Source organism: Pseudomonas syringae pv. coryli str. NCPPB 4273 (assembly GCF_000972175.1).
GTDB lineage: Bacteria > Pseudomonadota > Gammaproteobacteria > Pseudomonadales > Pseudomonadaceae > Aquipseudomonas > Aquipseudomonas syringae.
The window spans coordinates 1-57,671 of sequence record NZ_AWQP01000036.1; the positions used below are offsets into that span (position 1 = coordinate 1).

50 protein-coding genes and 1 pseudogene (1 of these 51 running past the window's edge) are annotated in these 57,671 nt (G+C 60.2%); 24 read left to right on the plus strand and 27 right to left on the minus strand.

What is annotated here, in order from left to right:
- Positions 1–320: 320 nt before the first annotated feature.
- From P406_RS15230 to bioB, 7 genes are all read right to left on the minus strand, one after another.
- Positions 321–2,126 (minus strand): phenylacyl-CoA dehydrogenase, encoded by a 1,806-nt coding sequence (locus P406_RS15230; protein ID WP_046236643.1) that lies wholly within the window; start codon positions 2,124–2,126, stop codon positions 321–323.
- 333 nt (positions 2,127–2,459) lie between these two features.
- Positions 2,460–2,756, minus strand: coding sequence for a hypothetical protein (locus P406_RS15235; RefSeq protein WP_003419817.1), 297 nt, complete (start codon positions 2,754–2,756; stop codon positions 2,460–2,462).
- 153 nt (positions 2,757–2,909) lie between these two features.
- Positions 2,910–3,590: a dethiobiotin synthase gene (gene bioD, locus P406_RS15240; protein ID WP_046236644.1), complete on the minus strand. Its 681-nt coding sequence runs from the start codon at positions 3,588–3,590 to the stop codon at positions 2,910–2,912.
- Positions 3,591–3,615: 25 nt separating this feature from the next.
- Positions 3,616–4,425 (minus strand): malonyl-ACP O-methyltransferase BioC, encoded by an 810-nt coding sequence (gene bioC, locus P406_RS15245; protein ID WP_046236645.1) that lies wholly within the window; start codon positions 4,423–4,425, stop codon positions 3,616–3,618.
- The gene (locus P406_RS15250) at positions 4,418–5,149 is read right to left on the minus strand and encodes an alpha/beta fold hydrolase (RefSeq protein WP_003422640.1); all 732 of its coding nucleotides are present in this window, start codon (positions 5,147–5,149) and stop codon (positions 4,418–4,420) included. The genes bioC and P406_RS15250 overlap by 8 nt, the downstream gene beginning before the upstream one ends.
- Entirely contained in the window at positions 5,142–6,332 is a 1,191-nt protein-coding gene (gene bioF / locus P406_RS15255; protein WP_003411837.1) for an 8-amino-7-oxononanoate synthase, read from the minus strand. Before bioF ends, P406_RS15250 begins: the two co-directional genes overlap by 8 nt.
- A gap of 64 nt (positions 6,333–6,396) precedes the next feature.
- Positions 6,397–7,455: a biotin synthase BioB gene (gene bioB / locus P406_RS15260; protein WP_046236646.1), complete on the minus strand. Its 1,059-nt coding sequence runs from the start codon at positions 7,453–7,455 to the stop codon at positions 6,397–6,399.
- 90 nt (positions 7,456–7,545) lie between these two features.
- Here bioB and P406_RS15265 point away from each other — a divergent pair, with 90 nt between their 5' ends.
- The 3 genes from P406_RS15265 to P406_RS15275 all read left to right on the plus strand — a co-directional run bounded on the left by P406_RS15265 (position 7,546) and on the right by P406_RS15275 (position 11,182).
- Positions 7,546–8,280 (plus strand): ComFC family protein, encoded by a 735-nt coding sequence (locus tag P406_RS15265; RefSeq protein WP_046236647.1) that lies wholly within the window; start codon positions 7,546–7,548, stop codon positions 8,278–8,280.
- A gap of 139 nt (positions 8,281–8,419) precedes the next feature.
- Positions 8,420–9,184 carry a TOBE domain-containing protein gene (locus tag P406_RS15270; RefSeq protein ID WP_046236671.1) on the plus strand — a complete coding sequence of 255 codons (765 nt, stop codon included), beginning with the start codon at positions 8,420–8,422 and terminating at the stop codon, positions 9,182–9,184.
- An 81-nt stretch (positions 9,185–9,265) separates the two neighbouring features.
- Positions 9,266–11,182 (plus strand): PhoX family protein, encoded by a 1,917-nt coding sequence (locus P406_RS15275; protein WP_046236672.1) that lies wholly within the window; start codon positions 9,266–9,268, stop codon positions 11,180–11,182.
- Positions 11,183–11,448: 266 nt separating this feature from the next.
- On the opposite strand, the gene P406_RS15280 is transcribed toward P406_RS15275, so the two are convergent.
- From P406_RS15280 to P406_RS15305, 6 genes are read right to left on the minus strand one after another with little or no spacing between them, the layout of a single operon-like run.
- Positions 11,449–12,282: a phosphodiesterase gene (locus P406_RS15280; RefSeq protein WP_003411846.1), complete on the minus strand. Its 834-nt coding sequence runs from the start codon at positions 12,280–12,282 to the stop codon at positions 11,449–11,451.
- 25 nt (positions 12,283–12,307) lie between these two features.
- On the minus strand, positions 12,308–13,339 hold the full coding sequence (locus P406_RS15285; protein WP_003411847.1) for an ABC transporter ATP-binding protein: 1,032 nt from the start codon (positions 13,337–13,339) through the stop codon (positions 12,308–12,310).
- The gene (locus P406_RS15290) at positions 13,336–14,130 is read right to left on the minus strand and encodes an ABC transporter permease (RefSeq protein ID WP_003432594.1); all 795 of its coding nucleotides are present in this window, start codon (positions 14,128–14,130) and stop codon (positions 13,336–13,338) included. The genes P406_RS15285 and P406_RS15290 overlap by 4 nt, the downstream gene beginning before the upstream one ends.
- Positions 14,127–14,996, minus strand: a complete 870-nt coding sequence (locus tag P406_RS15295) for an ABC transporter permease (protein ID WP_046236648.1) — start codon at positions 14,994–14,996, stop codon at positions 14,127–14,129. The genes P406_RS15290 and P406_RS15295 overlap by 4 nt, the downstream gene beginning before the upstream one ends.
- Complete coding sequence (locus tag P406_RS15300) at positions 14,996–15,997, minus strand: ABC transporter substrate-binding protein (RefSeq protein ID WP_046236649.1); 1,002 nt, start codon at positions 15,995–15,997, stop codon at positions 14,996–14,998. Before P406_RS15300 ends, P406_RS15295 begins: the two co-directional genes overlap by 1 nt.
- Complete coding sequence (locus P406_RS15305; protein WP_046236650.1) at positions 15,981–17,000, minus strand: LacI family DNA-binding transcriptional regulator; 1,020 nt, start codon at positions 16,998–17,000, stop codon at positions 15,981–15,983. The genes P406_RS15300 and P406_RS15305 overlap by 17 nt, the downstream gene beginning before the upstream one ends.
- Positions 17,001–17,194: 194 nt before the next feature.
- On the opposite strand from P406_RS15305, the gene P406_RS15310 reads away from it, so the two are divergent.
- The 4 genes from P406_RS15310 to P406_RS15325 all read left to right on the plus strand — a co-directional run bounded on the left by P406_RS15310 (position 17,195) and on the right by P406_RS15325 (position 20,300).
- Positions 17,195–18,169, plus strand: a complete 975-nt coding sequence (locus P406_RS15310; RefSeq protein ID WP_003411854.1) for a serine/threonine protein kinase — start codon at positions 17,195–17,197, stop codon at positions 18,167–18,169.
- Between the two features lie 323 nt (positions 18,170–18,492).
- On the plus strand, positions 18,493–19,380 hold the full coding sequence (rarD, locus tag P406_RS15315; protein WP_046236651.1) for an EamA family transporter RarD: 888 nt from the start codon (positions 18,493–18,495) through the stop codon (positions 19,378–19,380).
- A gap of 264 nt (positions 19,381–19,644) precedes the next feature.
- The gene (locus P406_RS15320; protein WP_024649925.1) at positions 19,645–19,998 is read left to right on the plus strand and encodes a type II toxin-antitoxin system RelE/ParE family toxin; all 354 of its coding nucleotides are present in this window, start codon (positions 19,645–19,647) and stop codon (positions 19,996–19,998) included.
- A complete protein-coding gene (locus P406_RS15325) occupies positions 19,998–20,300 on the plus strand; it encodes a helix-turn-helix domain-containing protein (RefSeq protein ID WP_003393594.1) in 303 nt (100 codons plus the stop codon). The genes P406_RS15320 and P406_RS15325 overlap by 1 nt, the downstream gene beginning before the upstream one ends.
- A 19-nt stretch (positions 20,301–20,319) precedes the next feature.
- Here P406_RS15325 and P406_RS15330 read toward each other — a convergent pair whose 3' ends face one another.
- Positions 20,320–20,838: a glycine cleavage system transcriptional repressor gene (locus P406_RS15330; protein WP_046236652.1), complete on the minus strand. Its 519-nt coding sequence runs from the start codon at positions 20,836–20,838 to the stop codon at positions 20,320–20,322.
- A 322-nt stretch (positions 20,839–21,160) separates the two neighbouring features.
- Here P406_RS15330 and P406_RS15335 point away from each other — a divergent pair, with 322 nt between their 5' ends.
- Positions 21,161–23,338, plus strand: coding sequence for a malate synthase G (locus tag P406_RS15335; RefSeq protein WP_046236653.1), 2,178 nt, complete (start codon positions 21,161–21,163; stop codon positions 23,336–23,338).
- Between the two features lie 66 nt (positions 23,339–23,404).
- Here P406_RS15335 and P406_RS15340 read toward each other — a convergent pair whose 3' ends face one another.
- On the minus strand, positions 23,405–23,851 hold the full coding sequence (locus tag P406_RS15340; RefSeq protein ID WP_003411861.1) for a response regulator: 447 nt from the start codon (positions 23,849–23,851) through the stop codon (positions 23,405–23,407).
- A 231-nt stretch (positions 23,852–24,082) separates the two neighbouring features.
- On the opposite strand from P406_RS15340, the gene P406_RS15345 reads away from it, so the two are divergent.
- Positions 24,083–26,017, plus strand: coding sequence for a DUF294 nucleotidyltransferase-like domain-containing protein (locus P406_RS15345; RefSeq protein WP_046236673.1), 1,935 nt, complete (start codon positions 24,083–24,085; stop codon positions 26,015–26,017).
- Positions 26,014–26,727 (plus strand): 3'-5' exonuclease, encoded by a 714-nt coding sequence (locus tag P406_RS15350; protein WP_046236654.1) that lies wholly within the window; start codon positions 26,014–26,016, stop codon positions 26,725–26,727. The genes P406_RS15345 and P406_RS15350 overlap by 4 nt, the downstream gene beginning before the upstream one ends.
- A gap of 25 nt (positions 26,728–26,752) precedes the next feature.
- On the opposite strand, the gene P406_RS15355 is transcribed toward P406_RS15350, so the two are convergent.
- The gene (locus tag P406_RS15355; RefSeq protein WP_003316170.1) at positions 26,753–27,055 is read right to left on the minus strand and encodes a cell division protein ZapA; all 303 of its coding nucleotides are present in this window, start codon (positions 27,053–27,055) and stop codon (positions 26,753–26,755) included.
- Positions 27,052–27,285: a hypothetical protein gene (locus tag P406_RS15360; RefSeq protein WP_003316169.1), complete on the minus strand. Its 234-nt coding sequence runs from the start codon at positions 27,283–27,285 to the stop codon at positions 27,052–27,054. The genes P406_RS15355 and P406_RS15360 overlap by 4 nt, the downstream gene beginning before the upstream one ends.
- A gap of 477 nt (positions 27,286–27,762) precedes the next feature.
- On the opposite strand from P406_RS15360, the pseudogene P406_RS30520 reads away from it, so the two are divergent.
- Positions 27,763–28,188: pseudogene (locus tag P406_RS30520) on the plus strand (MCP four helix bundle domain-containing protein); the annotation flags it as partial.
- Positions 28,189–28,269: 81 nt separating this feature from the next.
- On the plus strand, positions 28,270–29,322 hold the full coding sequence (locus P406_RS30525) for a methyl-accepting chemotaxis protein (protein ID WP_419747909.1): 1,053 nt from the start codon (positions 28,270–28,272) through the stop codon (positions 29,320–29,322).
- Between the two features lie 573 nt (positions 29,323–29,895).
- On the opposite strand, the gene P406_RS15370 is transcribed toward P406_RS30525, so the two are convergent.
- Both P406_RS15370 and gbdR read right to left on the minus strand, forming a co-directional pair.
- Positions 29,896–30,354, minus strand: coding sequence for an REP-associated tyrosine transposase (locus P406_RS15370; RefSeq protein WP_046236656.1), 459 nt, complete (start codon positions 30,352–30,354; stop codon positions 29,896–29,898).
- A 126-nt stretch (positions 30,355–30,480) separates the two neighbouring features.
- A complete protein-coding gene (gene gbdR / locus P406_RS15375; protein WP_003402189.1) occupies positions 30,481–31,584 on the minus strand; it encodes a choline metabolism transcriptional regulator GbdR in 1,104 nt (367 codons plus the stop codon).
- A gap of 782 nt (positions 31,585–32,366) precedes the next feature.
- Here gbdR and P406_RS15380 point away from each other — a divergent pair.
- From P406_RS15380 to fdhA, 10 genes are all read left to right on the plus strand, one after another.
- Positions 32,367–33,314 (plus strand): choline ABC transporter substrate-binding protein, encoded by a 948-nt coding sequence (locus tag P406_RS15380; protein ID WP_046236657.1) that lies wholly within the window; start codon positions 32,367–32,369, stop codon positions 33,312–33,314.
- Positions 33,315–33,378: 64 nt separating this feature from the next.
- On the plus strand, positions 33,379–34,227 hold the full coding sequence (gene choW / locus P406_RS15385) for a choline ABC transporter permease subunit (RefSeq protein WP_170846044.1): 849 nt from the start codon (positions 33,379–33,381) through the stop codon (positions 34,225–34,227).
- Positions 34,224–35,402, plus strand: a complete 1,179-nt coding sequence (gene choV, locus P406_RS15390) for a choline ABC transporter ATP-binding protein (RefSeq protein ID WP_046236658.1) — start codon at positions 34,224–34,226, stop codon at positions 35,400–35,402. Before choW ends, choV begins: the two co-directional genes overlap by 4 nt.
- 260 nt (positions 35,403–35,662) lie before the next feature.
- Entirely contained in the window at positions 35,663–36,916 is a 1,254-nt protein-coding gene (gene glyA / locus P406_RS15395; RefSeq protein WP_046236659.1) for a serine hydroxymethyltransferase, read from the plus strand.
- Positions 36,917–36,933: 17 nt separating this feature from the next.
- Positions 36,934–38,184 carry a sarcosine oxidase subunit beta family protein gene (locus tag P406_RS15400; RefSeq protein ID WP_003411874.1) on the plus strand — a complete coding sequence of 417 codons (1,251 nt, stop codon included), beginning with the start codon at positions 36,934–36,936 and terminating at the stop codon, positions 38,182–38,184.
- A gap of 15 nt (positions 38,185–38,199) precedes the next feature.
- Positions 38,200–38,496, plus strand: coding sequence for a sarcosine oxidase subunit delta (locus tag P406_RS15405; protein ID WP_003316160.1), 297 nt, complete (start codon positions 38,200–38,202; stop codon positions 38,494–38,496).
- The gene (locus P406_RS15410) at positions 38,493–41,513 is read left to right on the plus strand and encodes a sarcosine oxidase subunit alpha (protein ID WP_046236660.1); all 3,021 of its coding nucleotides are present in this window, start codon (positions 38,493–38,495) and stop codon (positions 41,511–41,513) included. Before P406_RS15405 ends, P406_RS15410 begins: the two co-directional genes overlap by 4 nt.
- A 50-nt stretch (positions 41,514–41,563) precedes the next feature.
- Entirely contained in the window at positions 41,564–42,196 is a 633-nt protein-coding gene (locus tag P406_RS15415; RefSeq protein WP_046236661.1) for a sarcosine oxidase subunit gamma, read from the plus strand.
- 205 nt (positions 42,197–42,401) lie between these two features.
- Positions 42,402–43,259, plus strand: coding sequence for a formyltetrahydrofolate deformylase (gene purU / locus P406_RS15420; RefSeq protein WP_003316158.1), 858 nt, complete (start codon positions 42,402–42,404; stop codon positions 43,257–43,259).
- 115 nt (positions 43,260–43,374) lie between these two features.
- Positions 43,375–44,574: a formaldehyde dehydrogenase, glutathione-independent gene (gene fdhA, locus P406_RS15425; protein ID WP_003316157.1), complete on the plus strand. Its 1,200-nt coding sequence runs from the start codon at positions 43,375–43,377 to the stop codon at positions 44,572–44,574.
- Positions 44,575–44,605: 31 nt separating this feature from the next.
- On the opposite strand, the gene P406_RS15430 is transcribed toward fdhA, so the two are convergent.
- The 3 genes from P406_RS15430 to P406_RS15435 all read right to left on the minus strand — a co-directional run bounded on the left by P406_RS15430 (position 44,606) and on the right by P406_RS15435 (position 52,815).
- Complete coding sequence (locus P406_RS15430) at positions 44,606–45,652, minus strand: RHS repeat-associated core domain-containing protein (protein ID WP_046236662.1); 1,047 nt, start codon at positions 45,650–45,652, stop codon at positions 44,606–44,608.
- Positions 45,653–45,951: 299 nt separating this feature from the next.
- Positions 45,952–46,902, minus strand: a complete 951-nt coding sequence (locus tag P406_RS27855) for an RHS repeat-associated core domain-containing protein (protein ID WP_082100823.1) — start codon at positions 46,900–46,902, stop codon at positions 45,952–45,954.
- Between the two features lie 90 nt (positions 46,903–46,992).
- Positions 46,993–52,815 carry a hypothetical protein gene (locus P406_RS15435; RefSeq protein ID WP_046236663.1) on the minus strand — a complete coding sequence of 1,941 codons (5,823 nt, stop codon included), beginning with the start codon at positions 52,813–52,815 and terminating at the stop codon, positions 46,993–46,995.
- 229 nt (positions 52,816–53,044) lie between these two features.
- On the opposite strand from P406_RS15435, the gene P406_RS15440 reads away from it, so the two are divergent.
- Complete coding sequence (locus tag P406_RS15440; RefSeq protein WP_032698844.1) at positions 53,045–53,608, plus strand: DUF2780 domain-containing protein; 564 nt, start codon at positions 53,045–53,047, stop codon at positions 53,606–53,608.
- Here P406_RS15440 and P406_RS15445 read toward each other — a convergent pair.
- Together P406_RS15445 and yihG are read right to left on the minus strand one after the other, a co-directional pair.
- A complete protein-coding gene (locus tag P406_RS15445) occupies positions 53,588–54,634 on the minus strand; it encodes an RHS repeat-associated core domain-containing protein (protein WP_046236674.1) in 1,047 nt (348 codons plus the stop codon). The two genes, P406_RS15440 and P406_RS15445, sit on opposite strands and share 21 nt — an antisense overlap.
- 71 nt (positions 54,635–54,705) lie before the next feature.
- Entirely contained in the window at positions 54,706–55,599 is an 894-nt protein-coding gene (gene yihG / locus P406_RS15450; RefSeq protein WP_046236664.1) for a 1-acylglycerol-3-phosphate O-acyltransferase, YihG family, read from the minus strand.
- 193 nt (positions 55,600–55,792) lie between these two features.
- On the opposite strand from yihG, the gene rloA2 reads away from it, so the two are divergent.
- Positions 55,793–56,296 carry a retropepsin-like aspartic peptidase RloA2 gene (rloA2, locus tag P406_RS15455; RefSeq protein ID WP_046236665.1) on the plus strand — a complete coding sequence of 168 codons (504 nt, stop codon included), beginning with the start codon at positions 55,793–55,795 and terminating at the stop codon, positions 56,294–56,296.
- Positions 56,297–56,662: 366 nt separating this feature from the next.
- Here rloA2 and P406_RS15460 read toward each other — a convergent pair whose 3' ends face one another.
- The 3 genes from P406_RS15460 to P406_RS15470 all read right to left on the minus strand — a co-directional run.
- Entirely contained in the window at positions 56,663–57,292 is a 630-nt protein-coding gene (locus P406_RS15460) for a glutathione S-transferase family protein (protein WP_046236666.1), read from the minus strand.
- Between the two features lie 69 nt (positions 57,293–57,361).
- On the minus strand, positions 57,362–57,544 hold the full coding sequence (locus P406_RS15465) for a hypothetical protein (protein WP_032703395.1): 183 nt from the start codon (positions 57,542–57,544) through the stop codon (positions 57,362–57,364).
- Positions 57,541–57,671, minus strand: partial view of a PepSY-associated TM helix domain-containing protein gene (locus P406_RS15470; RefSeq protein WP_046236667.1) — the 3' portion only. 1,003 nt of this gene lie beyond the right edge of the window; the window shows 131 of its 1,134 coding nt (coding positions 1,004–1,134); its start codon lies beyond the right edge, outside the window; it ends in the stop codon at positions 57,541–57,543. Before P406_RS15470 ends, P406_RS15465 begins: the two co-directional genes overlap by 4 nt.

The window sequence follows — 57,671 nt, forward strand, 5'->3', positions numbered from 1 at the left end:
GTCGGGCCGGAAACGGAGCTACGGGCTTTGCCTACTTTGGCCCCATCAAAGTAGGTCGCCGAGGGGCGAAAAGGTGACCTGAGTCGAACCTCAATCTACCTGACATCAAAAAACCGCTGTGTGACGCAGAGCGTCACGAACTGCATTCCCACGCGGAGCGTGCGGAACGAGAGGTGTCCTGGAGAACATCGTGACTATGCGCGGGGCCTGAACGCCTTCTCAGGTCTCGCCGGGAATTCGAATACAGCACTAGGCTAAAACGCACCCATAAAAAAACCGCCTGATCAGCGATCAGGCGGTTTTCATGAAGCCAGCGAAGCTTAGTAAGCCAGGCCGAAGTCTTCTTCTTTCATGTCCATCAGGTTGGCAGCACCCGACAGAATGGCCGCCACGTGGGTACGAGTACGCGGCAGGATGCGCTGGAAGTAGAAACGCGCGGTCTGGATCTTCGCGCGGTAGAAAGCCTCGTCCGACGCACCGGCCGTCAGCTTCTCGGCCGCAACACGCGCCATGTCGGCCCAGAAGTACGCCAGGCAGGCATAGCCGGAGAACATGATGTAATCCACCGATGCAGCACCCACTTCTTCGCGATCCTTCATCGCCGCCATGCCCACTTTCAGGGTCAGGTCGCCCCACTCCTTGTTCAGCGCAGCCAGTGGCGTCACAAACTCCTGCACAACTTCGTTGCCTTCATTGCTCTGGCAGAACTTGTGAACGATCTTGGTGAAGCCCTTGAGCGCTTCGCCCTGGGTCATCAGCACCTTGCGGCCCAGCAGGTCGAGCGCCTGGATACCCGTGGTGCCTTCGTACAGCATCGAAATCCGGCTGTCGCGAACGTTCTGCTCCATGCCCCACTCGGCAATGAAACCGTGGCCGCCGTAGACCTGCACGCCGTGGTTGGCAGCTTCGAAGCCCACTTCCGTCATGAACGCCTTGGCAATCGGGGTCATGAACGCCAGCAATGCATCAGCGGCTTTCTTTTGCTCCGGGTCTTCGCTGTACTTGACGATGTCGACCTGCTTGGCGGTGAAGTACACCATGGCACGCGTGCCTTCGGCGAACGCCTTCATGGTCAGCAGCATGCGACGCACATCAGGGTGAACGATGATCGGGTCAGCGGCTTTTTCCGGTGCCTTGGGGCCGGTCAGCGAACGCATTTGCAGGCGGTCACGGGCGTATTGCAGACCACCCTGGAAGGCGACTTCAGCATGCGCCAGACCTTGCAGTGCAGTGCCCAGACGCGCGGTGTTCATGAACGTGAACATGCAGTTCAGGCCCTTGTTCGCCGGGCCGATCAGGTAGCCGGTCGCGCCGTCGAAGTTCATCACGCAGGTGGCATTGCCGTGAATGCCCATCTTGTGCTCGATGGAGCCACAATTCACCGCGTTACGCTCACCGATGCCGCCATCGGCAGCCGAGAGGAACTTGGGCACGATGAACAGCGAAATGCCTTTGGTGCCAGCCGGTGCGTCCGGCAGGCGGGCCAGCACGATGTGGACGATGTTATCGGCCATGTCGTGTTCGCCAGCGGAAATGAAGATCTTGGTGCCGGTAACCTTATAGGTCCCGTCAGCCTGAGGCTCTGCGCGGGTGCGCAGCATGCCCAGGTCGGTGCCGCAATGCGACTCGGTCAGGCACATGGTGCCGGTCCATTCGCCGGATACCAGCTTGGTCAGGTACGCGTCCTGCTGCTCGGGCGTGCCGTGCTCGGAGATCGTGTTCATCGCGCCATGCGACAGGCCCGGGTACATGCCCCACGACCAGTTGGCTTCACCGACCATCTCGCTGACCGCCAGGCCCAGCGACTCGGGCAGACCCTGACCGCCGTGCGCAACGTCATGCGCCAGACTCGGCCAGCCGCCTTCGACGAACTGTTTGTAAGCCTGTTTGAAGCCGGTCGGCGTCTTCACGCCCGACTCGCTCCAGGTGCAACCCTCGGTATCGCCCACACGGTTCAGCGGCGCCAGCACCTGCTCACAGAACTTGGCGCCCTCTTCCAGAATGGCGTCGACCATGTCCGGAGTGGCGTCATGACAGGCTGGCAGACTCTGATAGTGCGCTTCATAGCCGAGCAGTTCATCACGAACAAAACGAATATCACGCAAGGGGGCCTTGTAGTCAGGCATAGCGATAACCTCTGCTGATGAATCCTGGAACGAATGACCGGGCGGTCGCTGGAGAGACACCCTCAAGCGCCAGACAATCTCGTATGCCTCGCGGTCAAACAGGTGTTTGAAACATACGTTTACGCCCAAACCTTGTCAATAGCGAAGCACGCACCATTCGTCCACGGCCCATGCATAAGCCACGCAGGCGTACGTCGTGCGGGGGCGAGAGAAGCGTAAGCAAAAGTCTAGTGGAGGGCGAAGCGAGGTGCAGGCGTGATGCAGGACAATGATGCGGAGAAATTCAGGGGGCAACGCCGTGCGCTGAGGGCACGGCGAGAATTGACGCGAAAATCAGGCGTAGGTGTCAATCAGCGTGCCGAGCATTTCATTGCTGGCTTTCTGCGCAGCCAGTCCGGCTGCAAACTGATCCTTGCCGGCCTCGAGTTCGACCATGTTGGACGACAGGTCGGAACGCTGGCTGCGATCAACCGAGCGCAGGTTCTCGAGCTGAAAGTCAGAAGACTGGCTTCTGCCCGACACTTCGATATTGGAGCTGGCAATCTGGGTGGCCGCCTGATCCACACGACTTTGCCCGACCTGCATTGCGCTAAGGCCTGGGTAGAGGGTGTTGTTCATGGTGATTTGCATAAGCCGATCCTCAGTTCAAAAAACGAACACATGCCATTGAACCAGCATTTGCCCGGAAATACTCGACAAACAGACTAATGGCACTAGGCCGCACGATAGCCTGACTCTTGAAATTCCAAAACTGTCTTGCCGGTCAGCGACATAACGGCGCTGTCAGCTCAATACCTTCAAATCGAGATACTGCGCCACATTTTCGGCACTTGCCTCGTTCAAGCGCGGCACCTGCCCCAGACAAGGCGCAGGCAGACGCTCGACCAGCGTGGCGAGGTTTTCTGCAAGCCGCGAGGTGTCGGCATCCACGATGTTGGCCACCCAGGCGGCCAGGCGCAACCCGTCACGGGCTATGGCTTCAGCAGTCAACACCGCATGATTGATGCAGCCCAGACGCACGCCCACCACCAGAATCACCGGCAGATCCAGAGCAATGGCCAGATCGGACAGTGTGCTCTGCCCGGACAGCGGCACGCGCCAGCCGCCCGCCCCCTCGATCAGGGTGAAATCGGCCTGTCTGGCGAGCATATGCCGCATGGGTTGCAGCACCGAATCGACCGTCAACGCGACGCCGGCTTCGCGTGCTGCCAGGTGCGGAGCGATGGCCGGCTCGAAGGCCAGCGGATTGACTTCAGCGTAATCCAGCTCGACAGAACACTCGGCCAGCAACGCCAGGGCATCCGGGTTGCGCAGCCCGTGTGGCGTGACAAAACAACCGGACGCAACGGGCTTGCCGGCCGCCGTGCTCAGGCCGGACACTCGGGCGGCATGCAGCAAACCGGCAGCCACCGTGGTCTTGCCAGCGTCGGTATCGGTTCCGGTGATGAAGTAGGCGGCAGTCATCTCAGCAGTCTTTCCTGTCAGTCCATCAGTTTTTTTCAAGCACCGCGTACAGCACTTGATAGGTGGCGGGCAGCCCGGCGTCCTGACGGAAGCCTTCATAGGCCTGAACCATGCCCATGATTCGCTCGCGCCCGGTCAGGCCATTGGGCCGTCCGGGGTTGAGATTGTGCGCACCGAGCGCCTTCAACTCGTGCGTCAGGCTGCGCACATCCGGGTAATGCAGAACCTGCGGGCGAACATCGAGGCTGCGTACTTGCAGGCCGCTCGCCGCGCACAGTTGGCGATAGTCATCCTCATGACGAAAACGGTTCACATGCACCCGGCCGTCCACGACCTGCCAACTGTCGCGCAGTTCGTACAACGTGCCGACACACAGGCTGGCAAAGGCGAATACGCCGTCTGGCTGCAATACGCGCTGAGCTTCACTGAGCACTGCGGCGAAATCGGCGCACCACTGCACCGCCAGGCTGGAAAAAATCAGCGCGCAGCTCTGGTCACGCAGCGGCAGGTGCTCCGCATCACCCGCAACGAAGTGCTGTGCGCCACCCAAGGGTCGGGCATGACGCAACATGCCTTCGGCGATATCCAGTGCAATACCTTCGCTGCCAGTGAACGTCTGCGCCAGCGCCCGGCTGAAATAGCCGGTGCCGCTGCCCAGATCCAGCCAGCGAGACGGATTGCATTGCGCAGGCAGACGCGCCAGCAGCTCATTACCGACGTTGCGCTGCAGTTCGGCAACGCTGTCATAGCTGCCTGCCGCGCGGGAAAAGGAAGCAGCAACCTGACGTTTGTCAGGCAAGACAGAAGGTGGTTTGGGGATTGAAAGATCAGTCATCGTCCAGCTCGTGCAGAAAGGCGTGGATCGCGGCCGCTACCCCATGAGGGTTTTCCAGCAGGAAGGCATGACTGGCCTGCTCGATCAGGCCCACTTCGACATCCGGCAACAAGGCCAGCAGATCACCTGCTGCCTCGGCGGGCACGAAGGCATCCAGCCCGGCGAACAGGTGCAGTTGCGGGCCACGATAGGTTTGCAGCGCGCTGCGGGTGTCGAGTTGCCGGAGTATTTTCAGGCCGTCGATCAACGCCGTTTTCGACAGGTGCGGTGCGCCGGCCTTGAGCAGCCGCGCCAGACCGCGCGGGTCCTCTGCGCCTTGCGTGCATAACAGGCTGAAACGCTTGAGGGTCAGGTCCGGATCATCGGCACAGCCAGCCAGAAACGCCTCGAAATCCTGCGCGGGCATCGCATTCGGCCACGCCCCTTGGGTGACGAAGCAGGCGTTGCTGGCCAGCGTCAGCAACCCGCAGCAACGGTCGCCGCGACGCGCTGCCAGTTCAGCCGCGAGCATGCCACCCAACGACCAGCCGCCCAGCCAGGCGTCGTCTGGCAGGTTGGTGTCCAGCTCGTCGAGCCAGTCTGGCAAATCGCAGCTGTCGATATCCGGCAATGGCTCGACTTCAACCCGCAGGTGCTCATCCAGCCCACGCAACGCAGCGGCAAGCGGCTCCAGCGGCGAAACGCCAAGGCCCCAGCCTGGCAACAGAATCAGACGATCACGCATGAACAGGCTCCGAGGAGTGGCTGGCATCCAGCAGCGGGTAGCACTGCTCCAGAGTGTTCAATAATAGCTGCACGTCGGCTTCGCTGTGCGCAGCAGACAAAGTCACACGAAGTCGCGCGCTGCCCGCAGGCACGGTGGGCGGGCGAATGGCGGTGACCAGCAGGCCGCGCTCGCGAAGCAATTGCGAGAGGCGCAAGGCCCGACCGGCATCACCGATCATGATCGGCTGGATCGGGGTAAAGCTGTCCATCAGTTGCAGCCCGATCTGCTCGGCACCGCGCCGAAACTGCTGAATCAGCCGGGTCAGATGCTCGCGACGCCAATGCTCGGTACGCAGCAGCTGCAGGCTTTTCAAGGTGGCGCAGGCCAGCGCGGGCGGCTGGCTGGTGGTGTAAATGTAAGGCCGGGCGAACTGGATCAGAGTTTCGATCAGTTCTTCACTGCCGGCCACGAACGCCCCGGAAGTGCCGAACGACTTGCCCAGGGTGCCGACCAGCACGGGCACATCATCCATGCTCAGGCCGAAGTGCTCGACGATACCGGCGCCGTTGGCACCCAAAGGGCCGAAGCCGTGGGCGTCGTCCACCATCAGCCAGGCCCCTTTGGCCCTCGCCGAACGGGCCAGCGCGGGCAGATCAGCGATGTCGCCGTCCATGCTGAACACCCCGTCGGTCACCACCAGAGTATCGCCCACGGATTTTTCCAGGCGGGCTTCCAGGCTGCTCACATCGTTGTGCAGATAGCGCGAAAACCGTGCGCCGCTGAGCAGACCGGCATCGAGCAGCGAGGCGTGGTTGAGACGGTCTTCCAGCACCGTATCGCCCTGCCCGACCAACGCCGTCACCGCGCCGAGGTTGGCCATGTAGCCATTGGAGAACAACAGTGCGCGCGGACGGCCGGTCAGCTCGGCCAGCGCTTCTTCCAGTTCGTGGTGTGGCGCGCTGTGGCCGATCACCAGATGCGAAGCCCCGCCGCCCACGCCCCAGCGCTCGGCACCCGCCTGCCACGCAGCGATCACCTCGGGATGATTGGCCAGCCCCATGTAATCGTTGTTGCAGAACGCCAGCAAAGGCTGGCCATCGACGATGACCTGCGGCCCTTGCGGACTTTGCAGCAGCGGACGCTGACGATAGAGGTGGGCGGCGCGACGGGCATCGAGGCGCGTGCGGAGATCGAAAGACATGCAGGCCCCGGTCCGGAAGATGACAATTCAAAACGGGCCGGAACAGTCCGGCCCGTTCAACGGATCAGGCAGAGGCGGCGTCGTGGAACATCGAGCTGCTTTGCTGCTCGACCAGCGCCTGTTCGATGGCGGCCTGGTGCACTTCGTCGGCATGCCCTTCGCCCGCTTCGGGCTTGATGCCCAGACGCGAGAACAGCAGCATGTCCTTGTCGGCCTGCGGGTTGGCAGTGGTCAGCAGCTTGTCGCCGTAGAAAATCGAGTTGGCCCCGGCGAAGAACGCCAGCGCCTGCATTTGCTCGTTCATCGCTTCGCGACCGGCGGACAGGCGCACGTGGGATTTCGGCATGAGAATCCGTGCCACGGCGAGCATGCGAATGAAATCGAACGGGTCGACATCTTCGGCGTTTTCCAGCGGCGTACCGGCGACCTTGACCAGCATGTTGATCGGCACCGACTCCGGGTGCTCTGGCAGGTTCGCCAGCTGGATCAGCAGCCCTGCGCGGTCATCGAGGGACTCGCCCATGCCCAGAATGCCACCGGAGCAGATCTTCATCCCCGCATCGCGCACGTAGGCCAGGGTTTGCAGGCGTTCGCCGTAGGTACGGGTGGTGATGATGCTGCCGTAGAACTCCGGCGAGGTGTCGAGGTTATGGTTGTAGTAATCCAGCCCGGCAGTGGCCAGCGCTTCGGTCTGTTCCTGATCGAGGCGGCCCAGGGTCATGCAGGTTTCCATGCCCATGGCTTTCACGCCTTTGACCATCTCCAGCACGTAAGGCATGTCCTTGGCGGAGGGGTGCTTCCAGGCCGCGCCCATGCAGAAGCGGGTCGAACCAATGGCCTTGGCACGCGCGGCTTCTTCAAGCACCTTCTGTACTTCCAGCAGCTTTTCTTTCTCAAGACCGGTGTTGTAGTGGCCGGACTGCGGACAGTACTTGCAGTCTTCCGGGCAGGCGCCGGTCTTGATCGACAGCAGCGTGGAGACTTGCACGCGGTTGGCGTCGAAATGAGCGCGGTGCACCGTTTGCGCCTGAAACAGCAGGTCATTGAATGGCTGTACGAACAGCGCCCTGACCTCGGCTAAAGTCCAGTCGTGACGCAAAGTGGCGGTGGTGCTGGCGCTCATCGGGCGGCTCCTTGGTGTTTCTGGGCAATGCGCGAGGGCCGGAAAGACCCCAGGCGCTACACGGATGTCGGGCATATTTAAGGAAGAGCCATGCGCTGTCAACCCAGCTACCCGCACGAGGTTTACATCTGGTTAAAAAACAAACAACCCTGTTTGTTATGTGATGAACGCAGTGAGGTGCCCACGCCCATCTGCGTACCGTGCGAAGCAGAGCTGCCGTGGCTGGGCAACGCCTGTGCGTGCTGTGCGCTGCCGTTACCCCGTTCAGGCATGAGATGCGCGCAATGCTGCAAGCAACCGCCTGGCTTTACTCAGGTCATCGCGCCCTGGCTGTACGATTTCCCGGTCGACGGTTTGATCACCCGCTTCAAACATAACGGTAAATGGCCCATGGGACGACTGCTGGCGGAACTGTGCGCGCACTATCTGCAGCACCGTTTCGAGGAAGACCTGCCACGTCCCGACTGCCTCATTCCGGTGCCGTTGGCCAACAAACGCTTGCGCCAGCGTGGCTACAATCAGGCGGCAATGCTGGCCGGCTGGCTGGGTAAACAGCTGCAACTGCCCGTCGACGAAGAACATGTGTTGCGCAGCCGGGAAACAACCACGCAACAGGGCCTGGACGCCAAAGCCCGCAAACGCAACCTGCGCGGCGCCTTCACTCTGACTGATCCCGATTGGGTACAAGGCAGGCATCTGGCGCTGGTCGATGACGTGCTCACCACGGGCTCGACAGCCGACGTCATTGCACGCTTATTGAGCAACGCCGGTGCGCGGCGGGTCGACGTGTATTGCCTGGCACGAACGCCAAAGCCGGGGGACTAATGGCCCCTGCGCGTCTGCTTTAATATCGTTCCCACGCTCCAGCGTGGTAATGCCTTTCGGGACGCTCCGCGTCCGGTTTTCGACGCCATCCGCGAGAACGATCATACTGCCCTCTCCTACTCGACCGCTCCGGATGACCATGTCCCTACCCACCTTGCTGACGCAACACATGGTCCGCCGCCCGCAACGCATTGCGCTGCTGCAGCATATTGCCGAACAGGGCTCGATCACCCGTGCTGCGAAAAGCGCAGGGCTGAGCTACAAGGCGGCCTGGGACGCCATCGACGAGTTGAACAATCTCGCGCAAAAACCGCTGGTAGAGCGCAGTGTCGGCGGGCGCGGCGGGGGTGGCGCGAAGTTGTCGGTCGAGGGCCAGCGAGTACTGCGTCTCTATCAGCGCGTCCAGGCATTGCAGGCCCAGGTGCTGGAAGCCGCCGAAGACAGCAGCGATCTGGACTTGCTCAATCGCCTGACCCTGCGCACCAGCGCGCGCAACCAGCTGCTGGGGCGGATCGTCAGCATCACCCGTCAGGGGCACAACGATCAGGTTCGCCTGCAACTGGCTGACGAGGTGTTTATCGAAGCGCAGGTCACCCATGACAGCACCCTGCGTCTGGAGCTGGAAAACGGCACGGAGGTGGTTGCACTGATCAAGGCCGGCTGGCTGGAACTGCACGCAGACAACAGTAAAGAAACAAATGGAAACAATTGCCTGGTCGGCCGAATCGACAGCGTGACCGACGCTGAAGATGGCCCAAGCGAAGTACGCATCACACTGCCCGGCGGCCAGACGCTGTGCGCCCTGGCGACACCTGAGCACCTGCATGCACAGCAGCTGAAAACCGGCGCAACGGTGCAGGCAAGATTTGCAGCTTCACTGGTACTGCTGGGTATACCGTTGTAAGCGCTGGCAGGTCATCACCACGACACAATTTCGTCATATGCGCGCACTAAGGTGGCTGCCATATTCGAGGGAGCCGTGATGATGAAACTATTAGAAGAAAACCAGACCACTGACCTGGAAAACCTGGTCGGCGCCGACAAGGTCGGCCTCACCCGCCGCGGTTTCATCAGCGCGGGCGCATTGTGCGGCGCGGCGATGTTCCTCGGCGGCAACCTGCTCAGCCGCACCGTCCTGGCGGACAGCGTCAGCGCGGCGTCTGGCAGATTGCTCGGTTTCCAGAGCATCCCTGCTGCCACCGCAGACAGCATCAGCCTGCCGGCAGGTTACAGATCCTCGGTACTGATCAGTTGGGGCCAGCCTCTGCGCGCGGGCGGTCCGGCGTTCGACCCGAGTGGCAAGGGTACTGCCCAGGCTCAGGAGGTGCAGTTCGGCGACAACAACGACGGCATGTGTCTGTTCCCGATGCGGGGTCGCAAAGACCGTGCTTTGCTGGCGATCAACAACGAATACACCAACTACCGCTACCTCTTCGAGCATGGCAAGGAGCCGCAATCGGCCGAAGAAGTACGCAAGGCACTCGCCGCAGAAGGCGTGTCAGTGATCGAGGTACAGCAGAAAAACGGCAAATGGCAGTTCGTGCAGGACTCGCGTTACAACCGTCGCGTGCATGGCAATACGCCAATCAGGCTGAGTGGCCCGGCGGCCGGTCACGACTGGCTCAAGACTGACGCCGACAAGACCGGCACCCGCGTCCTGGGGACTTTCCAGAACTGCTCCAGCGGCCAGACGCCGTGGGGCACGTACCTGACCTGTGAAGAGAACTTCACCGATTGCTTCGGCAGCAGCAACGCGGAGCAGACATTCGATGCGGGCATGAAGCGCTACGGCGTTGTCGCCGCCAGCAAAGAGATCAACTGGCACCCGCACGACCCGCGCTTCGACGTGGCGAAAAACCCCAACGAGGTCAATCGTCATGGCTGGGTGGTCGAGATCGATCCGTTCGACCCTGAATCGACGCCGGTCAAGCGCACGGCGCTCGGGCGTTTCAAGCACGAAAACGCCGCTTTCACGCAAACCAGGGACGGGCGCGCCGTGGTGTACATGGGCGACGACGAGCGTGGCGAGTTCATCTACAAGTTCATCAGCCGCGACCGGATCGATCGCAAGAACCCGAAAGCCAATCGCGACCTGCTGGACCACGGCACCTTGTACGTGGCGCAATTCGACGCTGGCAACGGCAACCCGGATCATCCAAAGGGCAATGGCCAGTGGATCGAACTGAAACACGGCAAGAACGGCCTCGATGCCGCTGCCGGTTTCAATAATCAGGCTGAAGTGTTGATTCATGCGCGCCTGGCCGCCAGTGTGGTCAAGGCCACGCGCATGGACCGCCCGGAATGGATCGTGGTCAGCCCCAAGGATGGCCAGGTGTATTGCACGCTGACCAACAACAGCAAGCGCGGCGAAGAAGGTCAACCTGTCGGCGGGCCGAATCCACGCGCCAAGAACCAGTACGGGCAGATCCTGCGCTGGCGCGAAGGCGGCAACAATGCGTCGGCGATGGCGTTCGAGTGGGACCTGTTTGTGGTCGCGGGCAACCCGACTGTACATGCCGGTACGCCACAGGCCGGGTCGAGCAACATCAACGCGCAGAATATGTTCAACAGCCCGGACGGCCTGAGTTTTGATCGTTCGGGTCGGCTGTGGATTCAGACCGACGGCGACTCCAGCAACAAGGGCGACTTCGCTGGCATGGGCAACAACCAGATGCTCTGCGCCGACCCTGCCAGCGGCGAGGTCCGCCGTTTTCTGGTCGGCCCGGTCGGTTGCGAAATCACCGGTATCAGCTTTGCGCCTGACTACCGGACGATGTTTATCGGCATCCAGCATCCTGGTGAGAACGGCGGCTCTACCTTCCCCGAGCATTTGCCCAACGGCAAACCGCGCTCATCGGTAATGGTCATCACCCGGGAAGATGGCGGCGTTATCGGCGCCTGATCGGCAATCAGGAACAGGACGCAGATCGCTCATCGTTATATAAAGGTCTGCTATTGATTCTGGCCGGAGGCCGTGGGAGCGAACTTGTTCGCGAAGAGGGCTGTATGAACGTCGAAAATGCATCGACTGAAACACCGTCTTCGTGAGCAAGCTCACTCCCACAACGATCTTTACTCCGCCTGATACTGCGCGTCGAGCCCCGCTTTCCGGGCTCATCAAGACTTGAGTATCACGCCGGGCGCAGAGCGTGGGAGCGGAGTAATCAATTAATCAATCAACCCGTTCACATCGTAGAACGGGTACGGCCCTTCATAGTCGCCGAACACGGCGTTATGGCTGACAAACCCCTGCTCCGATTGCCAGCGATGCAGCACGTAGCCTGCGGGTTCCAGATTGAAATGTGCAGGCGCGGCTTCGTCGAGGTCGAGGACGATCTGATGTGAGGTGCCAGGGCAGATGCTTGCCACGCTGCCTCCGAAACGTCGTTGCATCGGTCGATGCAGATGTCCGCACAGCAAACGCTCCACTTGCGGATGCTGGGCGATCACACGCTCCAGTGCCGATGCGTTGCCGAAGGGTTCGCGGTCCATGTGCCCTATGCCGGTAATGAACGGCGGGTGGTGCATGACGATCACGGTCGGCACATAAGGACGACGTGACAGCTGCGCGTGCAACCAGTCCAGCTGACAGTAATCCAGTTGCCCGCCATGCTCGCCGGGAATGGTCGTGTCCATGCCGATCAGGCGCACCGGGTATTTCTCAACCACCCAGTCCAGAGGCCCGCTGGCCGACAACGGCAGGTACACCTGCTCGGCAAACGCAGCCAGCAGGTTGTGCCGATCGTCATGATTGCCGGGCACCAGATAAAACGGCATCTGCAGACGTTCCAGCTCCGGCTTGAGCACGGCGTATTCGTCCTCGCGACCGAAGTCCACCAGGTCACCGCTGATCACCACGATGTCGGGGCGCTGCTTGCTGGCATTGATGTGCGCGACCGCGCGGCGCAACGCTCCCAGAGTATCGACCACACCATAAGTCAGGCGGCCGTCGGCTTTGAGGTGCAGGTCACTGATCTGGGCAATAAGAAACGGACGATTCAAAATAATCTCTCTACGAAAAACGAGTTCACGAATGCAGGGTAAACAGCACTTGCGGGTCGACACTCAAGGCAATGACTGCGTTGGCGGCGTAAATCACGTTGTCGGTGCTGTCCACCAGCAGCGGCTGCGGGCCACCGACATCGACCAGCAAACGACTTTGCGCGCCCTGAAAAAACTGCCCGACCAGGCGCCCATGAAGATGGCCGTTTCCAGACATCAAACGCAGGTGCTCGGGACGGCAGTAGACCGTGCCCGGTACGTCAGCCCCGTGCCACGGCAGCTCGCCACCGCTCACCTTGAGGCCTGACGGGGTGCGCTCGACCACGCTGAACGCATTCAGATTGCCGACAAACCCGGCGACGAACGCATTGGCAGGCTGTTGATAGATTTCCCTCGGCGTCGCCAATTGCGAGACGCAGCCTTTTTCCATGACCAGAATCCGGTCACCCAGGGCCATTGCCTCGCCCTGATCGTGGGTGACGAACACCGAGGTGATGCCCAGCCCGCGCAGCAACTGGTCCAGCTCACTGCGCAAGCGCTCGCGCAACTGCGCATCCAGTGCCGCCAGCGGTTCGTCGAGCAACAGCACCCGAGGACGCGGCGCCAGCGCCCGGGCCAGAGCCACCCGTTGGCGCTGCCCGCCAGACAGCTCGTTGACGCGGCGATTGCCGTGGCCGGTCAAACCGACCAGTTCCAGCAGCTCATCGCAACGCTTGTTGCGCTCGGCAGCCGACAGACCACGAATCTTCAGGCCGTAAACGATATTGCCGGCCACATCGAGGTTGGGAAACAACGCGTAGTTCTGAAACACCATGCCCACGTCGCGCCGCTCGATGGGCAGACGTGTCACGTCCTGATCATCGAACAACACCTGCCCGACGTCCGGACGTTCAAGCCCGGCAATCAGCCGCAAGGTGGTGGTCTTGCCGCAACCGGACGGACCGAGAATCGCCAGCGTTTCGCCGGGCTCGATGGTCAGGTGCAGATCCTTTACAGCAACGGTGCCGTCGGCAAATGCCTTGCGGCAGCCTTTCAGGCGAATGGTGGTTCCGCTCATCGGCTCTCTCCACGGGCAAGACGCGCGCTGATGGCCTGCAACGCAATCAGCAGCGGCACAATCAGCAACAGAAAAAGAAGGGTGTAGGCGCTGGCGACTTCCAGTCGGGCCGAGGCGTAACTGTCGGCCAGACCGACCGGCAGGGTTTTGGTCATCGGCGTGTGCAGCATCCAGGTCAGGTTGAATTCGCCCAGTGACAGGGTCACGACCATCAGCACACCGGCAAGAATCCCGGCCCGGCAGTTAGGCACCACCACACTGAAGAAACGCTTGATCGGCCCGGCACCAAGGCTGGCGGCAGCCTCTTCAAGCACCGGCAGTTGCTGACGCTGCATCACCGCCATGACCGGGCGCACCAGGAACGGCAGGGTGAACAACACGTGGCCGACCAGAATGAACAACCAACTGCTGCGAAAGCCGCCGAACTGGCCGTAGGTCAGCAGTAACGCAAGGGCGCTGGCCAGACCGGGCATGGCGACAGGCAAGACCATCAATTCCTCGAAGGCCCGGCTGAAGCGATTGTTCATGCGCACCAGTGCATACGCGGCCGGAACACCCACCAGGCACACGCAGATTGCGCAGGCCACGGCCAGTTGCAACGACAGCCAGACGGTTGGTGAATAGGCCTGCCAGACCTGCACCAGCCAGTCGAAGGTCAGACCGCTCGACAGACCGAGAAAATAATTGCGCGTCAGGCCGGCCAGTAACGACAGCACCACCGGGACCAGCATGAACGCGCAGACCAACAGCGTGAACGCCAGTTGTACTGCAAACAACGGAGAACGTTTCACAAGGGAACTCCCGATTTACCGACCATGCGACGGGCCAGCAACAACACTACCCACGTCACCAGCCCGAGGATGACTGACAGCGCGGCGGCCACGGTGAAGTTGGCGTAATTGGTGAACACGTTGTAGATCGCTACCGGCGTGACGTTCAGACGCGTGCCCAGGGTAAAGGCCGTGCCGAAGGCGCCCATCGACGTGGCGAAGCAGATCGCGCCGCAGGACACCAGCGCGGGCGCCAGCCCCGGAATGATCACATCGCACACCACCCGCCAATGACCGGCACCCAGCGAATGCGCCGCTTCTTCAAGGCTGCGGTCCAGGCTTTCGCAAGCGGCCATGACTGTCAGAATCACGCGCGGAATCGAGAAATACAGATAGCCGATGAACAGCCCGGTCAGCGAGTAGGCGAACACCCAGCGCTCGCCCGCCAGGTGCAGTCCGAGCGCGGCGAAGATGCCCTGGCGACCGGCCAGCAGAATCACCAGAAAGCCGACCACCACACCGGGAAACGCCAGCGGGAAGGTCAGCAAGGCCACCAGCGCAGAGCGTCCGAAGAAGTGGTTGCGGGCCAGAAACACACCGCTGATGCCGCCGACCAGCAACGCTGCGAGCGTTACCACCAGCGCCAGCAGGCAGGTTTGCAGCAGACTGCCCAGGTACTGAGCACTGCTCAGGACCTGCCAGTAACCGCTGCCATTGCCATCAGATCCTTGCGTACCGAGCATGATCAGATGGGTCAGCGGCAGCAGCCAGAATGCCAGCAATACCGCCATCGCCGGGGCCAGCGCCACCGCAGCGGTCGGGCGCAGCCGCAGCCTGAAAAATCCGCCCTTGCGCAGAGGCAGCGCTTGTTCCGGCGAGGCCGACATTACTTCACCTCACGCAGATAACGGGCAGCGAAAGCTTCCTGCACCGCGGCCATGTGCTGGTAGTCCACCACACCGGCGCGGGCGTAATCGCTGTCCGGCAGGAACTGTGCAGCCACTTCGGCAGGCATCTTCGAGCGCACTGGACGCAGATAGGCCTTGGCCCACAGCGCCTGACCTTCATCGGACAGCACGAAATCCAGCACCTTCTCGGCGTTGGCACGATGCGGCGCCTTAGCCACCAGGCTCATCACATACGGAACTCCGATGGTGCCTTCCTTGGGAATCACGAAGGCGACGTTGGCCTTGTCCTTGTAGCGAGCGCGATAGGCATTGAAGTCATAGTCGACCAGAATCGGCAGCTCGCCAGACAGCACGCGTGCATAAGCGGTTTGCTTGGGCACGATGGGCGAGTTTTTCGCCAGTTTCTGGAAGTAGTCGATGGCCGGACCGAAATTGTCCAGCGTGCCGCCCATGGCCTGGTTGATCGCCACGGCGGACACGTAACCGACGAACGCACTGGACGGGTCGAGATAACCGACCATGCCCTTGTACTCGGGCTTGAGCAGGTCCGCCCAGCTTTGCGGCACCGGCAGACCGCCCAGTGCGTCGACGTTGACCATGATGCCGAGGGTCCCGGAGTGAATGGCGAACCAGCGTCCTTCGGGGTCTTTCAGGCCTGCGGGAATCTCGTCCCAGTGCTTGGGTTTGTAGGTGTCGACCACGCCGGCCTTCTGCGCCTGCAGGCCGAAGGTCACGCCGTAATAGACCACGTCAGCGACTGGTGCGGCTTGCTCGGCAACGATCTGCGCCAGCGCCTGGCCGGAGTTCTTGTTGTCCAGCGGCACCTGCACACCGGTGCTGTCGGCAATCGCCTTGAGTTGCGTTCCCCAGTCGGCCCATTCGGGCGGGCAGTTGTAACAGATGGCGGTTTCGGCGGCCTGGGCGAGGCTGGCCGCACCGCATAACAGCAGTGCCGCGAGGGTTTTACTGAGGCTGAGCATGAAGCATCTCCTGGTAGGGCTGGGTGCTTTCGCCGGGCCGGATGTGGCACGGCAGACAATGAGAAACAGGTACTGCGCCAGCAATCCGTGCCAGTAATTGGTCGATGACGATGTGTGCCAGCTCGGCGATGGGCTGAACCACGCTGCACAAGGTCGGGTGCATCTGCGTGCCGAGGGCGATGCCGTCGAAGCCGATCACCGACAGGCGCTCGGGAACGGCCCAGCCGTTGCGGCGCAATTCGGCAATCAGGCTGATGGCCAGCAGATCGTTGGAACAGACCAGCGCGCTGGGCGCGTCCGGGCCACGTAGCAGGGGTTCCAGTGCAGCGAAATCGGCGCTTGTATGAGCAGGCATTTCAATCACAGGGCGAGCTTCAAGCCCACACTCGGCCATGGCGTCGCGATAACCTTCATAACGCAGTCGGGCGCGGTCGGACTGCATGGCCGGGCCTGCGACCATGGCGACTCGTTGATGGCCTGCATCGATCAGGTATCGAGTAGCCAGCGCCATGCCCGCCCGGTTATCCACAGACACCGCGCTGTAATCCGGATTGCCGGTCTGGTGATAGGCCAGCACGAACGGGGTGTCTTCATTGATCAGGCTTTGCAGCACCCGGTTGTGCTCGGCGTCGGTCACCGTCAGCACCAGCCCGTCGACCCGTTGACGTAACAACTCTTCAACCACGGCGCTTTCACGCTCTGCGGTGTAGTCGGTGGTTGCCAGCAGCAGGTTATAACCCCGCGCCCGCGCCGCCCGCTCCATGGCCTGAAACTGCTCGGCAAACACCGGGTTGAGCAGGTTGGGCACCACCACGCCAATCAGGTTGGTGGTTTGCAGACGCAACTGGCGGCCCAGCCGATTGGGGCGAAAACCCAGGGCGCGGGCTGCGGCGAATACTCGCTCGCGGGTCTCCAGGCGCACGACGTCAGGGCTTGCGAAGGCACGTGCCGCCGTGGCTCGGGAAACCCCGGCCAGATGCGCTACCTCTTTCAGATCAGTCATTGTCGCTCGCTTGAGATCGATCTCATTAACGGCAACTTTAGGCGTCGAACATGGCTATCTCGCTAACGACTCATGACTTTTTGATGACAAAAGAGCCCGAGGGCAGATTAAACGGAAGGGGTTTGGCGAAGCGGGACCGGTCTGCGTTACCATCAGCGGTCCGACGCGGCAACCTGCTGCGCGCAGGAGTAGTCATGGCTCACCCGTTTGCAACACTTACTCCCGATCTGGTTCTGGATGCTGTCGAAAGCATCGGTTTTCTCAGCGATGCCCGCATCCTGGCGCTCAACAGTTACGAAAACCGCGTGTATCAGGTCGGTATCGAAGACGGCCAACCGCTGATCGCCAAGTTCTATCGCCCACAGCGCTGGAGCAACGAAGCCATCCTTGAAGAGCACAGCTTCACCGCTGAACTGGTCGAGGTCGAGGTGCCGGTGGTCGCGCCCATGGTGCACAACGGCGCAACCCTGTTCGAGCACGCCGGGTTCCGTTTCACGCTGTTCCCGCGCCGCGGTGGACGAGCGCCGGAGCCGGGCAATCTTGATCAGCTGTATCGTCTGGGCCAGTTATTGGGGCGTCTGCATGCCGTCGGCTCGACCAAACCGTTCGCCCACCGTGAAGCCTTGGGCGTGAAGAACTTCGGCCATGATTCGGTCAACTTTCTCTTGGAAAACGACTGCATCCCGCGCAGCCTGCTGCCGGCTTACGAGTCGGTGGCCCGCGACCTGCTCAAACGTGTCGAAGACGTTTACGCAGCCACACCGCACACCAACATCCGCATGCATGGCGACTGCCACCCCGGCAACATGATGTGCCGCGACGAGATGTTCCACATCGTCGACCTTGACGATTGCCGCCTTGGCCCTGCCGTCCAGGATATCTGGATGATGCTGGCCGGCGACCGCCAGGAACGTCTGGGTCAGCTATCGGAGCTGATGGACGGCTACAACGAATTCCATGATTTCGACCCTCGCGAACTGGCCCTGATCGAACCGCTGCGGGCCCTGCGCCTGATGCACTACAGCGCCTGGCTGGCCCGTCGCTGGGATGACCCGGCCTTTCCGCACAGCTTTCCGTGGTTCGGTACGGAGCGTTACTGGGGCGACCATATCCTGGCCCTGCGCGAGCAGATGGCCGCACTGAATGAAGAGCCGTTGAAACTGTTTTGACCTGATGAGTCCCAGATTATCGTGCGGCGCTCCGCGTCGCATGCAGTTCTGGACGCTCCGCGTCCGATCCTAAATGTCCGGTGCGGCGCAAATCTGTGACGCGGAGCGTCACTCAAGGCATTCCCACGCCGGAGCGTGAGGAACGATAATCTCAACTATCGTGCGACGCTCCGCGTCCGATCCTGAGCGAGCGGCGCGGCACAAATGTCGTGATCAGTCGGGCCTGTGTATAACATCGAGCGCTCCAGCGTCAGTACAATCAAAACCACCCACTGCATCACCCCACAATAAAACCGGAATTTTCTGTATTAAAGGGACGCTCCATGCAAGCTGCCAATCCACGCCGTGGATACATTCTGGGCCTGAGTGCTTACATCATCTGGGGCCTGTTCCCCATCTACTTCAAAGCCATCGCTGCCGTTCCGGCCATCGAGATCATCATCCATCGCGCGCTCTGGTCGGCGCTGTTCGGCTCGATTGTGCTGATGTTCTGGAAGCATCCCGGCTGGTGGCGCGACCTGCGCAACAATCCGCAACGCCTGGCCGTGCTGGCGCTGAGCGGCACGCTGATCGCCAGCAACTGGATCATCTACGTCTGGGCAGTGAACAACGGGCGCATGCTGGAGGCCAGCCTCGGGTATTACATCAACCCGCTGGTCAACGTCCTGCTCGGCGTGTTGCTGCTCGGCGAGCGCCTCAGACGCCTGCAAATGCTGGCAGTCGCTTTCGCCGCCATTGGTGTCGCCCAGCAGGTCTGGCACGTTGGCAGCCTGCCATGGGTGTCGCTAGCGCTGCCATTGACCTTCGCGTTCTATGGGCTGATCCGTAAACAAGCCCCGGTCGCCGCCCTGCCCGGCCTGGTGGTGGAAACCTGGATGCTCGTGCCGCTGGCGCTGATCTGGCTAGCGCTCAACCCGACCGCCGTGAGCGTCCAGCCAGAATTCTGGACCACGACGCAAGCCATCTGGCTCGCCGCTGCCGGCCCGGTCACGCTGGTACCGCTGGTGTGCTTCAACGCCGCCGCCCGCCATTTGCCTTTCACCACCCTGGGCTTCCTGCAATACATCGCGCCCACATTGGTCCTGCTGCTGGCCGTGCTCCTGTATGGCGAACACCTGACCACCAGCACCATCATCACCTTCGCCTTCATCTGGACGGGGCTGGCCATTTACAGTGTGGATATCTGGCTGAAATCCCGCGGCCGTCACTGATCAAAAAACAGTCAACACCTCGCAGACCACGCAGCACGTGGGCTGCAAAGGGTTCTCCAAGGGTTATCCACAGGCAGACTCACCTTATCTGTGCACAAGCCCTTGAAACTGTTGAATTTTTGATCAATACACGCCAGGCCACGGCGGGTGTGGCGCGCATCGGTATTCCCCCAGGTTATCCACAGGCAGGTGCACGATTAACTTGGATAAGCCGAACACCTTTCCAAGCATTGAATTATGCACATTTTTTGGTACACTCCAAACATGAGTAATCTCCCGCCCACTTTGACCGTCAAGTTTTTCCGGACCGAAACAGGTAATGAACCTGTACGTGAATGGCTGATCGATCTGCCACGCGACGATCGTAAGGCAGTCGGCACTGACATCAAGACGGTCCAGTTCGGATGGCCAATAGGTATGCCTGTGGTCCGTAAAATGGAGCCAGACCTTTGGGAAGTCAGAATTGATTTGAAGGAAAAGATTGCACGAGTACTGTTTACCGTCGAAGCCCGCACAATGGTTTTGCTTCATGGCTTCATCAAAAAAAGTGAAAAAACTCCTGCGTCCGATCTGGAAACTGCCAGACAGCGCAAGGCAGCACTGAAGAGGAAAAGGTAATGAACGAGCACATTGGCTCCGACTTCGATGACTTCCTTGCCGAGCAAGGTTTTGCCGAGGAGGTTTCTGCCGCAGCTCTGAAGCGAGTCATCTCTTGGCAGATCGCCGAAGTCATGAAACAGCAAAAGGTGACCAAGAAGGCCCTTGCCGAGCGTATGCACACAAGCCGGACGGCAGTGGACAGGGCTCTGGATCAAAACGATCCAGGAATGACTCTTGCGACGCTGGCCAGCGCAGCAAGAGCGCTGGGGCAACGTGTAGAAGTCAGGCTGGTACCAGAGCGAGAAGCAGTCCACAACTGAATAAAACCAGTCGTCGAACTTACTCCTTGGCTCCCAGCACCAACTCCACCATCAAATCGTCAGCCAGGGTCTCGAGCGCCATCTGCAGGTCATCCAGTGGCAAGTCCTGAGGGACGCCCAGCACCGCATTGGCCTGGAACAGCAGTTCGCTGCTCATGGGCGCAGGGGACACGTCGGTGATCAGATGTTCGACGTTGACGCCCTGCCCGGCCAGCAAGCGGGTGATGTCACGCACGATGCCGGGGCGGTCGTTGCCGACCAGTTCCATGCTGATCAGGCGGGTGGTATCGGACGTCTCGACCACGCTCTCGGCCAGCAACATGCGGATGCCATGGGCTGACAGGCCGTTCAGCGCCTTGATCAGGTCGTCATACTTTTCCGCCTCGACACCTACCTTGAGAATCCCGGCAAATTGCCCGGCCATGCGCGACATGCGGCTTTCCAGCCAGTTGCCGCCGTGCTCGGCAATGCACTTCGAGATGCGTTCGACCTGACCCGGTTTGTCGGGGGCAACCAGCGTTACGACGAGATGATCCACGGTCAATTCCTCTTTATGCACAGATGGTTTGGAGACAGCGTCGGTCATGCCAGTATAGGCATGCCCGAGGGGCAGCTCGCTCGCGGTAAATCGTGTACCGTTTGCCACGCTTTATGGAACAATCCTGAATGCTTTTGGGAACACGGTGAATATCATCGTGACCCGATATGAATATCCGGTCGTTTAGTGACATATTCAGCGACGTTTTCACGCGACGACGGCTCATGTAGTATCCCGAATCGCGCACTACATGACACCCGGATCAATAACAGAGCGCTCCCCGAGTGTGCTCGACCCTGCTGAGCAGAGTGAGGCAAGTGCAATGACTGAGTACGTTCAAGTCGGTGACCTGCAAGTCGCCAGAGTCCTGTTCGACTTCGTGCAGAACGAAGCCACCCCCGGAACCGGCGTCGACGCCACTGCGTTCTGGGCCGGTGCGGACAAACTGATCCACGACCTTGCGCCAAAGAACAAGGCACTGCTCGCCAAACGTGATGAGTTACAGGCGAAAATCGACGCCTGGCACCAGTCGCACGCCGGGCAGGCTCACGACGCCTCGGCCTACAAAGCCTTCCTTCAGGAGATCGGCTACCTGCTGCCAGAAGCAGCGGACTTCCAGATCACCACGCAAAACGTCGATGAAGAAATCGCCACCATGGCTGGCCCGCAACTGGTCGTGCCGGTGATGAACGCCCGGTTTGCGCTCAATGCATCAAACGCCCGCTGGGGTTCGCTGTATGACGCGCTCTATGGCACCGACGCCATCAGCGAAGCAGGCGGCGCGGAAAAAGGCAAAGGCTACAACAAGGTGCGTGGCGACAAGGTGATCGCGTTCGCTCGCGCCTTTCTCGATGAGGCGGCGCCTCTGGCAGCAGGTTCACATGCAGACTCGACGGCTTACAAGCTGATCGACGGCAAGCTGGTCGTCGGTCTCAAGGGTGGCAGCAATACCGGTCTGCTCGATGACACCCAACTGGTCGGTTTTCAAGGCGATGCCCTGGCGCCGTTTGCCTTGCTGCTCAAGCACAACGGCCTGCACTTCGAACTGCAGATCGACGCCGCCAGCCCGGTCGGGCAGACCGATCCGGCGGGCGTGAAAGACATCCTCATGGAAGCCGCGCTGACCACCATCATGGACTGCGAAGACTCCATCGCTGCTGTGGATGCCGACGACAAAGTGGTCGTCTACCGTAACTGGCTGGGCCTGATGAAGGGCGATCTGGCCGAGTCGGTGTCCAAGGGCGGAGAAACCTTTACCCGCACCATGAACCCGGACCGCGTCTACACCACGCCAGAGGGCGGCGAAGTCACCCTGCACGGTCGCTCGTTGTTGTTCATTCGCAACGTGGGCCACTTGATGACCATCGATGCGATTCTCGACAAACACGGCAACGAAGTGCCGGAAGGCATTCTCGATGGCCTGCTGACCAGCCTCGCCGCCCTCCACAACCTCAACGGCAACACCTCGCGCAGCAACAGCCGCAGCGGCTCGATGTACATCGTCAAACCGAAGATGCACGGCCCGGAGGAAGCGGCGTTCACCAACGAACTGTTCGAACGTATCGAGCAGGTACTGGGCTTGCCGCGTAACACCTTGAAGGTCGGGATCATGGACGAGGAGCGCCGCACCACTGTCAACCTCAAGGCCTGCATTCAGGCCGCCAGCGAGCGTGTGGTGTTCATCAACACCGGCTTCCTCGACCGCACCGGTGACGAAATCCATACCTCCATGGAAGCGGGTCCGGTGGTGCGCAAGGCACAGATGAAAGCCGAGAAGTGGATCGCTGCTTACGAGAACTCCAACGTCGACATCGGCCTGAAATGCGGCCTGCAAGGTCGCGCACAGATCGGCAAAGGCATGTGGGCCATGCCGGACCTGATGGCGGCGATGCTGGAACAGAAAATCGCTCATCCACTGGCTGGCGCCAACACCGCCTGGGTGCCCTCACCCACGGCCGCTGCGCTGCACGCCCTGCATTATCACAAGGTCGACGTGTTCGCCCGTCAGGCCGAACTGGCGCAGCGCGAGCAAGCCTCGGTGGATGACATTCTGACCATTCCGCTGGCACCGAACACGGACTGGACGCCGGAAGAAATCCAGAACGAACTGGACAACAACGCGCAGGGCATTCTTGGCTACGTAGTACGCTGGATCGATCAGGGCGTGGGGTGTTCGAAAGTGCCGGACATCAACGACATCGGCCTGATGGAAGACCGCGCCACGCTGCGCATCTCCAGCCAGCACATGGCCAATTGGCTGCGTCACGGCGTTGTCAGCGAAGCTCAGGTCCTGGAAAGCCTCAAGCGCATGGCCCCGGTGGTGGACCGCCAGAACGCCAGCGACCCGCTGTATCGCCCGCTGGCACCCGACTTCGACAGCAACATCGCCTTCCAGGCGGCGGTCGAACTGGTGATCGAAGGCACGCGACAGCCTAATGGCTATACCGAGCCGGTACTGCATCGTCGCCGTCGAGAGTTCAAGGCCATCAACGGCCTGTAACGCGTCGCACACCTTCCTTGCAGGTTCTGCTCCTCGCCGGACCAGAACCTGCAACGGCTCACCGCCTCAACTTATCCCCAATTCCCGCTTGACCAGCTTCACCAACTGCTTGGTATTGAGCGGTTTGAGAAGGAAGTCCACCACGTTCAGGTGCATGGCATCGATAGCATCGCGCACGTTGGCGTCGCCGGACACGATGATGATCGGCAGCTCGGCGCGATCCGACTCACGAACCTTGCGAATCAGATCAAGCCCGTCAAAAGGCGCCATCCGCAAGTCGGTGATCAGCAGTCCGATGGACTGACGCGAGTGGATCATCTGCAGCGCAGTATCGCCACCGGGCGCGGTCATGCAACTGATGTCATTGAGGCTCAGAATTTCGGCCAGCAGCTCGCGCGCGTCGCTGTCGTCATCGACGATCAGGACCCGTTGCGGGGCGTCGCGGTCGGGCGTGAGCATGACCTCATGGAGGGCATCGCGCTCATCGTCGCTCAGAATATCGTGGTCAATCATTGCAGTCTCATCATTCCCTGAACTAATCCGACAGCAGATACGGGTCAATCTGCGATGCATTTCGTCGGCATCCTGGCCAGTCTTCGCTCGCAATCCATTGCGCTCGTCAAATCAGTTATGCCGCAAGCAGCACGGCGGTGTCACGGGGTTCAAGGTAAGACTTACGTCCAATGGGCACCTGACTGCAAGCGGCCGACCATGAGCACCAATAACAAGAACGCGGAACAGGCCATGAGCAAGGCAGATGCTTTCACCCAGGCAGGCAAGACAGCCGTGCTGCAGAACATACACGGCACCATGCAGTTTCTGCAAAAATTCCCGCCGTTCAATCAGATGGAAAACGCTCATCTGGCGTATCTGGTCGAGCAGTGTCAACTGCGCTTCTACGCTGCAGGCGAAAGCATCATCAAGCCTGGCGACGGACCCGTGGAGCACTTTTACATCGTCAAGCAGGGTCGCATCGTCGGCGAGCGTCCGCATTCTGCCAAAGGCGGTACGGAAACGACATTTGAAATCACCACAGGCGAGTGTTTTCCGCTCGCCGCCCTGCTCGGCGAGCGTGCCACGCGCACCGAGCATCTGGCTGCCGAGGACACCTTCTGCCTGCAGCTGAACAAGCAGGCGTTCATCAAGCTGTTCGCGCTCTCCACAACCTTTCGCGACTTTGCCCTGCGCGGTGTCAGCAGCCTGCTGGATCAAGTCAATCAGCAGGTCCAGCAGCGCGCTGTCGAAACCCTCGGCACGCAGTACTCTTTGAACACCCGGCTGGGTGAACTTGCCATGCGTCATCCGGTGATGTGCAGCCCGGAAACGCCCATGCGCGACGCCGTGCGGCTGATGCACGAGCAGCAAGTAGGCAGCATCGTGATTGTCGACGAGCGGCAGGCGCCGCTGGGCATCTTTACCCTGCGCGACCTGCGTGAGGCGGTTGCCGATGTGAATGCCGACTTCAGCGCGCCGGTCAGGCACACCATGAGCCTGTCACCCTTCCACCTGAGCCCGGACGCCAGTGCGTTCGACGCCGCCATCGCCATGACCGGGCGGCACATCGCCCACGTGTGCCTGGTCCGCGACGGGCGATTGTGCGGCGTGGTGTCGGAGCGTGATCTGTTTTCCCTGCAACGGGTCGACCTGGTGCACCTGGCGCGGACCATCCGCAACGCGCCACGCATCGAAGCGCTCGCCGGCTTGCGCGGCGATATCGTCCAGCTGGTCGATCGCATGCTTGCCCACGGCGCGTCTTCGACCCAGATAACCCAGATCATCACCCTGCTCAACGACCACACCGTATGCCGGGTGATCGAGCTGACGCTTGCAGAGAAAGGCGACCCCGGCATTGCCTTCAGCTGGCTGTGCTTTGGCAGCGAAGGCCGTCGCGAGCAGACGCTGCATACCGATCAGGACAACGGCATTCTGTTCGAAGCGCGTGACGCGGCCGAGGCAGCGCAGATTCGCAATGTACTGCTGCCGATTGCCGAACGCATCAACCAGAGCCTGGCGCAGTGCGGGTTTACCCTGTGCAAGGGCAACATCATGGCCGGCAACCCCGACCTGTGCCTGTCCCGACTCGAATGGTCACAGCGCTTCTCGACGTTCATTCGCGAAGCAACGCCGGAGAACCTGCTGGCTTCGAGTATCTATTTCGATCTGCGCGTGGTCTGGGGGGATGAAAGCGGCGTCGAGCAACTGCGCCGCAGCATTCTCGATCAGGTCGCAGACAATCGGCTGTTCCAGCGCATGATGGCCGATAACGCATTGCGCCAGCGTCCGCCGGTGGGTCGCTTCAAGGATTTCGTGCTGGCCCGCAAAGGCAGTGAAAAGGACACCCTGGACCTCAAGGTCGAAGGCCTGACGCCCTTCGTCGACGGGGCGCGCCTGCTGGCGCTGGCCAACGGTATCGGCGTCAACAATACGCAGGAACGCTTGCGCCAACTGGTCGAGCGCGAAGTCATCGACCCGCTCGATGGTGCCGCGTATGAAGAGGCTTATCACTTCATTCAGCAGACCCGCATGCAGCAGCACCAACTGCAGAGCCGCCAGAACCTGGCGTATTCCAATCGCATCGACCCCGACACACTCAACCATCTGGACCGGCGCATTCTGCGCGAATCGTTTCGCCAGGCGCAGCGATTGCAAACCAGCCTGACCCTGCGTTATCAACTATGAACCTGTTCGAATGGCTCAAACCACGGCCGAAAAAGACGCCCTTGCACGCGCATCAACTGGATCGCCTGGAGCGGCTGCCGGTGTGCGCGAACCTCAGCGCCACGTCACTGCGTGAACAGCGCTGGGTCGTGCTCGACCTGGAAACCAGCGGCCTGAATATGAACCGTGATCAGGTGCTGTCCATTGGTGCGGTAGTGATTGAAGACGGCGCCATCGATCTGGGCCAGCAGTTCGAGCGCACGCTATTGCGCGTCGACCACAAGCTCAGTCCGGCCGTTCTGATTCATGGGCTGGCGCCCAGCGCGATTGCCGCAGGCAGTGAGCCGGTCGAAGCCTTGCTGGACTTCATGGAGTTCGTCGGTGACAGCCCGATTCTCGGCTTTCATGCGCCATTCGATCAGCACATGCTGTCACGCGCCTTGAAGGAAAGCTTGGGCTATCGCTTGCAGCATGCGTTTTTCGATGCCGCCGAAATAGCCCCGATGCTCTGCGAGCACGCCAACCTGCGTCATGCCGGGCTGGATGACTGGACCCGTTTCTTTGGTCTGCATGCCGAACAGCGTCATCATGCCAGCGCCGATGCACTGGTCACCGCAGAACTGGCGCTGATTCTGTTCAGCCACGCCCGTCGTCAGCAGATCGACAGCCCCTTGCGGCTGGAGGAAGCACTCGGGCAATGGCGCAGGCGCAGACAGTCGCATTCGTTCTGACTGCGACTGCGTCAGCGCCTCACGTTCAGTTCGGGGCGATGGTCTTGGCGATCACATCCACCGTCGCTTCGACCTGCTCACGGTAGCGCTTGAGCTCGACCTTGTGCAGTTGCTCAAGCTCGATCTGCTGCGAACAAAGGTTCAGCGCCGCGAGGACCAGCAGACGGTCACCGATCAACGTCGGGTATTTGCGCTTGGTGTCGGCCAGCGATGCATTGAGCATCGCAGCGGCCTTCATGAGGGTCAGGTCTTCGCCAGCCGGCGCCTTGACCGAGTACTCATTGCCCAAAATGGTGAGAACGGTTACACCGCTGCCATCAACGTTCATGCGCCGACAGCACTTGCGCTGGTCGCGCGATCAACCAGGGCCTGGATGCGCGCGGCAGTGCTGCCATGCTTCTCTTCCTGCTCCATCAGACTCAGTTGCAAGTTCTCGTTCTCGTCCTTGGCTTTTGCCAGCTCGGCACCGAGCTGTGCATTTGTTTCCTGAAGGGCCTGGTTCTGCTGCACCAGATCGCCGACAAGTTGTTCCAATTGGCTAAGGGAGGCTTCCAACATTTTGATTTCTCGAGCAAATTTCAACGGGCGCGTACGATAAAGAAAAGTCGTTGCGCATACCAGCGCTCACCGCTCTGTCATCACATCGACACATCGATAACGTAGACGCGTAGGGGGCTTGTGACTCCTTATTCGTTATCCGGTTCCTGCTGTTCGTCAGACCGTCTGAAACTGCGACAAATGCGCGCAGGCAATGGGCAGACTGCCATCACGTAAAAAGCCCACGCCCCGTCTTTTCAAGGGTTTGCGCCCGACCCGCGAGAGAAATGAAGAAATCGTCACGATTAAGTCACGCCCAATACGTGCCTATCGGCTCAAGACTTTAGTCGCACGTCCGATAGGCACCCCACTTACGGCTTTATCCCCGTTTCTAAATCGCATGGAACGCGTAAATGACCCTGGAAGCTTTCTATGTCCCTGCGAAATATGAACATCGCGCCCCGAGCGTTTCTTGGATTTGCCATGATCGGCACCCTCATGCTGATTCTGGGCGTCTTTGCGCTGTCACAGATGAGCAAGATCCGCAGCGCCACCGAGGTGCTGGCCGACAGCAATGTGCCCAGCATCAAGAGCCTCGATCGCTTCGCTGAAGTCAGTATTCGTCTGCGGGTGCTGTCCTACCGATTGCTGGTCAACCGCGATCCGGAAACCCAACAGAAAACCATCGAACTGATGGCGATGCGCAACAAGCAGATCACTGACGCTCAGGCCGTTTACGAGAAGCTGATCAGCACCCCCGACGAGCGCAATTTCTATGGCCAGTACGTGCAGTTGCTGGGTCAGTATCGCCAGCTTGAAGACCGCCTGAAAACGCTGACCCGTGCCAACAACATCGACGAATTACAGGGCTTGCTCAACAACGAAATGGTCAGCAACTCCGACCAGATGAACGTTGTGCTGCGCAAGCTGGTGGATATCAATACGGCGCAGTTGAATGAGGTCAAGGAACAGGCCTCCCGCGAGTATGACTCGGCATTCAACATGGTGATCGGGTTGCTGATCGCCGCCACGCTGCTGACCCTCGTGTTTGCCTGGATGCTGATCAAGAGCATCACCACGCCGATCGCCACCGCACTGCTTGCAGCGGAGACCATCGCGCAAGGCAACCTGACCAAGCCGATCAGTATCGACGGCACCGATGAAGCCGGTCGTCTGCTGCTGGCCATGAAAACCATGCAGGACAAGCTGCGCGATACCTTGCAGGGTATTTCCGGCTCGGCCACACAACTGGCCTCGGCAGCCGAAGAGCTGAACGCTGTCACTGACGAAAGCGCACGCGGGCTGGTGCAGCAGAACGACGAAATAGAGCAGGCTGCCACTGCGGTCAACCAGATGACCAGCGCTGTGGAAGAAGTGGCGCGCAACGCCACCAGCACCTCGCAGGCCTCGCGCAGCGCAGCGACCTCTGCGGGCGATGGCCGCGACCTGGTTCAGGAAACCGTCAGCGCCATCGAGCGCATGAGTGGCGACGTGCAAGGCACTGCCGAGCTGATCATCAGCCTGGCCAATGAGTCGCGTGATATCGGCAAGGTGCTCGACGTGATTCGCGGTCTGGCCGACCAGACCAACCTGCTGGCATTGAACGCCGCCATCGAAGCCGCGCGCGCCGGTGAAGCAGGACGTGGCTTTGCCGTCGTCGCCGACGAAGTGCGTGCCCTGGCCCACCGCACCCAGCAATCGACCAGCGAAATCGAACGCATGATCAGCAGCATTCAGACCGGCACGGAACAGGCCGTCAGCTCGATGCGCAACAGCACCGAACGCGCCGAATCAACCCTGAACATCGCCAAGGGCGCGGGCCAGGCACTGAACACCATCAACAGCGCGGTCGAAGAGATCAACGAACGCAACATGGTCATCGCCAGCGCCGCCGAAGAACAGGCACAAGTCGCCCGCGAAGTGGACCGCAACCTGGTCAACATCCGCGACCTCTCGGCACAATCCACCAACGGCGCCAACCAGACCAGCGCAGCCAGCACCGAGCTGTCACGCCTGGCAATCGACCTTAACGGCATGGTGGCGCGCTTCGCGCTTTGATGCTTGAAAACGGGCGTTTTATTTCCGGAAGCTACGTTGTGTGAAAGCCAGTCTTCGCGAACAAGTTCGCTCCTACGCCCTACGGGCAGAAGCAAACCGTGATCCCCAGCTTCTGGCCGCAGGCCGTAGGAGCGAACTTGTTCGCGAAAAATGCTCACGCCCTTCGGGCAGAAGCAAACCGTGATCCCCAGCTTCTGGCCGCAGGCCGTAGGAGCGAACTTGTTCGCGAAAAATGCTCACGCCCTAAGGGCTGAAGCAGACTGCGATCCCTCAGCTTCTGGCCGCAGGCCGTAGGAGCGAACTTGTTCACGAAAAACGCTCACACCCTTCGGGCAGAAGCAAACCGTGATCCTCAGCTTCTGACCGCAGGCCGTAGGAGCGAACTTGTTCGCGAAAAATGCTCACGCCCTAAGGGCTGAAGCAGACCGTGATCCCCAGCTTCTGGCCGCAGGCCGTAGAAGCGAACTTGTTCACGAAAAATGCTCACGCCCTAAGGGCAGAAGCAAACCGTGATCCCTCAGCTTCTGGCCGCAGGCCGTAGGAGCGAACTTGTTCGCGAAAGCTGCCCGTGCCTCAAACCCAGATAGCATCCCACAGCGGGTAATCCCCAAGCTTTTTAACCAAGCCCGCACGTAAAGGAGTGGCCACGATATAACGGGCTATCGGCGCAATATCCTTTTCGTCGCGGATTGCTCTGTCGTGGTACCCGGATTGCCACAAAGCGTGAGGACGGACACACAGTTTTCCAACTGCAATCGAGCTTCGGGCCTTTAATTGTTTCATCAAACTGGGCAAATCACCGGCCTTGAGTTCAAAAAGCCAGTGGAGATGGTCAGGCATGACTACCCATGCCATAGACTTGACCAGCCCCTGCTCTTCGCAACGCTTCATTTCTTGTACGAGCAGCCGTCCCAGCTGCATTTCGGCGAACACAGGTACACGGCCCTTCGTTACTGAAGTGACCATGTAAATCTGACCAACTGCCGAGTATCTGCCTTTGCGCAGGTGTCGTGTCGTTGCGCAATGAGGCATTCCATCGCCCTCCAGAACCGGTTCAACGTTGAACCTTAGCGTCTGTAGGGCGACGAGCAGAGCGAATGTTTTACTGCCTGTGAGAGATGCTTTCTCGTCGTGGGCATTTGCAAACCGGACGTTTTGTTACAGCCTCACACTCGCAAACGTCGACTCATTACGCGCCTGACTCAAGGCCGACATCGGCCCGGACAAGGGGGCGAGCACCAAGGCCTGCGGGATTGGCATCATCGCGACCTGTTGTGCGGTATTGGACCCTACGCGCTCGTCACGTGGCGGGATGCCGAAGTATTCGCGGTAACATTTGGAGAAGTGCGGTGTCGACACGAAGCCGCACACCGATGCCACTTCGATGATCGACATCGGTGTCTGCTTGAGCAGTTGCCGGGCGCGAATCAGGCGCAGTTTCAGGTAGTAGCGCGAAGGCGAACAGTGCAGGTATTTCTGGAACAACCGCTCCAGCTGCCTGCGTGAAACGGCGACATACACAGCCAGCTCGTCAAGATCGATCGGCTCTTCAAGATTGGCTTCCATCAGCGCCACGATTTCCTGCAGCTTCGGCTGATTGGTGCCCAGCATGTGCTTGAGCGGCACGCGTTGATGGTCCTGTTCGTTGCGAATGCGCTCGTAGACGAACATCTCGGAAATGGCTGCCGACAACTCGCGCCCATGATCACGACTGATCAGGTGCAGCATCATGTCCAGCGGTGCGGTGCCGCCCGAGCTGGTGAAACGATTGCGGTCCAGCGTAAACAGCCGGGTGCTCATCGACACGCGCGGAAAGGCTTCCTGCATCGAGGCCAGACATTCCCAATGCACGCTGCACTCGAAACCATCCAGCAAACCCGCACACGCCAGCGCCCAACTGCCGGTGCACACGGCGCCCAGACGACGCGACTGACGTGCCTGGCCCTGTAGCCAGCTGACATGTTCACGCGTGACGGAGCGCTGGATACCGACACCGCCGCAGACGATGACCGTATCCAGCAAAGGAGCCTTGTGCATCGCCGCATCCGGCGTGATCTGCAGACCATCGCTGGCCCAGACCTGGCCGCCGTCGACACTCAGCGTGGTCCAGCGATATAGCTCGCGGCCCGACAACTGATTGGCCATGCGAAGGGGTTCTACCGCCGATGCGAGGGAGATCAGGGTGAAGTTATCCAGTAGCAGAAAGCCGATGGACTGTGGCGCGCGGTTCTGGGGTTGAGTCCCTTGATTGAACGATGTCATCACACTATCTCCTCTCATATGGCAATGGTTGGCCCCAGAACAGGCTCTTCTTGTAGCCCTCGTCGTTGCAGGGCTTAGTGACGACGTCGCAAATCCCATGCCGGAAATTGATCGCTCATTCAAGAACACCTGAAAACGACGTCGCGAAGCGTCTAACCGGCTGCGACCCACGTACCTGTCAGCGACGCCAGGGCCGCCGCATGCGCAGTTCGATGAGCAATTCGGTAGCACTTGGCGGAAACGACCACGGGGTCTTCGCACGCCGAGTGCTACTCAAGGCACATCCCGAGGAAACCCTGCCGAGGACAGGCGTTCGCGCTAAAAAGTGGCGGCCTGCAGGGCGCGTGATCGAAAAGCGCGCAGCGACCAAAAATGCCACCCGACCTGGCGTAACCATTGCCGGATCCGACCCGATAATGAACTTGTCGGCGTTACCCCCCTCCAAAAGACCGCGTTCGCGCAGGCACCGACCTGCCAACCGACCGCTGCCGAACTGCGCAGCAACTGTGTAACGTACTGGCCGTTTTTTCGCAGTTCCGACACTGCAACCGGGCGTGCGTACGATGCAACGAATCTGTAAGCGACCTTGCGCGCACTGGATACGACGCCTCCTGCACTGGATACGACGCCCCCTGTAGGCGTTTGATTTTCCCTGTTACATGATCGGTTCCGACTCGATCGCCCGGCGCAGTGATGGAGCTTCGCGAAAAGCCTCGCCAACCCATAAGCCGCGTCAGCGTTCACCTGCTGATGACCAGAAGAAACTCACAGGAGTCCACCCCATGAAAGGTTCCAAATCGTTGCTGTTGGCCGCTACGCTCTGTATGCCGGTGCTAGCCCAGGCAGCCGAGCCAGAGGCCTGTCATACGGTCAACTTCTCCGATGTCGGCTGGACTGACATTACCGTCACCACTGCGGTAACCAGCGCCGTACTCGAGTCACTGGGTTACAAGACCAAGACCACCATGATTTCCGTACCGGTGACCTACAAGTCGCTGGCCGACGGCAAGAACATGGACGTGTTCCTCGGCAACTGGATGCCGACCATGGAAAACGACATCAAGCCCTATCGCGAAGCCGGGACCGTCGAAACCGTGCGTGCCAATCTGGAGAACGCCAAGTACACCCTCGCGGTGCCGGAAGCGCTCTACGAAAAAGGCCTGCATGACTTCGCCGACATCGCCAAATTCAAGAAGGAACTGGGCGGCAAGATCTACGGCATCGAGCCTGGCAATGACGGCAATCGCCTGATCCAGAGCATGATCGACAAGAACGCCTTCGGCCTGAAAGACGCAGGCTTCAAGGTCGTGGAGTCCAGCGAAGCCGCAATGCTTTCGCAGGTCGACCGCGCCGTGAAACGCGATAAAGATGTGGTGTTCCTCGGTTGGGAACCGCACCCGATGAACACCCGCTTCAAGATGAAATATCTGACTGGCGGCGATGACTTCTTCGGCCCCAACTATGGCCAGGCGACGATCTACACCAACACCCGCAAAGGCTACAGTCAGGAGTGCAGCAACGTAGGTCAGTTGCTCAAGAACCTGTCCTTCACGCTGAACATGGAAAGCGCCCTGATGGGCAATGTGCTGGACGACAAAATGAAGCCCGATGCCGCCGCCAAGGCGTGGATCAAGAAAAACCCTCAAGTACTCGACACCTGGCTCGCAGGCGTGACCACCGTCGATGGCAAGCCAGGCCTGGAGGCCGCCAAAGCCAAGTTGACCCAGTAAGCCGACAGCAGGCGGGGCTGCCCCGCCTGCTGCCCTCTTCACCTTCCGCAAGCGGACACCCGAAATCATGCTGACTGACCATAAAATCCCTCTGGGCGAGTACATCGCCGCATTTGTCGATTGGTTGACGGCCAACGGCGCCGATTACTTCGACGCAATAGCCTCGACACTGGAAATGATGATCCACGGGTTCACTTTCGCGCTGACCTGGTTCAATCCATTCGTACTGATCGGCCTTATCGCCGCCCTCGCGCACTTCATCCAGCGCAAGTGGGGCCTGACGGTTTTCGTCATCCTTTCGTTTCTGCTGATCCTCAACCTGCATTACTGGCAGGAAACCATGGAAACCCTGGCGCAGGTGCTCTTCGCCACGCTGGTCTGTGTCGTCATCGGCGTGCCGCTGGGCATCATCGCCGCGCACAAGCCGCTGTTCTACACCATCATCCGGCCGTTACTCGACCTGATGCAGACCGTGCCCACCTTCGTCTATCTGATTCCGACGCTCACGCTGTTCGGTCTGGGCGTGGTACCCGGCCTGATCTCGACAGTGGTTTTCGCCATTGCCGCGCCGATTCGCCTGACCTACCTGGGTATCCGCGATGTGCCTCAGGAGTTGCTGGACGCCGGCAAGGCCTTCGGTTCGTCACGCCGCCAGTTGCTGACACGCATTGAACTGCCCTACGCGATGCCCAGCATTGCAGCCGGGATTACCCAGTGCATCATGCTGTCGCTGTCGATGGTGGTCATCGCCGCCCTGGTCGGCGCCGACGGCCTGGGCAAACCAGTGGTCAACGCGCTGAACACGGCCGACATCGCGCTCGGTTTCGAAGCCGGTCTGGCAATCGTATTGCTGGCCATCATGCTCGACCGCATCTGCAAACAACCCGAAGCCAAGGTAGGGTCCGACGCATGAGTATCATCAAATTCGACAAGGTAGACGTCATCTTCTCCAAGGACCCGCGTGAAGCCCTCAAACTGCTCGACGAAGGCCTCACGCGTGACCAGATCCTCAAGAAAACCGGACAGATCGTCGGCGTCGAAAACGCCAGTCTGGACATCGAAAAGGGCGAAATCTGCGTGCTGATGGGCCTGTCGGGCTCCGGCAAATCCAGCCTGTTGCGCTGTATCAACGGCCTCAACACCGTCAGCCGTGGCTCACTGTTCGTCGAGCATGAAGGCTCGCAGATCAACATCGCCAACTGCAGCGCAGCCGAACTGAAAATGATGCGCACCAAGCGCATTGCCATGGTCTTCCAGAAATTCGCCCTGATGCCCTGGCTGACCGTGCGCGAGAACATCAGCTTCGGTCTGGAGATGCAGGGCCGCCCCGAAAAGGAACGGCGCAAGCTGGTGGATGAAAAGCTCGAGCTGGTGGGCCTGACCCAGTGGCGCAACAAGAAGCCCGACGAACTGTCTGGCGGCATGCAGCAACGAGTGGGCCTGGCGCGGGCACTGGCGATGGACGCCGACATCCTGCTGATGGACGAACCGTTCTCGGCGCTCGACCCCCTGATCCGCCAAGGTTTGCAGGACGAACTGCTCGCCCTGCAAAGCAAGCTGAGCAAGACCATTGTGTTCGTCAGCCATGATCTGGATGAAGCACTGAAGCTCGGCAGCCGGATCGCCATCATGAAAGACGGCCGCATCGTGCAATACAGCGTGCCGGAGCAGATCGTGCTCAATCCGGCAGATGAATACGTGCGCACCTTCGTTGCACACACCAACCCGCTCAACGTGCTGTGCGGTCGCAGCCTGATGCGCACCGTCGACGAGTGCACCCACGTCAACGGTTCGGTGTGCCTGGACCCGAGCGGCGACTCATGGCTCGATCTGGCCGAAGGCAACGTGATCAAAGGCGCGCGGCAAGGTGCCACGGCCCTTGATCTGCAGAACTGGACCCCCGGCCAGGACGTCGCCACCCTGGATCGACGCCCCACGCTTGTGCATTCCAACATCGGCATGCGCGACGCGCTGCAGATCCGCTACCAGACCGGCAACAAACTGGTCCTGCAGGACGGCAATAAAGTGGTCGGCATTCTGGGTGATACCGAGCTGTATCACGCGTTGCTGGGCAAAAACCACGGCTGACAAGGCCTGCAACCGACAAGCCCGCTCCACCGCGCTGGACTCATCCAGCCGGGAGCGGGCTTTTTTTCGTCCACAGCCTTGTCCCCCGGGTAACTCCCCTGCCGCTATTTCCGCTCCCTCAGCCGCCATGTCGTAAACGCACCTTTGTGTGGCGTCCATAGGCATTTGGCGTCTTCGGTGCGGCCCTACCATCGCTCTCAGAGGGCTCTGTTCCGCCCGAACGACAAGTCAGGCGCCGCGCCGCCGCTGGGAGATCCGCGATGTTCAGCAAGCAAGACCAGATCCAGGGTTATGACGATGCACTGTTGTCGGCGATGAACGCCGAGGAGCAGCGTCAGGAAGACCATATCGAGCTGATCGCCTCGGAGAACTACACCAGCAAACGCGTGATGCAGGCGCAGGGCAGCGGTCTGACCAACAAGTACGCAGAGGGCTATCCCGGCAAGCGTTACTACGGCGGTTGCGAGCACGTCGACAAGGTCGAGCAGCTGGCCATCGACCGCGCCAGACAGCTGTTTGGTGCCGACTACGCCAACGTTCAGCCACACTCCGGCAGTCAGGCCAACGCAGCGGTCTATCTGGCGCTGCTCCAGGCCGGCGATACCGTGCTGGGCATGAGCCTGGCGCACGGCGGCCACCTGACCCACGGTGCCAAGGTCAGCTTCTCGGGCAAGCTCTATAACGCCGTGCAGTACGGCATCGACACCGCGACCGGGCTGATCGATTACGACGAAGTCGAGCGCATTGCCGTCGAATGCCAGCCGAAAATGATCATTGCCGGGTTTTCGGCCTACTCCAAGACCCTGGACTTCCCGCGCTTCCGCGCAATCGCCGACAAGGTAGGTGCCTACCTGTTCGTCGACATGGCGCACGTCGCCGGCCTGGTTGCCGCCGGTCTTTACCCGAATCCGCTGCCCTACGCAGACGTAGTCACCACCACGACCCACAAGACCCTGCGCGGTCCACGCGGCGGCCTGATCCTGGCCAGGGCCAACGAAGAGCTGGAGAAGAAATTCAATTCCGCCGTCTTCCCCGGTGGTCAGGGCGGCCCGCTGATGCACGTCATCGCCGCCAAGGCCGTGTGTTTCAAGGAAGCCATGGAGCCCGCCTTCAAGGTCTATCAACAGCAGGTCATCGACAACGCGCAAGCGATGGCGCAGGTGTTCATCGAGCGGGGCTTCGACGTGGTCTCCGGCGGCACCGACAACCACCTGTTTCTGGTCAGCCTGATCCGTCAGGGCCTGACCGGCAAGGACGCCGACGCAGCGCTCGGGCGTGCGCACATTACCGTCAACAAGAACTCGGTGCCCAACGACCCGCAGTCGCCGTTCGTGACGTCCGGCCTGCGCATCGGCACACCGGCTGTTACCACCCGCGGCTTCAAGGTGACCCAGTGCGTCGAGCTGGCCGGCTGGATCTGCGACATCCTCGACAACCTCGGTGATGCCGATGTCGAGGCCGACGTCGCCAGCCAGGTCGCCGCCCTGTGCGCCGATTTTCCGGTTTATCGCTGAGTCAGGAGTAGCCTCACATGCAGCATTACTCAGGCTTCGGCCTTCTCAAGCATTCCCTCAGCCACCATGAAAACTGGCAGCGCATGTGGCGCACGCCGACCCCGAAAAAGGTCTACGACGTGGTCATCGTCGGCGGCGGCGGTCACGGTCTGGCCACGGCCTATTATCTGGCCAAGGAGCACGGCATCACCAACGTGGCCGTGGTCGAGAAAGGCTGGCTGGGCGGCGGCAACACTGCGCGCAACACCACCATCGTGCGCTCCAACTACCTGTGGGACGAGTCGGCCCACCTCTATGAACACGCGATGAAACTGTGGGAAGGCCTGTCCCAGGACCTTAACTACAACGTTATGTTCTCCCAGCGCGGCGTTTACAACCTGTGCCACACCCTGCAGGACATGCGTGACTCCGAGCGTCGCGTCAGCGCCAACCGGCTTAACGGCGTGGACGGCGAATTGCTCAACGGCCAGCAGGTCGCCGAGGAAATCCCGTACCTGGATTGCTCGAAAAACACCCGTTACCCGATCATCGGCGCAACGGTCCAACGCCGTGGCGGCGTCGCCCGCCACGATGCGGTGGCCTGGGGCTTCGCCCGCGCGGCCGACGCGCTGGGCGTCGACCTGATTCAGCAGACCGAAGTCATCGGCTTTCGCAAGGAAAACGGCGTGTGCATCGGTGTGGAAACCAACAAGGGTTTCATCGGTGCCAAACGTGTCGGTGTGGTCACCGCCGGCAACTCCGGACACATGGCCAAGCTGGCAGGCTTCCGTCTGCCTATCGAATCACACCCGTTGCAGGCACTGGTTTCCGAGCCGATCAAGCCGATTATCGACAGCGTCATCATGTCCAACGCTGTGCACGGTTACATCAGCCAGTCCGACAAGGGCGACCTGGTGATCGGTGCCGGTATCGACAGTTGGGTCGGCTACGGCCAGCGCGGCTCATACCCGGTGATCGAACACACCATCCAGGCCATTGTCGAGATGTTCCCGGTGCTGTCCCGCGTGCGCATGAACCGTCAATGGGGCGGCATCGTCGACACCACGCCGGACGCCTGCCCGATCATTTCCAAGACCCCGGTGCCGAACATGTTCTTCAACTGCGGCTGGGGCACAGGCGGCTTCAAGGCCACGCCTGGCTCGGGCAACGTATTTGCCGCCAGTCTGGCCAAAGGCGAGATGCACCCGCTGGCCAAGCCGTTCTCCATTGACCGTTTCCACAACGGCGCACTCATCGACGAACACGGCGCTGCAGCCGTAGCCCACTAACAGGAGAACCCGACCATGCTGCATATCTTCTGTCCTCACTGTGGCGAACTGCGCTCCGAAGAGGAATTCCACCCGTCCGGTCAGGCGCACATCCCGCGCCCGCTGGACCCCGGTGCCTGCACCGATGAGCAATGGGGCGACTACATGTTCTTTCGCGATAATCCGCGCGGCCTGCATCACGAACTGTGGATACACGCCGCCGGTTGCCGCCAGTATTTCAACATGACGCGCAACACCGTGACCTACGAGATTCTCGAGACCTATCCGATCGGTACCAGGCCGCAGTTCACGGATCAGGGAGACAAGGTATGAGCCAGACCCATCGCCTGCCCAACGGCGGCCGTATCAATCGCAGCAAGGTGCTCAACTTTACCTTCAACGGCCAGACCTACCAAGGCTTTGAAGGTGACTCGCTGGCCTCTGCCCTGCTCGCCAACGGCGTCGATATCATCGGCCGCAGCTTCAAATACTCCCGCCCGCGCGGCATCTTCGCAGCGGGTTCGGAAGAGCCCAATGCCGTGCTGCAGATCGGCGCGACCGAAGCGACGCAGATCCCCAACGTGCGTGCCACGCAACAGGCGCTCTATGCCGGACTGGTGGCGACCAGCACCAATGGCTGGCCGAGCGTGAACACCGATGTCATGGGCATTCTGGGCAAGGTCGGCGGCAAACTGATGCCGCCGGGTTTCTACTACAAAACCTTCATGTATCCGCAATCGTTCTGGATGACTTACGAGAAGTACATCCGCAAGGCTGCAGGCCTCGGTCGCTCGCCGACCGAGAACGACCCGGACAGCTACGACGCGATGAACCAGCACTGCGACGTGTTGATCGTCGGCGCAGGCCCGGCCGGTCTGGCCGCCGCGCTGGCAGCAGGTCGCAGCGGTGCCCGAGTGATCATTGCCGATGAACAGGAAGAGTTCGGCGGCAGCTTGCTCGACAGCCGTGAAAGCCTCGACGGCAAACCCGCCGCCGAATGGGTGTCGACGGTCGTCGCCGAGCTTAAAAGCCTGCGCAACGTCACCCTGCTGCCGCGTGCCACGGTCAATGGTTACCACGATCACAATTTCCTGACCATCCACGAGCGCCTCACCGACCACCTGGGTGATCGCGCGCCGATCGGCATGGTCCGCCAGCGCATGCACCGGGTACGTGCCAAACGTGTGGTGCTGGCCGCGGGTACTCACGAGCGTCCGCTGGTCTATGGCAACAACGATGTGCCCGGCAACATGCTGGCCGGCGCGGTATCGACTTACGTTCGTCGTTATGGTGTGGCGCCGGGCAAGAAACTGGTGCTTTCCACCAACAACGATCACGCCTATCGCGTCGCCCTGGACTGGCTCGACGCCAGCCTGCAGGTGGTCGCGATTGCCGATGCACGGCATAACCCACGCGGCCCTCTGGTTGAAGAAGCGCGGGCCAAAGGCATTCGCATCCTGACCGGCAGCGCGGTCATCGAGGCCCGTGGCAGCAAGCGCGTGACGGCTGCCCGCGTTGCCGCCATCGACGTCAAGACGCACAGCGTGAGCAGCCCCGGTGAATGGCTTGAATGCGACGTGGTTGCCAGCTCCGGCGGTTACAGCCCGATCGTGCATCTGGCCTCGCACCTGGGCGGCAAGCCGGTCTGGCGCGAGGACATCCTCGGCTTCGTACCGGGCGAAGCACCACAGAAACGTATCTGCGTAGGCGGCGTCAACGGCGTTTATAGCCTGGCTGACAGCCTGGCCGATGGCTTCGAAGGCGGCGTACGCGCTGCCAGTGAAGCGGGCTTCAAGGTGGTCGAAGGCGTGATGCCCAAAGCCCTCAGCCGTGCTGAAGAACCGACGCTGGCGTTGTTTCAGGTGCCCCATGAAAAAGGCACCGCTCGGGCACCCAAGCAGTTCGTGGACTTCCAGAACGACGTCACCGCCGCCGCCATCGAACTGGCGACGCGCGAGGGTTTCGAGTCGGTCGAGCACGTCAAGCGCTACACCGCGCTGGGTTTCGGCACCGATCAAGGCAAGCTGGGCAACGTCAACGGCCTGGCCATCGCCGCCCGTTCACTGAACGTGTCGATCCCGGAAATGGGCACCACCATGTTCCGCCCCAACTACACGCCGGTGACCTTCGGCGCGATAGCCGGGCGTCACTGCAAACACATCTTCGAACCCGTGCGGTTCACCGCGCTGCACGCATGGCATGTCAAAAACGGTGCCGAGTTCGAGGACGTCGGCCAGTGGAAACGGCCGTGGTACTTCCCGAAAAATGGCGAAGACCTGCCCGCAGCCGTTGCTCGCGAATGCAAGGCGGTGCGCGACAGCGTTGGCCTGCTGGACGCCTCGACGCTGGGCAAGATCGATATTCAAGGCCCGGATGCACGCGAGTTTCTCAACCGCATCTACACCAATGCCTGGACCAAACTGGACGTCGGCAAGGCGCGCTATGGCCTGATGTGCAAGGAAGACGGCATGGTCTTCGATGACGGGGTAACCGCCTGTCTCGCTGACAACCACTTCCTGATGACCACCACCACGGGCGGCGCGGCGCGTGTTCTGCAATGGCTGGAAATCTATCAACAGACCGAATGGCCGGACCTGAAAGTGTATTTCACCTCAGTGACCGATCACTGGGCGACTCTGACGTTGTCCGGCCCCAACAGCCGCAAGCTGCTCAGCGAAGTCACCGATATCGATCTGGGCCGTGAAGCCTTCCCGTTCATGACCTGGAAGGAAGGTCTGGTCGCCGGTGTGCCGGCCCGGGTATTCCGTATCTCGTTTACCGGCGAGCTGTCCTACGAGGTCAACATTCAGGCCGACTACGCCATGGGCGTTCTGGAAAAGATCGCCGAGGCAGGCAAGCAGTACAACCTGACGCCTTACGGCACCGAGACCATGCACGTGCTGCGCGCAGAGAAGGGTTTCATCATCGTCGGTCAGGACACTGACGGCTCGATGACGCCCGACGACCTGAACATGGGCTGGTGTGTTGGCCGTACCAAACCGTTCTCCTGGATCGGCTGGCGCGGCATGAATCGCGAAGACTGCGTGCGCGAACAGCGCAAGCAACTGGTCGGCCTCAAGCCGGTGGACCCTGCCAAATGGCTGCCGGAAGGTGCGCAACTGGTGTTCGATACCAAACAGACGATTCCGATGAGCATGGTCGGCCACGTGACCTCCAGTTACGCGCACAACTCGCTGGGCTATTCGTTCGCGATGGGCGTGGTCAAAGGCGGCCTGGCGCGTATGGGCGAGCGAGTCTTCGCACCCTTGGCCGATGGCAGCGTGATCGAAGCCGAGATCGTTTCTTCGGTGTTCTTCGATCCGAAGGGCGAGCGGCAGAACATCGAGTAGCACGCGATGAGTCGATCATCCGCAGCACACAGAATTCAAGCAGGTGAATCATGAGCACAGCCAACGTTTACCAGCAGCGCCCGACCACCGACGTCAAAGCCGAGTCGCCGCTGTTCCATGCAAACCTCGACAGCCTGATTGGCAAGGGGCGCGCCAGCCCGGGGGTTTTCCTGCGCGAGAAAAAGCTGCTGGGGCACCTGACGATTCGTGGCAATGCCCACGATCCGGCCTTCGCCGCTGGCGTACACAAGGCGCTGGGCATGGAGCTGCCCGCCGCGCTGATGCTGGTCATCAACGGCGAAAGCTCACTGCAATGGCTTGGCCCGGATGAATGGCTGCTGATCGTGCCGAGCGGCGAAGAGTTCGCGGCAGAACAGAAGCTGCGTGACGAACTGAGCGGGCAGCACATCGCGATCGTCAATGTCAGCGGCGGGCAGTCAATCCTTGAACTGAGCGGGCCGAAGGTACGCCAGGTACTGATGAAGTCCACCAGCTACGACGTGCACCCGGACAACTTCCCGGTGAGCAAGGCAGTCGGCACTGTGTTCGCCAAGTCGCAACTGGTGATCCGCCGGACCGGTGAAGAAACCTGGGAGCTGCTGGTCCGCCGCAGCTTCTCGGATTACTGGTGGCTGTGGCTGCAGGATGCGAGTGCCGAGTACGGGCTGAGTATTCAGGCGTGAAGCGCCGGGGACCTGGGCTGAAACCTCAGCGTCAGTCTTAATGAGGACTCCTGCTGGAGCATTGGCACGATAGCCGACACGGTGATTATCGTCCCCACGCTCCGCGTGGGAATGCAGTTCCGGACGCTCTGCGTCCTGCTTGAGCATGCTGGCTGACACTGTCAGTCAGATTTGCGGATAACGAATACTCTGGAGCATTCATTTAATGAGCCGCGCGCCCGACACATGGATTTTGACCGCCGACTGCCCCAGCATGCTGGGCACGGTAGACGCAGTGACGCGCTTTCTGTTCGAGCAGGGTTGCTACGTCACAGAACACCACTCCTTCGATGACCGCCTCTCGGGACGCTTCTTCATCCGTGTGGAGTTTCGTCAGCCTGAGGCTTTCGACGAACAGGGTTTCAGGGCCGGGCTGAGTGAGCGCGGCGAAACGTTCGGCATGATCTTCGAACTCACGGCGCCCAACTACCGGCCAAAAGTCGTGATCATGGTCTCGAAAGCCGACCACTGCCTGAATGACCTGCTCTATCGCCAGCGTATCAATCAACTGTCCATGGACGTGGTCGCGGTGGTGTCCAATCACCCTGATCTTGAGCCACTGGCTGGCTGGCACGGCATTACGTACTACCATTTCCCACTGGACCCCAACGACAAGCCCGCGCAGGAAGCCAAAGTCTGGCAGGTCATCGAAGAGTCTGGTGCAGAACTGGTGATTCTTGCCCGTTACATGCAGGTCCTGTCTCCGGACCTGTGTCGCAAGCTGGACGGCAAGGCGATCAATATCCACCACTCGTTGCTGCCAGGTTTCAAAGGCGCCAAGCCCTACCATCAGGCTTACAACAAGGGGGTGAAGCTGGTCGGTGCCACGGCGCATTACATCAACAACGATCTGGACGAAGGTCCGATCATTGCCCAGGGCGTGGAAGTGGTCGATCACAGTCACTATCCCGAAGACCTGATCGCCAAGGGTCGAGACATCGAAGGACTGACGCTGGCCCGCGCGGTGGGTTATCACATCGAACGGCGGGTGTTCCTCAACGCCAACAGGACGGTGGTTTTATAGGCGCAAGCTGCAAGCTGCAAGCTGCAAGCGATCCGTATTTCTTGCCGCTTGAAGCTTGCAACTGTTCTTCTCTGCTCTAAATCTGTTTCACCACAATAAAAGCGAGGTGACATGTATGTCTGGTAATCGCGGTGTAGTGTATCTCGGCGCTGGCAAGGTCGAAGTGCAATCAATTCCTTTCCCGAAAATGGAAGATCCACGCGGCAAGCGCATCGAACACGGCGTGATTCTGCGCGTGGTCTCCACCAACATTTGCGGCTCCGACCAGCACATGGTACGCGGCCGCACCACGGCGCAAACCGGGCTGGTGCTCGGTCATGAAATCACCGGCGAGGTGCTGGAAGCCGGTCGTGACGTGGAACATCTGAAAGTCGGTGATCTGGTTTCTGTGCCATTCAACGTAGCGTGCGGCCGCTGCCGCAGCTGCAAGGAACAGAACACCGGCGTCTGCCTGACGGTCAATCCGGCGCGTCCCGGTGGTGCCTATGGTTATGTCGACATGGGTGACTGGGTTGGCGGCCAGGCTGAATACGTGCTGGTGCCTTACGCGGACTTCAACCTGCTCAAACTCCCGGACCGCGACGCGGCGATGGAGAAAATTCGCGACCTGACCTGCCTGTCCGACATCCTGCCCACCGGCTACCACGGCGCAGTGACTGCCGGTGTTGGCCCTGGCAGCACGGTTTATGTTGCAGGCGCCGGCCCGGTCGGCCTGGCTGCGGCGGCGTCAGCACGCTTGCTGGGCGCTGCCGTGGTGATCGTCGGCGACGTGAACCCGACGCGTCTGGTTCATGCCAAGGCCCAGGGCTTCGAAATTGCCGACCTGTCCCAGGACACTCCCTTGCACGAACAGATCGCTGCCTTGCTCGGCGAGCCTGAAGTGGATTGCGCCATCGACGCCGTAGGCTTCGAAGCACGCGGTCACGGCCATGCTGGCGCTCAGGCCGAAGCACCCGCCACCGTTCTCAATTCGTTGATGGGCGTAGTGCGCGTCGCAGGCAAGATCGGCATCCCCGGCCTGTACGTCACCGAAGACCCGGGAGCCGTGGACGCCGCGGCAAAAATGGGCAGCCTGAGCATCCGCTTCGGTCTGGGCTGGGCCAAATCCCACAGTTTCCACACCGGCCAGACCCCGGTCATGAAATACAACCGCCAGCTGATGCAGGCGATCATGTGGGACCGCATCAAGATCGCCGACATAGTGGGTGTCGAGGTGATCAGTCTGGATGATGCCCCGCGGGGTTATGGCGAGTTTGATTCGGGCGTGCCGAAGAAGTTTGTGATTGATCCGCATGGGTTGTTTGGTGCTGCGTAAGCATCAACAGTAAAGTCGGTTTCTTGGCTACTTACCTTGGCAGATTCGAAGCGGGTTGCTTAACCCCTCGAATCTGCTCCATTATCAACCCCAACTTCTTATCAGCACCGATTTCTTGGGCGAGTCCGTAAGAGGGTGGTGTCGACAGATCCTGAATAGGCTTAGTAAGTTTTCGCTGCTCTCTTATGTATTGTTTAAGATGTGTAGACTCATAAACGAGATCATCCTCATCATACAAACTTAATGAAACTTTCGTATCACTTTTCAGCTCTTTAGCCTTCTTGCTATATTCACGATAAAGTTTATCATTGGCCTTAAACTCTTTTGCGGCGTTTTTAGAGCTAAGACCCGCCCTTTCATTTAATCTTGGTGCAGATACAGCCACTGAGTTAACTTGCCGCACATCCGAAGAGCGGTTTAACTGTGGCGCGCTCGCACTTAATCCTGAGTTTATTTCGTCAGAAAGAGGCCGCAGAGAAGTACCAGTAACGTTGCCCGATGATAAACGCCGAGAAGGCTTCATTACTTTCAATGCCCTCAACAGCCCCTTCAATAAAGCGGGTGTACTCCCTGTCCAGTCAACCCAGTTAACCGGATCCCCCCCACAATACCCATACGCATTCACCCCACCCTCACCAAACGGGCTCAGACTGTCCGGGCTGTTAAACCTCATCAACACCGGGTTAAACGCCCGATACCCATTGCCCAGCAAATAGTGCCCCGTCACCGGGTCAACCCGCTGGCCGGTAAAGCCCGGCAGGCTTGCGGAGCCTGAAGGATGACGATGTCCGTAAGGTGTGTAGGCAAATTCCAACCCCTGAGCGGCGGTCACTGACTGCTGTTGATCCGTCGCCAACAACACGCCGTCGCGCTGATTATTTTCTGCACTCAGGCACGCCAGCAAATGCTCATCCGTGCGCATAAGCGTGTGCTGGATCTGCCCCTGAATCTGCGTAGCCAGGTGTGTCTTCTGATAAAAAAGGCGAGTGCTACCCTGCCCCGCAGGCGAACAATCGGCCAGGCGATCCAATGGATCGTAGCGATAGACACAGAGCACGGATTGCCCGGACGAAGCCATGTTGTCACTCCTTTGAAGTCACCCATGGCAGCCAGTCTGGGCTGACTATCTGCTTGCGCCCAGCTAGCAGAACTACTAGGTGCCGGGCCGAAAGGCGCTGGGCACAGCCACGCCGGCGCTCAGACCGAAGCGCCCGCCATCGTGGAGTTTGATGCGGACGTGACGAAGAAATTTGTAATTGATCCGTGTGGGTTGTTGGGTATGACTTGAACACTGCAACCTTATTATCACCCTCATGATTAACTACAACACGCGATACCTGCTTACCCTTGCCAGTAAATTATTCACGTTTCCGGGGTTCATTGTTCCAACTCTCTAGAAACTTTACGAATATCCATTCTTCTACCTTCTATAGACACGAAGATTGCTTGAGGAGGGGATGATGGGGAATTAACGGCATGCCCTTTCTTGGGAGGAAGGGGTGGTGGTGGCATATTCTTGGGAGGAAGGGGTGGTTGGGGTTGGATAACACTCGATCGCGCATTTCTGGGAGGAAGGGGTGGTGGTGGCATGTTCTTGGGAGGACGGGGTGGCGGGACAGCAAGGTGTGGCCCATCAATAACACCAGATGCAGACAAAGGTACGCTAACCGGGTTAGTTGAAGCAGTAGCCTGTATGGACTCGGAACTCCCTTCACGAGCAAGCAACGGGGATAGAGACTCCCGGCTACCACCAAGTAAACGCTTTTTCACACTGCTTGCTCTTTTCAAAATCTTCACTAAAAACATTGGCCAATGCCCGCCCGGATCAGCCCGATTAACCGGATCCCCCTCACAGTACCCATACGCATTCACCCCACCCTCACCAAACGGACTCAGACTGTCCGGGCTATTGAACCTCATCAACACCGGGTTAAACGCCCGATACCCATTGCCCAGCAAATAGTGCCCCGTCACCGGGTCAACCCGCTGGCCAGCGTAGCCAGGCAGGCTCATCGGCCCTGCTGACGGATGACGATGCCCGTAAGGCGTATAAGCAAACGCCGCCCCCTGAGCCACAATCACGGACTGCTGTTGATCCGTCGCCAACAACGTGCCGTCGCGCTGATTATTTTCTGCACTCAGGCACGCCAGCAAATGCTCATCCGTGCGCATAAGCGTGTGCTGGACCTGCCCCTGAATCTGCGCAGCCAAGTGAGTCTTCTGATAAAAAAAGCGAGTGCTGCCCTGCCCCGCAGGCGCGCAATCGGCCAGGCGATCCAACCCGTCGTAGCGATAGACACAGAGCACGGATTGCCCGGACGAAGCCATGGTTTCACTCCTTTGAAGTCACCCATGGCAGCCAGTCTGGGCTGCCCCCCTGACGCCGCCCAGCTAGCAGAACTACTAGGCTGTTGCGCCCTACTCCCGCACAGCCCTCACCCATACCGAGTAATAATGCTCCTGCACGTAGGCGTTGCTGTCAGGTTCCGGCGACCCGCGCATGCTGTCGATTGACGGGAAAAGACCAAGGTTCCAGTTCCGTCTGGCGGGCAATTGCGGCGTGACTCCATTTTGATCAGGCTCACGTGCAGGCTCGGACAAATCCGAGGCCAGCACGCCGGTAATCTGCCCGTTCCGGTCCAGCACTTTCCCGGCCACGAACATGAAATGAAACGGGTAGTCAGAGGACGGGCTGCCCTCCAGCCCCCCTCGCTCGATGAAACCGATACCTTCGCCGATCTCGGGAAATGACTGCTCGCCGACGAAGTAATCAGAGTGGCCGCGTGCGCTTATCCAGTCATCGAGCGCTGTTGTCGTTATATTCAGGCTCACCGGCTGGCCATCCTGCCGGGCGACGACCTCGACATTGGGCACCACGGGCGTCGGATCGCCCAGGCTCTCGCCCTGGTAATCGAACGCGACTTGCCCACCGGCATATTTCGAGACCAGGAATTCGGTGCTGGAGATGCAGCTTTCAGGCACCGCTGCCTTGGCTTCAAGCCTCACATAACCGTCACGATCCGCTGCAATGGAGTGGAACAGGCTCGATGGCACGTTTAGCTTGCCGGGCACCAGCACGTCGTCGTTCATGATGTGCAGGTCTTCATGGTGAACCTGAAGCGTTCCGCTCGCCGTGTCATGAGCGGAATGGGACTCGTGGGTTGCCAAACTACCGGCCGGCCGCCGGGTGCGGATGCTGCAGATCATCTGATCGATGACATTGCCGCCCTTGAGCGCTGGCCGGTTGATCAGCGTGAACTCATGCCCGCCGATGTGACGCACCCAAGGCAGTGCCAGGGTCTCGGCGCGCGACCGGCCTTGCGGCGGCACCAGCAGAAACACCCCGTTGCGCTCATCCCAGTCGGCCCGGTAGATCCTGCCATTATCCAGCTTGATGTAGTCACGCCCTTCAATCGAGTAACTGCCGCGCTTTGGCCCGCTGCTGATCGCCTCGGCACCGGTCAGGTCGACAGCCGCGCTGGCAATCCCCACACCTCGGGTGCGCTCGGGATAAAGGGCGTCGTCGATGTGCAGTTGCAGTTGCGCACCGCTCAGATGTGCATGCTCGACCGGCTGCTCCAGGCTGGTGACCGACTCATAGGTGTAGCCGCGCTGCGAGGAGAGAAAAATACGTCGCGCATCGGTTTCCGGGACATCATCGAGGGACAGCACGGCGATACGTTCAATTCTCGACGGGTCGGTAAAACAGGCTTCGATATGATCGATGATCGACCCCGCATGACTCAGGTAAAACTCGTCGTGCAGATGCCCCGCCAGCATACCGAGATGCCTGGCAGGCGAATGGGCGAACCAGGCTTTCTCGCCTGACTTCAGGCTGACTTCTGCCATCATCAGGTTGTTGCGCGCCAGCTTCTCCTGAAGCTGACTGACGAAGGCGCTCCGCTCGCTGGCGAGCGGCGGAATGTTTTCCTGAGCAGCCAGAAGCGGCTCGTTCAGACGAAGCTGTTTGAGGATATTTTCCCCCAGGCTCAACTCCCGAGATCTCGATGCCGCCCCCCATTCAATGGTATGGCCCAGCAAGGTGTTGGCCAGTGCCGCCTGATTGCGCGCAGCAAAAAGAATGGCCAGTTCCTCGGGGGTATCGAGTACATAAAACGGATTTTCCACCGTGGTAATGGACGAAGGCAGCCGCGACTTGATTTTGGCCACAGCATCGATGTTCCTGGCGACCCACTGAGGGTTGCGCACATAGGCTTCGTTCGCCGCCTTCGCGCCATAGAACAGCTCCAGCGCAAAGTCATCATGGGCGATGCCGTTGCGATAATCCGACTGGTCGTGCCACAGGTGAGGCAACGCTCGTTTGGGATCGGCTTGCGGACTGATTTTCTGCAGGGTCAGGGCCACAGGTGGCTGGTCGTGCAACGTCTCGCCCGGCGCCAGCGCCAGGAAGTTTTCGATGGGTACCGTGCCGCGGTAGTGAACGCCGCGATCCGCTTCGATCACCAGTTCCTGCCCGCTGCCATCACTGAGTGTCGCCAGAACACCCGCCACGGTCTTGCTGCCGACCAGACCTTGCAGCGTGTCGCTTAGCCGGACGGTCACGAACATGCCTTGAGCCGCGACAATCTGTGCCTGAATTTCAGGCTTGTAGGTCGGTATGGCGGGCAACACCCTGGCAACTTCCATGCGGCTGCCGTCAGCGCGAATAAAGGCGGTCGTCTCGACATCGGTGCCCGCATGTTCGAGCACTTCGACATGACCATTACGCTCGGTGACGTATTTGTGCTCGATCACACCAAGCGCCATGGTCTGCTGGCTTACCCTGCTATCTGCGTCGATGACCCGCACGGAGGCTGTTTCAAGCGTCGCCACGCAGTTGTCATACCAGCTGACCGTGTTGGCGGGAGCCAGAAAACGCTCCGGGCGACCGCTGAAGCCAAGCGGAAAATCTTCGGTGTGGGCAAAACGTGAAAGCTGCGGGGCGTCGACCGTTGACTGCGGATGCCTGCGCCATTGCCCGGCTTCCAGGTCCAGCGCATGCAGAGGTCGCAATTCCACCCCCGCCAGTCCATCGACCGTCCGGCAGGCGTGGCCATTGAGCATGTAGATCTTCTCGCTGATGCCACCCAGCAGCACCGCCCGAGCGCCACCTTCGACCATCGCGTTGCCGTTCCAGTCGAGGCGCGTGATCTTCCTACCCGTTGGCCGCTCGGATATCTGCCCATCCTCGGAAACCCGCCAGTGAGAGCTGCTTGTCGACGGCCGACGCCGCGCGAGGTGTTCGCCCTCGGCTTCGCGCTCGATGGCATCGCTGTGCTCAGGGTGTCGAACCGTTTCGGTCAGATCAGACCGGTCAGGCGCGGCGTGCTCGCTGGCGGTCTGTTGATAATGCAGTACCGCGGAGCGCAGCCCTTTCACCGCCGATATGCCGCAGTGCAGCGCCGAACGCAGGCCGACCAGCAGAAGGCTGAAGTTCTTCACTGACTCTCCGTAGTCGTTGGCCTTGATCGACTCGCCGAGGGCCTGGACCTGCTGGCTCATCGTCCAGACATTGGTGCCTTGCAGCATCAGCACACCCGCCACTCTGGGAGGGAGCGTGCGCATTTTGCACAGCACCAGCTCGGCAATGATGTTGAGTGCATCCATCGCGATGCCTTCATCGTTGCCGTCGTAAATATCGAATCCCAGGTTGATGAAGTTGCCCAGCACAGGAATCAGTCCGCCGACCTGATGCACCAGTTGCAGCACATGCTGCGCGCTGGTCGACATGTTCTGAATGTCATCGTCGTTCGCTCGGGCGCTCAACATCTGCCTGAACGCCACAGCACTGGCTTCAAGCCGGACCGTCTCGTCGACGCTCAATAACTCGATGCAATGAACCGGTCTGTCACTGTCCGACAGCGCAGCCCCTTCCAGAGTCTGCAGGCGCTCGGCGGCAGTGTCGGAGACCAGCACGAGCCGTTCGGCCTCCAGTGTCCGGTAGGTTTCGGTCGCCTGAATGGCGTAGTTCTCGGCCTCGAGCTTGAACGCTGCCTGTGGTGCGGTCAGTCGAGCAGGCAGGTGGCCGTTGTTGACGAAGGCAATGTTCGCGTCGAATAAGCCGGTCAGCTTCGCTTGCAGGGCGTCCAGACTTGCCGTGTAACGGGTTTTATCGGCGAGCGCCTGAGCCAGTCGGCCGAGCCGTTCATCACGATTGTCGGCAAGTGCCAGTTCACGGCGCAGGTCTTCGTCATACACCACACTCAGCAGGGTTCGATAACCGACCGACTCTTCGTGCCTGAAAAACGTGCCGGTATTGATCCAGCCCGCCTGATAACTGATATCGAACGAAGACCGTGCGATCACCGGCCAGCAGGCTTCGTTCAGCCCCAGATAACGGCACAGTTCACGCGCCACGAACTCCGGCTGGGTCGGCTGCAGAACGACTTGCAGTCGCTGTTGGTCCTCGAGGTTCTGCGCAATCACTCTGTAATAGGCGTTGACTGCATCATTCAAGCGCCGGGTATAGGCCGCCTGACGCTGCGCGTGCGGCAAAGCCGGCAGGTCCTCCTGGTAATGGGCCAGCAGATAACGGACCGCGCGCTGCAATGTCACCGAGTGGCCGACGTCCCATTGCACCTCGCGCAACTCCTCGGTCAGCTCCACGAACCGCGACCTGATGACGTCATAAGCACCCAGCGCCAGGGGATCCACGTACAGAAACGGAGGCTCTTTGCTGCGGATATCGAAGGCTTCGATGTCGATATCGCTCAGCGGATGGCGACGCTGGACAGGATTGGGCACGATCACTTCCACGATCAGCCGCTCGATATTGATCGCCCCCTCGGCTTCGCCATAGCGAATGGTGTTGATCATGTAAGACGACAGTTCCTGGCGCGCCGCGTCGAAGTATTCGGCAAGGTCCTTCGCGCGCCAGGGATTGACGGTGTGCTGCTCATGGTAGATGTCGTGGTGGCCGTCGCTGTCGTAAACGACCAGTTTCAGGGTGATGCCACCGGCCTGCTGGAGCATTGCCAGCAGCGCGTTTTCATTGTCTTGCAGCGATGCGCCGAAATGTCGGTGGCTGTTCAGCAAAGTGCGGCAGCGGCCAAGATGCCACTGCATCTCCTTCTCCAGCTCGAGGTCGATGACACCGTAGTCGTCAGTGCCATGCGCCTGGACCTTGTGCTGCCGGAAGGTGTAGACCTGCGATGTATCGAGCATGAAACGCTGGTGTTCTGCGAGAGTGAAAGGCAACGCGGCGGCCATCACCGCGGGATGGGCTTCGCGCTCTGCGGGCAACAGCGCAGTGAGCGCCTGCAGCAGGTCGTCTCGGGTTGCAGCCAAGGGGATGTCGACACCGTAGTAATCGAGCAGGCCATGCAGTGAGACGGTTCGATCGTCGCGAATGGCCAGAATGCACCTGGCATCCGCCGACTCCAGATGCGGCGCCAGCGGGGCCAGGCTGTTCGTGAAACGGATGACCCGCAGGTGCACGTCTGACAGCGTGGCGTACACAGGTTGCCGACCTTCGGAAACGCCCTGCAGTCGCAGCGAGTGAACCGGACGCCCTGCATTCATCCTGACACGCAGCACACAGGTGAAGGGCTGGCTGAAGTCCAACCGGGTCGTGTTGACCAGATCAAGAACGTAGCGCAGGTCTTTACGGCGTACCCCGGGCAACAGATCTGCATCGACATCGCCAGCCGGGTCCACGCCGGAGATACCTCGAAGCAACGTCTTGAACTGCTGCAATATCGAACCGCCAAACGCAACGCCGGCAAACAGCGGCGAGTCTTCGGCCACGGCCACGAACACTCTGTCGGTCGCACAGGTGCCGGTCTTCACGTCCCGTATTCGTGCCCGCAGCGTGTTCAGCAATCTGGGGTAATCGCCCAGGCTGCGGTCGACGCGCTCGGTTCCGACGCTCGGCGAATGTGACTCGCGCTGATGACTCTGCGCAATATCGAACGCCGCTTTGGCCAGTTCGTACTCGGGGCCTGCCGCCAGTGTTGGCGAATCAGCGGAACGGGTAACGCGCTCTGCGCTGTCCCTGAGCGCGTTCAGTTCATCGTCGAACAGCACTGATTTCAGGGTATTCAGGAGCTCGATGTCGTCGGCCCATCGCCCGAACGAGCTGGCAGCCCCGAGTAGCTGAATCTCGTCCAGTAGCGTGAAACCTTCAGGCCGGGGCCGTTGCAGAATGGCGGCCAGTTGCTCGCTGCCTTCAGCGGACAGTACGTGCTGAAGCCTTTCCCGGCTGGCAGCTGACAGGGAAGGTAGTGATGAGGTGTCGGTCATTGCTGATGCTCCGTGCATTCCAAATGACCGACACCATGCTGTTTCGCGGAAAAAGCGGGGTAATACATAGATGTTTTATGACGCTGCACGTCAGACACCGAGCAAATACCGGACGTTGCTGTTGTTCGCGGCCCCGCGACGGGAACAAGCTTCTGTTCCTCCAGTCAAACCCTCTGCTTCATCGCCCACTCACGGGCGGTTCGAGTTCGAGTTCGAGAAAGGTGACGCAATGAAAACTGCACGCGCAATGGCTTTGGCAACGTTGATGGCGGTGGCTGCAAGCCCTGCATTTGCCTTCAATCTGAATGACGCCGCGAACGCGGTCTCCAATGCCACCAATGGCAATCAGAAAGCCACGGCGGCACCCGAAGTCGCGGGGCTGCTCAATACCCTCGGTACGCAGCTCAATGTCACTCCGGAACAGGCGGTTGGCGGGACAGGTGCGCTGCTCGGGCTGGCGAAAAACAAACTGACCAGCACCGATTATTCGCAGTTGGCCAAATCGGTCCCGGGCCTGGAGCAAATGTCCGGCACGTCCGCACTGGAAAGCCTTGGCGGCGCCAACGGGCTGGGCAGCCTGCTGGGCGGCAAGTCGGGCAATAACTCGATGCTCAACAGCGCACTGGGCAACGTGCAGAGCATGGGTGATGTGAATAACGCCTTCAAGGCGTTGGGCATGGACAGCACGATGGTCAGCCAGTTTGCCCCGCTGATTCTGCAATACCTGGGGCAGCAAGGTGCCAGTGGTTCGGCGTTGCAGAGTTTGAGTGGGTTATGGGGTACCGGGAGCTGAACCGGACCTTATACGCGTAGCCTTCCTCAATATATCTCCGCTCTTGTACTGCTGTTTTTGCATAGCGCCTGAGATCAACGCACCTGCTGAATTGAAGGCCGCGCCAACCATGGCGGTGCTGCGGCCTTCAGGTAATTGCCGAGCCCATTTGATAGCCGCCGCCCCAAAGGCGGCCGGGTCGCTTTTTTTCCCAGAATACACTTGCGACGCCAGCCCCGCGTAATACTCGGCCTGCTCAAAACTTAACCTTTCGTCTCCGTGACTGGCAAAATTGCGATTCACTTGACGGAGGTTTTTGATGAAGGAAGACTGGCTGTCATTGAATCGTTCAAGCGCATCATCAAGCCATTTTCTGCTGCCTTGCAGAGGCATCGGTGAGCTGACTGCAGGGATCAACCCTTTGCGGGTTGTTTCAATCACGTCGTCGAATTGCTCGCTGATCAGCTTTACAGACTTTATCGTACGCGTACTGAACACTGCCAAAACCACCTGAAAGACTTGCCCCGTCGGATCGACGTTATTGACAGGGTCTCCTCCACAGTAGGCATAACCATTTATCCCGCCCTTGCCAAACGGGCTCAGCGTATCCGGGCTGTTAAAGCGCATCAGCGTCGGGTTGAATGCGCGAAGTCCATTGCCCAGCAAGTAATATCCAGTGACCGGATCAATCGTCTGCCCTGTAAAACCAGGTACGCCCAGTGCGGATGTTTGCGGGGATCGCATGCCATAAGGGCTATAGACAAACGCCTGATTGCGCATGGCATCAAGGCTGTGCAGCACCGAGCTGGCTTGATCTGTCGCAAGCAGATCGAACAGGACACGATCAGGTTCCCCACGGCGCATTGCCAGTAAAAGATCCTCTGTCTGAACGACAGACTGGTGGTAAGTACCCTGTATTGCTGTGCTCAGGCGGTTGTTTCGATAGAAACGCCTGACGACCTCCTGCCCCGCAGGGGCAATGCTTGCCAGTCGGTCCAGTGCGTCGTAACGGTATGAGCCGATCAGCGAAACATCGGGCGATGACATGAGAGCGGATTCCGGCAACATTAAAGGCCAGTCTCATCCGCCAGTTTCGCCTCGTCTAGCTGTCAGAACTGTCAGTGCCCAGGCAACTCCAGCCGCAACGCCGCAATGCGCGCATCCTTTTCGTCCCAGAGCTGATTGACCCAACCCTGCACTTTCTCGCGAAACACAGGGTCGTTTTCGTAATCGCCCTGCCACAGCGCCGGGTCCAGCTCGCGGGTCCGGATGTCGACGATCACGTTGGAAACACGGCCGCAGAGCATATCCCAGAAACCGGGAATGCCTGAATCGGGATACACGACCGTGACGTCCAGGATTGCATCGAGTTGCTCGCCCATTGCCGCCAGCACGAAGGCAACGCCGCCGGCCTTGGGTTTGAGCAGATGGGTATAGGGCGAGCCCTGGGCCGCATGTTTGGCCGCGGTGAAGCGCGTGCCTTCCAGGTAGTTGACGATGGTCACCGGCTGGCGCTTGAACAGCTCACAGGCGGCCTTGGTGATTTCCAGGTCCTTGCCCTTGAGCTGCGGATGCGTCGCCAGGAACGCCTTGCTGTAGCGCTTCATGAACGGGTAGTCCAGCCCCCACCACGCGAGGCCCAACAACGGTACCCAGATCAGTTCTTTTTTCAGGAAGAACTTGAAGAACGGCGTGCGTCGGTTGAGCGCCTGGACCAGCGCGGGGATATCCACCCACGACTGATGATTGCTGATGACCAGGTAGGAGGTGTCACCACGCAGCCCTGCATCGCCACGAATGTCCCACTGCGTCGGTATGCAGGTGGCGAAGATGACCTTGTCGATCTCGGCCCAGGTTTCGGCGATCCACATCACCACAGCCGAACAGCGATCGCGCATCCGGCCTCTGAACAGCAGCTTGAGCAGCGCAAAAATCAATAGCGGACCGATAAGCACCAGCGTATTGATCAGTAACAGCAGGGCAACAAAACAGCCGGTGAACAGACGGCGCATGACGGACTCTTGAAGGTTCAGGGGCGGCAATAATAAAGATCCTCGCGTTTTACGCCAATTACACAGGTGCTTACAAATGTTTCACGTCTCGGCCTTTATGCTGACGGCATATTTATCCTGACGAACCTAGCGCAGGTTCGCTGTCTAAACCCGGGCGCCAATCAGGCGCTGACTATTGCGAGGAACCTCTCACGTGAAACCGATCCTGGCGCTATTGTCTTTGCTGGCCCTGCCGGTCATGGCTGCTGAACCGACGTTGTATGGTCGCTACGAGAACATCAAGGTTGCGGAAATAGGCCAGACCTTCAAGGCCAAGATGGACACCGGCGCACTGACCGCCTCGCTGTCGGCAAAGGACATCGAGTTGTTCAAGCGCGATGGTGATGACTGGGTACGTTTCCGCCTGGCAGCCAAGGGTGCGGACGACAAGGTGTATGAGCACAAGGTCTCGCGGATCAGCAAGATCAAGGGACGCGCCGAAGGTGACGACGATGACGACGAAGGCATCAACCCTGCCAAGCGCCCTGTCGTTGACCTGGAACTGTGTCTGGGCGACAAGAAGCGTACGGTCGAGGTCAACCTGGTGGACCGCAGCCACTTCAACTTCCCGCTGCTGATCGGTGCCAAGGCACTGCGTGAGTTCGACGCCGCAGTCAATCCGGCCCGTCGCTACACCGCTGACGAGCCTGATTGCTGAGATTGTTCATAGTCCCCAGTATCGTGTGACGCTCCAAGCCCGATCCGGGATGTGCGGCGCAGCGTAGATCTGTGACGCAGAGCGTCACCCACGGCATTCCCACGCTGGAGCGTGAGGAACGATAGCCACCCGCAAGAACACCATCGTGCCCATGCTCCGCGTGGGTATGCCGTTCTGGACGCTCTGCGTCCTATCCGGGATGTGCGGCGCGGCGCAGATCTGTGACGCAGAGCGTCACCCACTGCATTCCCACGCTGGAGCGTGAGGAACGATCACCTTGTAACTATCGTGCCCATGCTCCGCGTGGGCATGCCGTTCAGGATGCTCCGCGTCCTATCCGGAATGTGCGGCGCGGCGCAAATTGACTCAGACCGGCGGCTGGGTCGCGATCATCGACGGGCGTTGACTGACGTCCAGGTACCAGGCGGCCAGTCGCGGATAAGTGCTGCGCCAGTTGAGATCCGGCTGGCGGAAATCCAGATATCCAAGTGCAACGGCAACGCTGATCGATGCGACATCGAAGGACGTGCTGAGCTCGGTGACCGCATCGCTTTCGAAGTAATGCAGCGAGCGTTCAATCTTCTGCTGCTGGTTGTCCAGCCACTGGTCCCAGTGTTTTTCCTGCGGACGCAAGGCGGTTTCGTATCGGATCAGCACCGCCGCATCCAGCAACGCATCGGCCAGCGAAGCCAGGGTCAGGCGCCTCCAGCGGGCCGAGCCTTCCCGGGGGATCAGTGGCAGGCCCACGTGCTGATGGTCGAGATAATCAAGAATCACCCGGCTGTCATGAATGACATTACCGTCGGCCAGCCTTAACGCGGGAAGTTTGCCGGCCGGGTTGTCTTCGTTGAGCTCGGCAGACGGGCTGACCGGTGTCAGTACTGTGGTCTGCAACTCGACGCGATCGAGCTGAGCCGTTTCATGCAGCATCACCATCACCTTGCGGGCGAAGGGTGAAGCCGCGTTGAAGTACAACGTCATCGTGGGCGCTGACATGGGTATTCCTCGAATGAGACAGGATCCTAGACTAGTCAGCCTGTGACGCGTCTGCAATCAGCGTTTCAATCAGCCCCGCCGCACCAGCAAGCCCTTGATACTCAACAGGGCTGCCGTCCCCATGCCCAGCCACGCCAGCGTATCCCACCAGCCGTCACCCAGCAGCGCGGCGAACAAACCGACGCCGATAACCAGCGCTATCACGGCAGGTATCGCAAAAGTCTTCCAGAATCGCGATGGCCTGGAACTCATTGCGCCACCTGAGTCTGAACAACGCTCACCGAGCGCGCGGCACGACGCCTTACCCACCACAGATAAACGCCGCTGCCGAGCACGATGATGGTCAGCACGTCCAGCACTGCCCAGAGAATCTTCATCG

Coding starts and splice junctions, on each gene's coding strand:
- P406_RS15445 (WP_046236674.1), bottom strand. CDS start 54,634: ATGTCATCGCCCGATGTTTCGCTGATCGGCTCATACCGTTACGACGCA.
- P406_RS15305 (WP_046236650.1), bottom strand. CDS start 17,000: ATGACTGATCTGAAAGAGGTAGCGCATCTGGCCGGGGTTTCCCGAGCC.
- P406_RS15400 (WP_003411874.1), top strand. CDS start 36,934: ATGCAGCATTACTCAGGCTTCGGCCTTCTCAAGCATTCCCTCAGCCAC.
- bioC (WP_046236645.1), bottom strand. CDS start 4,425: ATGACTGATCTTTCAATCCCCAAACCACCTTCTGTCTTGCCTGACAAA.
- P406_RS15465 (WP_032703395.1), bottom strand. CDS start 57,544: ATGAGTTCCAGGCCATCGCGATTCTGGAAGACTTTTGCGATACCTGCC.
- rarD (WP_046236651.1), top strand. CDS start 18,493: ATGCAAGCTGCCAATCCACGCCGTGGATACATTCTGGGCCTGAGTGCT.
- P406_RS15355 (WP_003316170.1), bottom strand. CDS start 27,055: ATGAACGTTGATGGCAGCGGTGTAACCGTTCTCACCATTTTGGGCAAT.
- P406_RS15270 (WP_046236671.1), top strand. CDS start 8,420: ATGTCCCTACCCACCTTGCTGACGCAACACATGGTCCGCCGCCCGCAA.
- P406_RS15250 (WP_003422640.1), bottom strand. CDS start 5,149: ATGCGTGATCGTCTGATTCTGTTGCCAGGCTGGGGCCTTGGCGTTTCG.
- P406_RS15360 (WP_003316169.1), bottom strand. CDS start 27,285: ATGTTGGAAGCCTCCCTTAGCCAATTGGAACAACTTGTCGGCGATCTG.
- P406_RS15265 (WP_046236647.1), top strand. CDS start 7,546: ATGCGCTGTCAACCCAGCTACCCGCACGAGGTTTACATCTGGTTAAAA.
- P406_RS15370 (WP_046236656.1), bottom strand. CDS start 30,354: ATGCCTCATTGCGCAACGACACGACACCTGCGCAAAGGCAGATACTCG.
- bioD (WP_046236644.1), bottom strand. CDS start 3,590: ATGACTGCCGCCTACTTCATCACCGGAACCGATACCGACGCTGGCAAG.
- P406_RS15430 (WP_046236662.1), bottom strand. CDS start 45,652: ATGGCTTCGTCCGGGCAATCCGTGCTCTGTGTCTATCGCTACGATCCA.
- P406_RS15320 (WP_024649925.1), top strand. CDS start 19,645: ATGAGTAATCTCCCGCCCACTTTGACCGTCAAGTTTTTCCGGACCGAA.
- gbdR (WP_003402189.1), bottom strand. CDS start 31,584: ATGACATCGTTCAATCAAGGGACTCAACCCCAGAACCGCGCGCCACAG.
- P406_RS15310 (WP_003411854.1), top strand. CDS start 17,195: ATGGCTCACCCGTTTGCAACACTTACTCCCGATCTGGTTCTGGATGCT.
- choV (WP_046236658.1), top strand. CDS start 34,224: ATGAGTATCATCAAATTCGACAAGGTAGACGTCATCTTCTCCAAGGAC.
- P406_RS15235 (WP_003419817.1), bottom strand. CDS start 2,756: ATGCAAATCACCATGAACAACACCCTCTACCCAGGCCTTAGCGCAATG.
- P406_RS15410 (WP_046236660.1), top strand. CDS start 38,493: ATGAGCCAGACCCATCGCCTGCCCAACGGCGGCCGTATCAATCGCAGC.
- P406_RS15340 (WP_003411861.1), bottom strand. CDS start 23,851: ATGATTGACCACGATATTCTGAGCGACGATGAGCGCGATGCCCTCCAT.
- P406_RS15275 (WP_046236672.1), top strand. CDS start 9,266: ATGAAACTATTAGAAGAAAACCAGACCACTGACCTGGAAAACCTGGTC.
- P406_RS27855 (WP_082100823.1), bottom strand. CDS start 46,902: ATGGCTTCGTCCGGGCAATCCGTGCTCTGTGTCTATCGCTACGACGGG.
- P406_RS15325 (WP_003393594.1), top strand. CDS start 19,998: ATGAACGAGCACATTGGCTCCGACTTCGATGACTTCCTTGCCGAGCAA.
- P406_RS15350 (WP_046236654.1), top strand. CDS start 26,014: ATGAACCTGTTCGAATGGCTCAAACCACGGCCGAAAAAGACGCCCTTG.
- P406_RS15345 (WP_046236673.1), top strand. CDS start 24,083: ATGAGCAAGGCAGATGCTTTCACCCAGGCAGGCAAGACAGCCGTGCTG.
- P406_RS15285 (WP_003411847.1), bottom strand. CDS start 13,339: ATGAGCGGAACCACCATTCGCCTGAAAGGCTGCCGCAAGGCATTTGCC.
- P406_RS15435 (WP_046236663.1), bottom strand. CDS start 52,815: ATGACCGACACCTCATCACTACCTTCCCTGTCAGCTGCCAGCCGGGAA.
- P406_RS15335 (WP_046236653.1), top strand. CDS start 21,161: ATGACTGAGTACGTTCAAGTCGGTGACCTGCAAGTCGCCAGAGTCCTG.
- yihG (WP_046236664.1), bottom strand. CDS start 55,599: ATGCGCCGTCTGTTCACCGGCTGTTTTGTTGCCCTGCTGTTACTGATC.
- P406_RS15380 (WP_046236657.1), top strand. CDS start 32,367: ATGAAAGGTTCCAAATCGTTGCTGTTGGCCGCTACGCTCTGTATGCCG.
- glyA (WP_046236659.1), top strand. CDS start 35,663: ATGTTCAGCAAGCAAGACCAGATCCAGGGTTATGACGATGCACTGTTG.
- P406_RS15460 (WP_046236666.1), bottom strand. CDS start 57,292: ATGTCAGCGCCCACGATGACGTTGTACTTCAACGCGGCTTCACCCTTC.
- P406_RS15440 (WP_032698844.1), top strand. CDS start 53,045: ATGAAAACTGCACGCGCAATGGCTTTGGCAACGTTGATGGCGGTGGCT.
- P406_RS15295 (WP_046236648.1), bottom strand. CDS start 14,996: ATGTCGGCCTCGCCGGAACAAGCGCTGCCTCTGCGCAAGGGCGGATTT.
- P406_RS15300 (WP_046236649.1), bottom strand. CDS start 15,997: ATGCTCAGCCTCAGTAAAACCCTCGCGGCACTGCTGTTATGCGGTGCG.
- bioB (WP_046236646.1), bottom strand. CDS start 7,455: ATGAGCGCCAGCACCACCGCCACTTTGCGTCACGACTGGACTTTAGCC.
- P406_RS15230 (WP_046236643.1), bottom strand. CDS start 2,126: ATGCCTGACTACAAGGCCCCCTTGCGTGATATTCGTTTTGTTCGTGAT.
- P406_RS15415 (WP_046236661.1), top strand. CDS start 41,564: ATGAGCACAGCCAACGTTTACCAGCAGCGCCCGACCACCGACGTCAAA.
- bioF (WP_003411837.1), bottom strand. CDS start 6,332: ATGTCTTTCGATCTCCGCACGCGCCTCGATGCCCGTCGCGCCGCCCAC.
- P406_RS15405 (WP_003316160.1), top strand. CDS start 38,200: ATGCTGCATATCTTCTGTCCTCACTGTGGCGAACTGCGCTCCGAAGAG.
- purU (WP_003316158.1), top strand. CDS start 42,402: ATGAGCCGCGCGCCCGACACATGGATTTTGACCGCCGACTGCCCCAGC.
- fdhA (WP_003316157.1), top strand. CDS start 43,375: ATGTCTGGTAATCGCGGTGTAGTGTATCTCGGCGCTGGCAAGGTCGAA.